This is a genomic window from Cloacibacterium normanense (assembly GCF_002943105.1).
GTDB lineage: Bacteria > Bacteroidota > Bacteroidia > Flavobacteriales > Weeksellaceae > Cloacibacterium.
The window spans coordinates 1-57671 of record NZ_PTPZ01000007.1 but is presented as its reverse complement, the minus strand read 5'-3'; the positions used below and the strand labels follow the sequence as shown (position 1 = coordinate 57671).

Below are 57671 nucleotides of genomic sequence, written 5' to 3'. Positions count from 1 at the left end.
GCCATCGTTACTGGTGGTGGAAGTGGTTTAGGAAAAGCCATGACTAAATATTTTCTTCAATTAGGAGCCAAAGTAGTAATTACTTCTAGAAATTTAGGAAAATTACAAGGAACTGCCGCAGAATTAGAAGCAGAAACAGGCGGAAAAGTACTTTGTGTTTCTTGCGATGTAAGAAATTGGGACGAAGTAGAAGCTATGAAAGAAACTGCGATTAAAGAATTTGGTAGAATAGATATTTTGCTCAATAATGCTGCGGGAAATTTTATTTCACCCACCGAAAGATTGACGCATTCTGCTTTTGATTCTATTTTGGATATTGTTTTGAAAGGAACCAAAAACTGTACACTTTCTGTAGGAAAATATTGGATAGACAATAAAATTCCGGGAACTGTGCTTAATATTGTTACCACTTATTCTTGGACAGGTTCTGCTTATGTAGTTCCTTCAGCTTGTGCAAAAGCAGGAGTTTTAGCGATGACGAGAAGTTTAGCTGTAGAGTGGGCGAAATATAATATCCGTTTTAATGCAATTGCACCGGGTCCATTCCCTACAAAAGGAGCTTGGGAAAGATTATTGCCAGGAGATTTAGCCGAAAAATTTGATATGAGAAAAAAAGTACCATTGAGAAGAGTAGGAGAACATCAAGAATTGGCAAACTTAGCGGCGTATTTGGTTTCTGATTATTCAGCGTACATTAACGGAGAAGTTGTAACCATCGATGGTGGAGAATGGTTGCAAGGTGCTGGAGAATTTAATATGCTAGAACAAATTCCACAAGAAATGTGGGATATGCTGGAAATGATGATAAAAGCAAAAAAGAAATCATAAAAATCAACTTTTTAATCCCGAAATTTATTTTCGGGATTTTTAATTTTAAATCCCTAATTTTATCCTTCCAAAAAATTGAGGTTTTGTGAAAAAAAAATACTTTAAATTCCTTTTATTTCTAATTCTTTGTTTTTCAGTAAGGGTAATTTCTCAAACATGTGGAGGTTCGTTCGGAGCTCCAATTTTCGTAGAAGATTTTGGGAGGGTAAATAATTCTTATCAGACGGTTTCTCCAGCGTTGGTTTCTCCAGCATTTACCAATTATATTTATTCATCAGTAATGCCACCCAATGATGGTTATTATACAATTTCAAATACTACGGAATATTTACCTTGGAGTTGGCAAAAATCATTAGATCATACCAATGATCCGTCTGGAACTTATGGAAATATGTTGGTGGTAAATGCAGATTACACGCCTGGTGAATTTTACAGAAGAAGAGTTTCTAATTTGTGTTCCAATCAAATTTATAGATTTTCTGCATGGATTTTAAACATCCATAGAGCGGGAAGTAATATGATAAAGCCTAATGTAACTTTTCAAATTAGAAGTACTTCTGGAGTTATTTTAGGCTCTGTTTCTACGGGAGATTTGCCTCAAGAAGTAGGCGAAGTTTGGAAGAATTACTATTTAGATTTTAAATCAGACCCTTCTTCCTCTGATGTAGATGTAGTTTTAATTAATAATGCTCCTGGAGGAAACGGAAATGACTTGGCGATAGATGATATTAGTTTTTCACCCTGTGGTCCATCTACATCTATCACTGCTACTTTAGGAAATCTTTTCACTACTGGAGTTTGTGATAATTCACAGAGTTTTATTCTAACTGCGCAAATGAGTTCTAATACTTTTCAAAATGTAAATTTCATTTGGCAAAAAAGTACAGATGGCGGAAATACCTGGTCGAATTTAACTGGCGCAACAAGTAATCCTAATATTACCATTCCGGCAGGGAGTTATCAGAATAATGACCAATTCAGATTTATTGTAGGTGAATCTACTAATATAAATTTGACTTCTTGTAGGGTAATGTCTGGTGTTTATACGGTTAAAATGAATGGATATCCAAACGCACCAAGCAATGGAAGTTTTATTTTTTGTAAAAATTCTACCGCAACCTTCACTATTCCAGAAAATAATATACTCTGGTATACTTCTGCAACAGGAGGAATAGGAAGTGTAAATACTCCAATTATTGATACTTCCGTAGTTGGAAGTAAAGATTTTTGGATTACACAAACGGTAAATGGTTGTGAAAGCGCAAGAGCGAAAATTACATTTAATATTCTTGATAATCCATCGGTTCCTATCGTTTCAAATTATGAATTTTGTCAAAATTCCACTGCCTCATCTTTGTCAGCAGTAGGTACTAATTTGAAATGGTATACTAGTTTAACAGGAGGTACTGGAGATTCAGTCGCTCCAATTCCTAATACTTCAATTGCTGGAGATTTTTCTTTTTGGGTTACACAAACGGTAAATGGTTGTGAAAGTGAAAGGGCAGAAGTAAAAGTTAAAATTCTACAAGCTCCATTTTCCACTGTTTTAAAAGATGATTCTATTTGTGATGGTGAAACGCTAGTGTTAGATGTGGGAGAGGGTTTTATTGCTGAATGGCAAACCGTTCCTCCTGTATTGAGTAGAACCTTTCCAATTTCAAGTCCAGGTCAATATTCTGTGAAACTTATAGATGGGAATGGCTGTGTAGCTATTCAGACAGTTGAAGTAACTCCTGGTATTACTCCGATAATCACTCAAGTGAAAAGTGGGGAGGATTTTCTAGAAATTTTAGCGGAAAATGGGAATCCACCATATTTATATTCTTTAGACAATGTAAATTGGCAAACTTCAAATATTTTTAAAAATTTGTCCGCTGGAATTTATCAGATTTATGTGAAATCTCAAACCAATAGTTGTACAGCGGTTGCTACTTCAGCGGTGCTTTTTATTCCAAATGCTTTTACACCGAATCAAGATGGTTATAATGATGTGTGGAGGGTTTCTAATATTGAGTTTTTCTCTAAAGTGAAACTTAAAATTTTTGATAAATTCGGTACTCAAGTTTTCACGGCTGAAGATGTTTCTAAATTCTATTGGGGCGGTTTATATAACGGTAGACTATTGCCTTCGGGAACTTATTGGTATGTAATGGAAATTGATGGACATTATACCAGAACGGGCTGGATACTTCTTAAAAATAAATAAAACAAAAAGCCGAATCATTTCGATTCGGCTTTTATATTCAATATAAAATTTTATAAATTTCTTAATCCTGCTCTAGCTCCACCTGCAGCTACTACAGCTTGCATTCTGTCTTTTTGACCAGCAGAGAACATATACATTGCAGCATCATCTACATAATCCATGTAGTTCATGAACATTACAGATCTTTGTACACCACCACAAGTGTTGTATAATGGATAAGCTGGTTTGCCATAATTAGCGCCTGTTTGAGTAGGGGTGTCTGCTACGAAATCGTTTCCACAAGTTGCATCTCCCCAAATGTGACGAAGATTTAAGTAGTGACCTACTTCGTGAGTCGCAGTTCTACCTAAGTTATAAGGAGCAGAAGCGCCAGTTACACCTACGAATGGAGCAGCTAATACTACACCATCATTCCATAAACCAGCAGATTCTGGGAATGTAGCGTATCCTAAGATTGAAGACATGTCACCAACTACCCAAATGTTGAAGTATTGAGTAGGATCTGTAGCATCAATTCCTTTAGGAGAAGATTTTTTCATAGCATCGTTAGTTCTCCAAGATCTTACAGTAGTTGATTTTCTTACAGTTTTTACTAATCTAAATCTTACTTTAGTATCACCAGCTGCTACTGTAGAGAATTCCGAAGGGATTTTAGATGCATCCGCATTAGTTCCAGCGTAGTCTGCATTTAAAACAGCAATTTGTTCGGCGATTCTTGCATCTGAAATATTTTCAGCGCTTGTTCTGTATAATACATTGAATACAACAGGGATTTCTACAGTTCCATCAGCTAATACTCTTCCTAATTTTTTAGCTTGAATGAATCTTTCAGTTCCTGCTTCAATTGCAGCAAATCTTGCTCTTGCTTTTGCGTCATTTTTAAGTAGTTCTGCTCTGATTTCTTCAGACGGACAAGATTTTCTAGATGCAGTTGCTGTTTTTGCGGCACTGTCTGTTAAGTTTGCAGTTTCCTCAGTTGTGTTACAAGCGGCTAACATTCCGAGTGCTATAACACCGAATAATAATTTCTTCATAAAAATAGATTTTAATTAACAATGTGAATATATAAAGTTGTAAATTATATTGAAATATTTTTTTTTAATTTTTTTTAAATTATACTTGTTTTATATTTAATATTTTAGATTTTTAATTGTTAATTAACTATCTAGAAGTTTATTATGTTTGTTTATTTGTTAAATATTTTTTTTTATTTATTTTTGATGATATTTTATTTTATAGTGTTTTTTTTAGTTTTTAAATTTGATTTTAATCTGATAGGTTGATAATTTGTTAAAAATAGAAAAATCCGCCTGAAAAATTCCAGACGGATCTCCTATGAAAAACTTAAATAGTTAGTTATATATGAAAAATATGAATGTTATATTTCAACTGGTCGAAAAACCAGTCCGCTCTCTTCGAAATAATCTAAAGTGATTCTGTCTCCATCATTTATCTTTCCTGCGAGAATTTCTTTAGATAATCTGTTCAGAACTTCTTGTTGAAGCACTCTTTTTAATGGTCTAGCTCCAAATGTAGGGTCGTAACCTTTGTTAGTTAGATATTTTAAAGCATCTTCGGTAGCAGTTAAGATGATGTTTCTCTTTTCTAGCATTTGATTAAATCCTCTTAATTGGAAATTTACGATTTTACCAATTTCTGATTTGCTTAACGGTTGGAAAAGCACCACTTCATCTATTCTGTTTAAAAATTCCGGACGAAGAGATTGTTTCAATAATCCGAAAACTTCTTCTTTGGTTGCTTCTAAAGTTTCAAAATCGATATTGTCATCTTTGTCACGCTGTGCAGCGTCAAAACGTTCCTGAATAATATGCGAACCGAGGTTGGAAGTCATGATAATGATGGAATTTTTAAAATTCACTACTCTTCCTTTGTTATCGGTTAATCTTCCATCGTCTAAAACTTGTAAAAGCGTGTTGAAAACATCTGGATGCGCTTTTTCTATCTCGTCCAAAAGCACTACAGAATATGGTCTTCTTCTCACTGCTTCGGTTAATTGTCCGCCTTCATCATAACCTACATAGCCTGGAGGTGCACCAACTAATCTAGAAACTGAGTGTCTTTCTTGGTATTCACTCATGTCTATTCTGGTCATGTTGTTCTCGTCATCGAATAGAAACTCAGCCAAAGCTTTTGCTAATTCAGTTTTACCAACTCCAGTGGTTCCAAGGAATAGGAAACTTCCGATTGGTTTTTTCTCGTCATTTAATCCAGCTCTATTTCTTCTAATTGCGTCTGAAACAGCAGAAATCGCGTCTTCTTGACCTACCACTCTGTGGTGGAGTTCGGTTTCTAGATTTAATAATTTTTCTCTTTCAGATTGAAGCAGTTTGGTAACTGGGATTCCAGTCCATTTTGCAATGACTTCTGAAATATTTTCAGCGGTAACTTCTTCTTTGATCAGCTCATTCTGATGATTTTGCATTTCGAGTTCTAATTTTTTCAAATCTTCCTCTTTTTCACGTAATTTTCCGTATTGAATTTCTGCAACTTTAGCATAATCACCAACTCTGGAAGCTCTTTCTGCTTCTAATTTCAGAGATTCTATTTCTTTTTTAATGGCGGTTAAATCTTCAGATTTTTGCTTTTCGCCAAGCCATTTTGCGTGGATTTCGTTTCTTTGTTCCTGAATTTTCGCAATATCTTCTTTTAGGTGATTGATTTTCAATTCATTTTTTTCTCTAGAAATTGCGGCGAGTTCTATTTCTAACTGCATTAATTTTCTGTCGAGAACATCTAATTCTTCAGGTTTAGAATTGATTTCCATTCTTAGTTTTGCTGAAGCTTCATCAATCAAGTCGATGGCTTTATCTGGTAAAAATCTGTCTGAAATATATCTTTGAGACATTTCTACGGCCGCAATGATGGCTTCGTCTTTTATTCTTACTTTATGGTGCGCTTCGTACTTATCTTTAATCCCTCTCAAGATAGAAATCGCAGATTCTGTGTCTGGTTCTTCTACCATTACTTTTTGGAAACGTCTTTCTAAAGCTTTGTCTTTTTCAAAATATTTTTGATATTCGTTTAGTGTAGTTGCACCTACTGCTCTAAGTTCTCCTCTTGCCAATGCAGGTTTCAAAATATTAGCAGCGTCCATTGCGCCTTCTCCACCACCAGCTCCTACTAAAGTGTGAATTTCATCGATGAAGAGAATGATTTGTCCATCACTTTTGATAACTTCATTCACTACAGATTTCAAACGCTCCTCGAATTCACCTTTGTATTTTGCTCCAGCAATTAATGCGCCCATATCTAGTGAATAAATGGTTTTGTCCATCAGGTTTTCTGGAACGTCACCTGAAATAATTCTGTGAGCAATTCCTTCTGCAATTGCGGTTTTACCTACGCCAGGTTCACCAATGAGAATCGGGTTGTTTTTGGTTCTTCTTGATAAAATTTGTAAAACTCTTCTTATTTCTTCATCTCTGCCAATTACAGGATCTAGTTTTCCTTCTGCAGCGAGTTCGTTGAAGTTTTTAGCATATTTATTTAAACTTTGATAAGTTTCTTCTGAACTTGCCGAAGTTGCTTTGCTTCCTTTTCTCAATTCTTTGATGGCTGCTTCTAATGAATTTTTAGTCACTCCAAAATCTTTTAAAATTTTAGAAACTTCAGAATTTACCTCTAAAAGTGAAAGCCAAAGATGCTCAATGGTTACATATTCATCGCCCATTTTTTTGGCAACATTCGGTGCGTCTAAAAGAATTTTGTTCGCTGATTGAGAAAGGTAAATGTTTCCACCTTCTACTTTTGAAAGTTTTTCTAAGGCTTCACGGTTTTTTTCTCTAATAAGATTAAGGTCTGCTTCTGATTTTTTCATCAAGAATGCAGAAATATTTTCATCTACTTGAAGAATTCCTTCTAATAAATGTTGAGGTTCAATGCTTTGATGGCCAAAATCAAGCGCGATTTGTTGTGCTTTTTGAATGGCTTCTTGTGATTTTGTGGTATATTGGTTTAAGTTCATATTAATGGTTTTGATTGGTATGCTTCAAAATGTATTCTAAAGTTATTTTTAGGTCAAAATTTCCTGATTTTTGTAATTTCTTAGGTTTTTTAAAGACAAAATTTCTGGATTTTAAAAAATAAATAGATGAGGAAATGACATGATTGCTTGTATATCTTTCGAGGTTTGATAAATAAAATTCATAATTTTTATTTGTTTTATTATATAATGTTAATTTTTTTAGAAAATTTATATTGTATATTTGTTAAAAGCACAAATACAAATGAAGAATCTCACTCCGAGACAACAAGAAATACTTAATGTAGCTCTTGAATTGTTCTATAAAAGAGGTTTTGCAGATACCTCTATGAGAGACATAGCAGAAGTGATGAATGTAAAAGCTGCATCACTTTATGCACACATTAAATCTAAAGAAGAAATTATGGAGTGGATTAGTAATGATGTGTCAAATAGATTTATGCAGAGAAATGATGATCTCAAAAATCCTAGCCTATCTGCTTTTGAAAAAGTTAGAATCTTAGTCATCAATCATCTTACCGCAATGTATAATGATGTAAAAATGTTTGATGTTTTTTTTACAAATATTTATAGATTAAAAGTTGATTTTAAAGATCAACAGAAATATTTTCAAAAGATTAATGATTATAAAGACCTTGCAGAAGAAGTCATCAAAGAATATTTGCTTTCTTTGGGTTTAAAAGATGACGAAAATTTAATGTTGACCACCAAGTTTTCCCTCAATGTACTGAATAACGTTTACCGATACATTCCCGAAGAAAATTTTGATCTAGAAAAGCATATTCGTTTTCTTCAAAATGTTTTACTCTATGGCGTGATTGGTAAAAAATAAATTTATCTTTTATTTTTCGCATAAAATATTATATTTGTTGACATCGGGTTACTTCCGAAGAAATGAATTGATATGAACCATTTTTATACATTAAAAGTAGCTAAAATTCAGAAGGTTACAGATGAGGCAGTGAGAATTACCTTCGAAATACCTTCTTCTATACAAGATAAATTTAAATTTAAACAAGGGCAATATCTTAACCTCAAGTTTAATTTCGGGGAAGAAGAGTTTCGCCGTTCTTATTCTATCATAGATGCACCTTCAGAAAATTCTCAAACGCTTTCCATTTTAGTTAAACAGATGGAAAATGGCACTATTTCTACCTATCTTAATCAAAATCTTAAAGAAAATGATGAGGTAGAAGTGCAACAACCTATGGGAAATTTCTGTACCAATTATCACGCATCTAATCATAAAAATTATGTAGGAATAGCAGCAGGAAGCGGTATTTCTCCGGTTTTGTCTAATCTCAAAGAAGCATTGTTTCAAGAGCCAAATGCTAAAGTTTTATTGTTTTTTGGCAATAAAAATTCTCAAAATATTTTACTCAAAGAAGAATTAGATGCTTTGAAAGAGAGATTTCCAGAGCGATTTCAGGTGACACATGTTTTGAGTAGAGAACCACAAGAAGATGCTCTTTTTGAAGGAAGAATCACCACTGAAAAGTTAGGTCAACTTTTAGATAAAAATTCAGAAATAAAACCAGAAGATTCTACGTTTTTTATTTGTGGACCAACCGAAATGATTAAGTCCACTTCGGATTTTCTGAAAAAAGAAAGAAAAGTTCCAGCATTGCAGGTTTTATATGAATATTTCTCCGCTCCAGATGATGAAGATAATGCAGAAATGAGCGAAGAATTCAAGAAAATACCCAACTTAGAAAGTTTCGTGACGTTAATTATAGATGATGATGAATATTCTATTCATCTCAATTCTAAAAAAGAAAGTATTTTAGATAAAGCATTGAAAGAAAACTTTCCAGTTCCGTTTGCTTGTAAAGGCGGTGTTTGTTGCACCTGCAAAGCTCAAGTGATGGAAGGTGAGGTTTTTATGGAAAAAAACTTTGCGCTTACCGAAGACGAAGTCGCAAGAGGTTTTGTGTTAACTTGTCAGTGTCATCCTACTACCAATATTGTGATGCTGAACTATGATGTATAATTCATTCTAAAAAATTAAAAAAATGGTCAATTGGAAATTCGCAAAAGCCATCGATGAAAACGAAGAGTTTAAAATAAATGGCACAAATATTTGGAACCATTATTGGCATTGTGTCAACAAAAAAGTAGAAGTAAAAGGACCTTATGAAGGACAAGTTTACTTTTTCAAAGAGTATGAAATTACTAACGGAGACCAAAAAATAAACTTCGTGGCAGGAGAATTTGTAAATTCTAAAGTAGGGATTTATATAAAAGACGATTTAAGCGACGGAAAATTATGATTTGGCTTATCGCTGTCTGCTTTCTGCAATCAGCTGAAAAGAGCTCATAATCAAAAAAATATTGTATTAAAAAATTTAAAAAATGCTGAAAGCAGATTGCCGAAAGCTGAAAGCAAAAATATGAATACAGAAAAATTTTTACAATACGTTCAAGCCGAAAATAAGGTAGAACCCAAAGATATGATGCCAGAAGATTACAGAAAACTTCTGGTAAGACAGATTTCACAGCATGCTCATTCTGAAGTAGTGGGAATGTTGCCAGAAGCCAATTGGATTACCAGAGCGCCAAGTTTGAGAAGAAAAATTGCACTTTTGGCAAAAATTCAAGACGAAGCAGGTCACGGTTTGTATTTATATGCCGCTACAGAAACGCTGAACAACGGAGAAATAGCCGCAGATAGAGATTCTACCTATAATGATATGCTTTCTGGAAAAGCCAAATATTCTAGTATTTTTAATTATCCAGCGTTAAGTTGGGCAGATATTGGAGCGATTGGCTGGTTGGTAGACGGAGCTGCGATTATGAATCAAGTAATGTTGATGGGAAATTCTTACGGCCCTTATTCCAGAGCGATGCTCAGAATTTGTAAAGAAGAATCTTTTCACCAAAGACAAGGCTACGAAATCCTGATGACGCTTTGCCGTGGAACCAAAGAACAGAAACAACTGGCTCAAGATGCTTTAAACAGATTCTGGTGGCCAGCTTTGATGATGTTTGGACCGAATGATGACGCCTCTCCTAATTCTCAAAAATCAATGAATTACCGAGTGAAAAGAGAAAGTAATGATTCTCTTCGCCAAAGATTTGTAGATGTTACCGTTCCTCAAGCAGAATTTTTAGGGCTGAAAGTTCCAGATAAAAATTTAAAATGGAACGAAGAAACAGGACATTATGATTTTGGCGATTTACCTTGGGATGAATTTAATGAAATCTTAAAAGGAAACGGACCGTGCAATAAAAAACGCCTTGAAACCAAAAGAAAAGCACAAGCAGAAAACGCTTGGGTAAAAGAAGCTGCAATTGCGTATGCATCTAAAGTTAAAGAATTAACAAAATAATTATAAAAGTCAGTTTCGTAGAATCGACAAATTTTCTAAAGTTGAAATTTATTTCAACGAAAAAATAAAATCGTTCCATAGGAACGAAATATGTGTAGAAAAAAACAACCACCCAAAAACGGCTCCATAGGAGCCGAACGTTAAAAATGAATTTTATTTTTAAAATATTTATAATTTTTCTATCTATTTCTTTAAATGCTCAACAAAGAAGAAGTGCAGATTATTATGCACAAATTCCTGAAAAAATTGAGAATGAACAAGAAATTAGAATTTATAAAGATTTTTCTTTGACTAATGGAGGTAAGGTTTTTAGAATTTATTTTAAGAATAATAAATGTAATGCTGAATTAATTAGTTGGTTTTTTCCTCAAACAAGATCAGATGAATACAATAGTGAAAGTCCAGAAGTAACCAAATTTCAATGTTCAGATAAGACATTTATGAATTTTGAAATTAGAAATATTCAATACTTACCAAAAGAAAATTACTTTAATTACAAAAGAGAGAAAAAAACTGTAGTTTTAAATGATGAAACCAAAGAATATGATATAGAAATTAGTCATACAGAAGTAATGGATGGAGTTGGATATAATGTAATGTACAGGAATGGTAATGTTTTTAATCAATTTTTTTACTCTAATCCCCAAACCTACTCAGAACATTATCCCGAAATTGATGAATTACAAAACTTCATGGAAATTTTAAAATACATTGAATCAGAGTTTAAAATAAAATTTTAAAAAATCTAAAATCTAAAATTTATAATTTAAAATAATGAATAACCTTGATATGTGGGAAGTTTTTATCCAAACCAAACCAGGACTTTCTCATAAACACGCAGGAACGGTTCAAGCGCCAACTGCAGAACTGGCACTTCAAAACGCTAGAGACGTTTATACAAGACGCGGAGAAGGAACTTCTATTTGGGTAGTTCCCAGCAAATATGTGGTAACAAGCGAAGGAATAGACAAAGAAGCTTTCTTTGATCCTGCAGATGATAAACTCTATCGTCATCCTACTTTTTACCAAATTCCTAATGATGTGAAAAACATGTAAGAATGCTTTCAGCAATCAGCAATCGGCAATCAGCAATTTTTGGCTGCCGAAAGCAGATAGCCGAAAGCCGAAAGCCAAAATTATGAAAAACTACCTCCTAAAACTCGCAGATGATTCCCTAATTATGGGCCAAAGATTGGCAGAATGGTGCGGAAAAGGTCCGTACTTGGAAGAAGATATTGCAATAATTAACATCGCTCTTGATCAATTAGGTCAAGCCAATAATTTCTACAATTTAGCGGCAAATTTATTTAATGACGGCAGAACTGCAGATGATTTTGCCATGCTTCGTGTAGAAAAAGAATATCTCAATGCACAATTGCTAGAATTACCAAACGGAGATTATGCTAATACCATTATGAAGGCTTATTTCTTTGCGGTTTACCAAAATTTATTGTACGAAAATTTAAGCAATTCTGCAGATGAAGAACTGAGAGCCATTGCTCAAAAATCTCTGAAAGAAGTAAAATATCACTATACTCATACCGAAACTTGGATGCGTATTTTTGCTCAAGGAACTGAAGAAAGTCGAAAAAGAATAGAAGCGGCTCTCGAAAATCTTTGGGAATACACAGGTGGACTTTTTGATGAAGTAGAAGAAGAGGAAAATTTAGTAGCACTGAATTTAATTCCTGCGTCTAAACAACTTCATGAAGAATGGAAAGCTAAAATCGCAGAAGATTTTGCCAAATTTGGTTTAGAAGTTCCTGCTTCAGAATTTATGCAAAAAGGCAGCAGAAAAGGAATTCACACCGAATATTTTGGATATATTTTGTGCGAATTGCAGTACATGCAAAGAACCTATCCAAATTGTGTTTGGTAGAAAGTTGGAAGTCTGAAGTCAGAAGCTGGAAGTTTTTTAACATACTGTCATTCTGAATGAAACGAAGTGAAATGGAAAATCTATTTTCGATAAAATAAAATAAATCTTTGCGCTCTTTGCGTTAAAAAACAATGCAGAATCTTTTAGAAAAACTCACTCAGATTCCAGACCCTGAAATTCCAGTGATTAACATCGTGGAACTCGGGATTGTTCGTGATGCAAAAATGATTTCTGAAACAGAAGCAGAAATCATCATTACGCCTACTTATTCTGCGTGTCCCGCTATGTTTAATATCGAAGAAGATATTATCAAACTATTTAAAGAGAAAGGAATTTCTGCAAAAGTAATTACCAAAATGTTTCCGATTTGGACTACAGATTGGATGACCGATGAAGCCAGAGAAAAACTAAAAGCTTACGGAATTGTTCCACCAGAAAAAGGAGCAGAGGAAAATCATCTTCACATTCCCAAAAAATGTCCGAGGTGTGGCAGTGAAAACACTACGCAAATCAGCAGATTTGGTTCCACACTTTGCAAAGCCAGTTATCAGTGCCAAGATTGTTTAGAACCTTTTGATTATTTTAAATGTCATTAGCGTAAAATTGTGGAACTGTAAAGTTGCAAAATCGCAGAACTAAAAAAATCACATAAAAACATTAGATTTGTAAAAACGACTTTACGATTTTACAAATTAACAATTCTAAAGAAAATGTTCACTCAGATAGAAATAGAAACCCATTTCGAGGGTAAGTTGAAAATCGCTTATCTCAATCAGCCCGAAACCTACAATTCACTCAATAAAGTTTTACTCCAAGAGTTGAAAAATTTCATTGTAGCATGCAATGAAGATGAAAATGTGCGATGTGTAGCACTTTCTGGCAGAGGAAAAGCTTTTTGTTCGGGGCAAAATTTGAAAGAAGCACTTTCACTCGGAAATATAGAGGAAGAAAGAGTGATTCAGAAAATGGTGGTAGATTATTACAATCCTTTGGTTGAAGAAATTGCACATTGCAGAAAGCCAGTCGTTTCTTTGGTGAATGGTCCTGCAGTTGGAGCTGGAGCAATGTTGGCGCTGATTTGTGATATTTGTTTGGCTACAGAAAATTCCTATTTTTCTCAAGCTTTTGTAAATATTGGTTTAATTCCAGATACTGGCGGAACGTATTGGTTGCCAAAATTATTAGGACGTCAACAAGCGAATTATCTTGCTTTTACAGGAAAAAAACTCACGGCAAATGATGCATTGAAAATAGGTTTAATTGCAGATGTTTTCGGTGATTCAGAATTTTCTGCAAAATCTATGGAAGTGCTGGAAACGCTTTCTCATTTACCAACAAAAGCGATTGCATTAACCAAAAAAGCATTCAATCATTCTTATGAAAACGATTTAAAAGAGCAGTTAGATTTAGAAGGAATTTATCAACAAGACGCAGCAGAAACCCAAGATTTCAAAGAAGGCGTTACTGCATTTTTAGAAAAAAGAAAACCCAATTATACAGGAAAATAATAATGATGTGATGATGTGTTGATTTGCAGATTATCACATCGTCACATCATCACATCATCATATTATGAAGAAAGTAGGAATCATCGGCTCAGGAACTATGGGAATTGGCATTGCGCAATTAGCAGCTACTGCACATTGCGAGGTTTTTTTATACGACGCCAACTTCTCACAAACCGAAAAATCTCTAAAAAATTTAAAAACCACATTAAATAAATTAGCGGAAAAAGGAAAAATTTCTACTGAAAAATCTTTAGAAATCTTCAACCAAATTAAGCCTTGTCAAGAAATCAAAGAATTGAAAGATTGCGATTTAGTCATAGAAGCCATCATCGAAAATAAAGAAATCAAACAAAAAGTTTTCGCCGAGTTAGAAACTTATGTTTCAGAAAAATGTGTTTTGGGTTCTAATACTTCGTCTATTTCCATTACTTCGCTTCAGGCAGAACTTAAAAATCCTGAACGTTTTATTGGAATTCATTTTTTCAATCCAGCGCCATTAATGCCCTTAGTTGAGGTAATTCCAGGGCTATTGACTGAAAATAATTTGGCTCAAGAAATCGTAGATTTAATGAAATCTTGGGGTAAATCTCCTATCATTGCTAAAGATGTTCCCGGTTTTATTGTTAACAGAATTGCAAGACCTTTTTATGGTGAAGCTTTGAGAATTGTAGAAGAAAATTTGGCAACACCCGAACAAGTAGATGACGCGATGAAATCTTTTGGGAATTTCAAAATGGGACCATTTGAATTGATGGATTTAATCGGAATTGATGTGAATTTTTCGGTAACGAAAACGGTTTATCAGGATTATTTTTTCGATCCCAAATATAAACCTTCCTTGCTTCAACAAAGAATGAATGAAGCCAAATTACTTGGCAGAAAAACAGGTAAAGGTTTTTATGATTATTCTGAACAGAGACAAGAATCAAGAGCCAAGAATCAATATTTAAAAACCGAGAACCAACAACTGATAACCGATAACCAAATCTTTATGAGAATTATTTCTATGCTCATTAATGAAGCGGTAGAAGCAAAAAGATTAGGAATTGCCAATGATGAAGATATAGAAACTGCGATGCAAAAAGGCGTAAATTATCCGAAAGGATTATTGAATTGGGGAAAGGAAATTGGATATCCAAAAATTTCTGAAGTCTTACAAAATCTCTACGAAGAATACCAAGAAGAACGCTACAGACAAAGTCCGTTGCTTAGAAAATTGAATTAATTTAAGAGCTCAATTTCATTATCAAATTGTCTCATTAACGCATTATCACATTCAAAATATGAATCCAAAACTAATTATTGCAATCATAAACGCTATTGTATCTTTCGTCATTATTGTTCCGATGAGTTTTTTTATGAATAAATTCATCAACAATTCTGAGGATACTTTTTTACAGTTTTTCCAAGATAAATGGTTGATTTTAACAATATTTGTTTTAATTTTCACCATATACAATAGCTTTTTAAAAGGCAGAAAACTTAAATAAATCAACTACACAATTTTACAAATTAACGACTTTACAATTTTATAATAAATGACACCATTAGAAACCGCACAATATATGCTCAATCAAGATTTTTTCTCTCAATGGATGGAGATAAAACTGGTTGAAGTTCGCGAACATTACTGTTTGATTGAAATGCCCATCAAAAAAGAGATGATTAATGGCTTAAAAACGGTTCATGGCGGAGTAACTTTTGCTTTTGCGGATTCTGCATTGGCATTTTCTTCTAACAATACAGGAGATGCAGCAGTTGCGCTCAATTGTATGATTAATTTTACCAAAGCAGTACGTTTAGGAGACACGCTTTTTGCCGAGAGTATTCTCATGGCAGATACCAGAAAAACAGCAGTTTATGATATTACGATTACCAATCAGCATAAAGTGGTGGTCGCAAGTTTCAGAGGAACTGTTTATAAAATTGATAAAAAAGTAGTTGATTTATAGATGTGTTAGAGTGAAAACGTGCTGATTTTTTGATTATCACATTACCACATCATCTAATTATCTCATTAAAAATATGAAACAAGTATACATCATAGATTACATTAGAACACCAATTGCTAAATTTCAAGGAGGCTTATCAGAAGTCAGAGCAGATGATTTAGCAGCCATTGTTTTGAAGGGAATTGTAAAAAGAAATCCAAAAATTCCCGCCGAAGAAATAGAAGACGTGATTTTAGGTTGTGCCAATCAAGCTGGAGAAGATAACCGAAATGTCGCAAGAATGGCTTCACTTTTGGCAGAGCTTCCTATAAAAATTGGTGGAGAAACCGTGAACAGATTATGCGCTTCTGGAATGGCAGCAATTGCCAATGCGTACAGAGCAATTGCAATTGGAGAAGGCGATTTTTACATTGCAGGAGGAGTTGAACAGATGACCAGAGCGCCTTATGTTTTGAGTAAATCTGCTCAACCTTTTGGTAGAGATGTTCAGTTGTTTGATAGCAGTTTTGGATGGAGGTTTGTTAATCCTAAAATGAAAGAACTCTACGGAGTTGACGGAATGGGAGAAACCGCGGAAAATCTAGCTGAAATCTATAAAATTTCCAGAGAAGCGCAAGATGAATTCGCTTTACATTCTCAACAAAAAGCTACTTCTGCTCAAAATTCAGGAAGATTAGCTCAAGAAATTGTAAACGTAGAAATTCCACAAAAAAAAGCCGAGCCAAAAATCTTTTCACAAGACGAATTTGTAAAACCAGATACTACTTTAGATAAATTGGCGAAGCTAAAACCTGCTTTCAAAAAAGAAGACGGAAGTGTTACTGCAGGAAATTCTTCTGGCTTAAATGACGGAGCTGCTGCTATGATTTTGGCAAGTGAAGACGCCGTTAAAAAATATAATTTGAAGCCATTGGCAAAAATTATTTCAAGCGCAGTGGTTGGTGTAGAACCTAGAATTATGGGAATAGGACCAGTAGAAGCGACCAAAAAAGCACTTTCTAGAGCCAATCTTTCGTTAGAAGATATGGATATTATTGAACTCAACGAAGCTTTTGCAGCGCAAGCATTATCTGTTTTACAAGAATTAGGAATTGATTCAAAAGACGAACGATTAAATCCAAATGGTGGCGCGATTGCATTAGGTCATCCTCTCGGAATGTCAGGAACCAGAATTGTAGGAACTGCTGCTTTAGAATTACAGAGAAAAAATAAAAAATATGCACTTTGTACGCTCTGCATCGGAGTTGGACAAGGTTACGCAATGATCATTGAAAAAATTTAAAAGCTTTTTCTTTTTTTGACATTGAATTGGAGGTGTTAAAAAATTTTGAAATTGATTCGTTAATAAATTCCTGTTGTTTGAGCGAAGCGAGTTTCAGGGATTTTAGAATTAATGAAAAATTTTAGCCGAGAATTCACAGTCTTGAACTTTTGGTTCTTTTGTTTCAAGACAAAAGAACATAAATAAAAATATATGGCAAATATTTATTCATACCACGGCATAAAACCAATCATTAGAAAATCAGCATACATTCATCCTCAAGCGGTAATTATAGGAAATGTAGAAATTGGCGAAGAAGTATACATCGGGCCTAATGCAGTTTTGCGGGGAGATTGGGGCAAAATCATTATCAAAGACGGTGCAAACGTTCAAGAAAACTGTACGCTTCACGTTTTTCCGGGAATTCCCACTATTTTAGAAGAATCGGCACATATTGGTCACGGCGCGATTATTCATTCGGCGCACATTGGCAAAAATTGTTTGGTTGGGATGAACGCCGTCGTAATGGACAATGCCAAAATTGGAGACGAATGTATTATTGGTGCGTTAAGCTTCGTTCCTACTGGTTTTATTTCGGAAAATAGAAAATTGATAGTTGGCAGTCCTGCGAAAATTATTCGCGAAGTTTCAGACGAAATGATTGCTTGGAAAACCAAAGGAACCGCTATTTATCAAGAACTAGCTAGAGAAGGAAAAACCGCCATTCAACCGTGCGAACCATACACAGAATTTGTAGAACAAACGCCCACCAAAATTGTAGATTACTCTGTTTGGACGAAATAATGGCGCCAAATTTTTTAATTTTAGAATTATCTAATTATCACATCATCACATCATCACATTAACATATGAAACTAAAAAACTACATATCAGGACAATGGATTGAAGGAAATGGCCACGAAATTCCGCTTTACAATGCTGTAAACGGAGAATTGGTTGCCATTTCAGATACTTCGGGACTAGATTTTGAAGAAGCATTGCATTTTGGAAGAACTACAGGTTATAAAAACTTGTCTTCTATGACTTTTTACGACCGCGGTGAAATGCTCAAAAAAATCGCATTGTATCTTTTAGAAAGAAAGAAAAAATATTATGAACTTTCTTATAAAACAGGTGCCACACATGTTGATTCTTGGGTAGATATAGAAGGCGGTTTTGGTACTTTTTTCACCTATTCAGGTTTGGCGAAAAGAATGCTTCCCAATACACCATTTTGGGTAGATGGAGATACTCAGAAAATTTCTGCTAACGGAACGCATCTCGGAACGCATATTCTCACACCAAGTGAAGGGGTTTCTGTACAAATCAACGCCTATAATTTTCCTGTTTGGGGAATGTTAGAAAAATTGTCAACATCACTTTTGGCGGGAGTTCCAGCCGTTGTAAAACCTTCGCCGTACAGTTCTTATCTTACGAATGAGGTTTTCAAAGATATGATAGAAAGCGGTTATCTTCCTGAAGGTGCAGTTCAATTGATTTGTGGCGAACCTGGCAATATTTTAGATTTCGTAAAAGATGGAGATTCTGTAGTTTTCACAGGTTCCGCAAATACTGGTAGAAAACTGAAAGCGCTACCTTCAATTTCGGGAAATGCAGTTCGTTTTAATATGGAAGCCGATTCTTTGAACTGTTCTATTCTTGGGTTAGATGCCAAACCGGGAACTCCAGAATTTGATTTGTTCATCAAAGAAGTTAAAAATGAAATGACCACCAAAGCAGGACAAAAATGTACGGCAATTCGTAGAATTATTGTTCCTGAAAATTTAGTTGGTGATGTTCAAAATGCGTTATCAAAAGCTCTTGACCAAACAAAAATTGGAAATCCATTAAGCAGAGAAACCAAAATGGGCTCTATTGTTGGAAAAGAACAAATGCAGATTTTAGAAGAAAAAGTAAATCTCTTAAAAGCTGAAACAGAACTCATCTACGATGGAAAGCATGATTTGGTAGAAGCAAATTATGAAAACGGAGCTTTCTTTACTCCGAAAGTTTTCTATAATGACAAACCTTTTGAAAAAAATATATCTCACGAACTAGAAGCTTTTGGCCCGGTTTCTACAATAATGCCTTACAAAGACGCAGAAGAAGCTGCTGCTTTAGCAAAAAGAGGAAAAGGAAGTTTAGTAGGTTCTATTGTTTCTCACGATAAAAAATTTGTGGTAGAAACTTCTTGGAAAATGGCGAGTTCTCATGGAAGAATCTTTGTTTTGAATAGAGATAATGCCAAAGAAAGCACAGGTCACGGTTCTCCGTTGCCAACTTTAATGCATGGTGGTCCTGGAAGAGCTGGTGGTGGCGAAGAAATGGGTGGTTTAAACGGACTTCATTTCTTTTTACAAAAAACTGCGATTCAGGGTTCGCCAGATATTTTGACAGCGATTACCAAGGTTTATACGCAAGGAGCAGAAAAGAAATTCAGTGATAAGCATCCTTTCCAGAAATATTTTGAAGAAGTGGAAGTTGGAGATTCTCTAGAAACCGCAGGAAGAACAGTTACGGAAGCAGATATTGTGAATTTTTCTAATGTTTCTTGGGATCATTTTTATGCACATACAGATGCAACCAGTTTAAACGGAACTATTTTTGACAAGACCGTTGCACACGGATATTTTATCCTTTCTGCAGCAGCAGGTTTATTCGTTTCTGGAAAAAAAGGGCCAGTTATTGCGAATTATGGACTGGAAAATGCAAGTTTCTTTAAGCCAGTTTATGCTGGAGATACCATTACCGTTTATTTGACGGCGAAAGAAAAAATCAACAGAGGTGTAAAAGGTAGAAATATTCCAAGTGGAGTAGTAAAATGGTTGGTTGAGGTAGTGAATCAAAGAGAAGAAGTGGTTTGTGTCGCTACCATTTTGACTTTGGTGGCAAAAAAATCTCCTTTCATTGAACTAAATAGAAGAAATATTCAAAAATTATTGAATGGTTTAACTGAAAATACAAAACCAAATTGGGGTAAAATGACTGCTCAGCAAATGTTGGAACATCTAGAAACAACTATACTGTATAGCATGGGTGAACCAGAAGCTGAGAAATGCTTCACACCAGAAGAGCATTTAGAAAAGTATCAAGATTCTCTATACAATCACCGAAAAATGCCAAAAGATTTTCCTGCGCCGTTCCTTCCAGAAGATGGAACTTTACCAGTGTTGAAGTATAAAAATCTGGAGCAAGCCAAAGAGAAATTTTTAGAAAATCTTCAGAAATATCAGATTTATTATAGAGAAAATCCAGAAGCGGAGCATATGCATTTTGTCTTTGGAAAGCTCAATAAAGAAATGATGGAGTTGATGCACACAAAACATTTTACGCATCATTTTGAACAATTTAATCTAATTTAAAAAAACTAGTTATGCTACCATTTGTAATATCAGAAATTAAAAATAATATTTCCGAAATCACTTTCGGGACGCCAAAAAGCAACTCATTACCCGGCGAAATTTTAGAAAAATTAGCGCAAACTATTTTAGACGAAGCGGCTAAAGAAGAAGTAAAAGCCATTTTACTAAAATCTGAGGGAGAAAAAGCGTTTTGTGCAGGAGCAAGTTTTGATGAATTGTTAGCAATCAATGATTTAGAAACATCAAAAACTTTCTTTGGCGGTTTTGCTAAAGTGCTCAATGCCATGAGAACTTGCAGAAAAATTGTAGTGGTAAGAGTTCAAGGAAAAACGACTGGAGGTGGAGTAGGAATTGCTTGCGCTGCAGATTATTGTTTTGCGACAGAGAATGCAAGTTTGGCACTTACCGAAATTAATCTGGGAATTGGTCCGTTTGTGATTGGACCTTATGTTGAAAGAAAAATCGGTAAATCACAATTCACTGCGATGGCGATAGATGCCGATTTCCGAAGCGCAAATTGGGCAGAACAGCATAATATTTACCATTCGGTTTCTCCAACGATTGCAGAAATGGATTCGGAAATTGCTCAATTTTTAGAAAAATTAGCAAGTAGAAGTTCAGATGCCTTAGCTTTAATCAAAAAAGTGTCTTGGGAAGGAACAGAGCACTTTACAGAGCTTTCTCCAGAAAGAATTCAAATGAGCGCAAGTCTTATTTTAGAAGATACAGCCAAGAAAAATATTGAAATGATAAAAGAAAATCTTAGAGCTAAATAAGAAAGAAACTGCAAATTAATTTTGCAGTTTCAAAATAAATAGTAACTTTGTGTTTCAAAGTGCTTTATTTATGGAAAATAAAAACTACCAAGAAGACTTGCAGCACATCAGAAAAATGATGGAAAAAAGCTCTCGATTTATTTCTTTGAGCGGAATTTCTGGCGTTTTTGCTGGTTTATTTGCTTTAGCTGGTGCTATTTATGTTTATTTCTTTTTCAAAAAAAATGGTGTAGATTATTTTGAGGGAACTGTAAAATACTATGAAAAAGACTTTATTGTTCACTTGGTTATCGTGGCGATGTTCATAATGGTTTTAGCGATTTCTTCTGGAGCGTATTTTACCATTAAAAAAAGCAAAGCCCATCATCTTCAAATTTGGGATGCTACCACCAAAAAATTGTTGTATAACTTTGCCATTCCATTGGGAATTGGAGGTTTATTTTGCGCAGGATTATTGTATCACGGTTTACATGGTTTACTTTCTCCAGCCACTTTAATTTTCTATGGATTAGCGCTATTTAATGCAGGAAATTACACTTTTTCTGACATTAAATATTTAGGATTGTGCGAAATGGCATTAGGAATTGTATCACTGTTCTTTTTAGGGTATGGATTATTTTTCTGGGCAGTTGGTTTTGGAGTTTTGCATATTGTTTATGGTTTGATAATGCATAAGAAGTATAAGTAAAAATAATTAAAAGTGAAGAAGTTTTCCGAAATATTGATCTTTATTCTCATGATTTTATCGGGATTATATTATTTATATTTCACTTATGTTAATGCAAATGAATTCTTTATTTTTGATGGGTTTGTGTATTTTGTATTAATTCTAGTTTTTTTTATTTTTTTTGGATTTACTTTAAAGAATAATCTAATTCGATACCATAAAGATAAAAGCATGAAGAACTTTATTCCCACTTTCATTGGCGGTTTTATAATTTTTGGAGTCTTAGTCGTAATTTTTTATTTGTGGTATAGAGACAGTTCGGAAGTTATATTGCAAGCTAATTATGATGGAGATATTAATGGTTATTCATTTGAATTTAGAAAAGATGGTTCTTATTTATTTGAGAATGGCTCAGTATTAGGACGTTCTCAATTTCGAGGTAAATATAAAATTAAAGATAGTCTGATTTTTTTAGACAAAAATGAAATTGATAATGTTGTGAAAACTAATCAATTGGCAATTAGATATATAAGTGAAAATATTAATGGTAAAAATAAAGTAATTGTTCAAATTGATAAAAAGCATAATCGAATAGAAGACAAATATTTTGATTTTGTAATTAATATTGATAAAAGGTAGTTTATAAATTGAATTAAAAATTATGATTTCTCAACTCAACAAAGAATTTGAAAGCCGTGTCAGATTGGGTATTATGTCCGTTCTGATGGTTAACGATTGGGTTGATTTTAATGAAATGAAGCAACTGTTAGAAGTAACAGACGGGAATTTAGCCAGCCACAGTTCTGCATTAGAAAAATCTAATTACATAGAAATCAAGAAGGAATTTGTAGGCAAAAAACCAAAAACATCTTACCGTGTTACACAAGCAGGAAGAAAAGCTTTCGAAGAACATCTATCAGCTTTAGAAAAATTATTAGGAAAGTAATTTTTTAAATTGAAAATTAAAAGTGGAGAATTGAAAATTTAAAACAATCAACTGACAACAATTAGTCAAAAATCAAAAAGGAGCAAACCTTTAATTTTTTAGAAATTAACTTTGTAATTCAAAGTACTTTAAATAAAAATTTAAATTAAAAATTATGATAACAAACAAACAAAGAAGCTTCGTCATTTATGGATTGGCAGCTTTACTATTAGTTATTCCGTTTATTGGGATGCAGTTTACCAAAGAAATTAATTGGTCTGGTTTTGACTTTTTAATCGCTGGAATTCTTCTTTTTGGAACCGCATTTTGCGTAGATATGGTTCTGAAAATGGAGAAAAAGAATGCGAGAAGAATGTTTTACATCGTAATAATTCTGTTAGCATTATTTCTGATTTGGGCAGAATTAGCGGTAGGAATTTTCGGAAGTCCAGTTGCGGGAAGTTAATTTTTATAAAAAAAATCATATGAAAACACATCACTTAATCTTTTTAGTTACAGCAATGTTTGTTGTACTGTTTTATGACCAAGAACCTGGATTAAATATCGGTATTTTAGGAATTTTGGTTGCGGTTCTTACTTATTTTAATACCGAAAAAAGATTCAAAACCCGAACTTTTTATTCAGTTTTGGCGACCAGCATTTTAAGCAGTATTGCTTTTGCTTGGTATGGTGATTTTGCCTCTTTTTTGGCCATTTTCACTTCGCTTTTTTTATTGGGTTTCACTTCCAAAAACAAAGAACTTAAATCCATTCTTGTCATTCCAGTTTTTGCAATTAATTTTGTGACTTTTATTTACCGTGTTTTTCAGTTGGAACAATGGTTGCCACAGAGAAAAACCGAAAGTTTTTGGCAAAAAGTTTTAGCGGTGGTTCTAATCCCAGCTTTTCTGCTTTTGATTTTCTTTGCGATTTATACACACGGAAGTTCACATTTTGCTTCGCTTTTTTCTGATTATGAATTAGATATTAATCTTTGGCAAGTGATTGCGTTAAGTATTTTAGGGTTTTTCTTGGCTTTTAATTATTTCAATTTTTCGATTTATGAATTTTTTATCAAGAACAATCATTATCTGAAAAACGATTTTTTGAATGAAGACAAAAAACTGATACCTACTTACGATTTTCTAGACCTTCCTTTTGAAAGATTAAGCGGTGTAGTTTCCTTTGTAGCATTGAATATTTTATTGTTATTCTTCATCATTACGTTTAATTATGAGCAGTTTGTAGAGTTACCAAAAGCTACAGCCAATCAACTTGCCGAAGAAACGCACGAAAGAGTAGGAGCGGTAATTGCGAGTATTGTGATGGCAATAGGTGTGATTATGTTCTATTTTAAAGGGAGTTTCAATTTTGATACACGAGCAAAATCTTTGAAAGTTTTGGCAAAAATTTGGGTATTTCTGAATGCAGTTTTAGTGATTTCAGCTTTTGTGAAAAATTCTGAATACGTATTCAATTTAGGTTTAACCTACAAAAGATTAGGTGTTTATGCGTTTTTAATTTTAGCCATTATTGGATTGGTTTTTACTTTCATTAAAATTCATAAGCAAAAAACCAATGCGTATCTTTTTAACCAAATGGTTTGGTATTTCTACGGAACGATTTTGGTGTGTAGTTTTATCAATTGGGGAAATATTGCCACAGTTTACAATATTAAGAATGAAAAAGCAGATTTTAAATTTCTGTATTCTTTGAATTACAATGATAAAATTCTTCAAGAAAAATTTCCGAAAGAAATGAGTGAAAGAGCGAATTATGAAAAAGAGTTGAATGATAAAAAGCCGTATTTATCAAAAATTCTGTACTACGAAACATTGGATTTTTAGAATTCTAACGAATTGTTATAACATTTGCATTAAGCTGAATATTCTACAATTTATTGATTAACTTTGGTATAATATTAGCTCGCTAATGATAAACCAGATGATATGAAAATTTTAATTAATGTTTTGTGGAGTTCTATTTTGGGAGTGAGTTGTTGTTCCAACAACGGAATTTCTCAAAATGCAAATACAACTACCACTAAAACAGAAATCATGGAAAATAATTCTTCTCAACCATCACAAGGAAGACGAGGTGCAATGAGAACGGTAGAAGGTAATAAAATCATCAGAACTGTAGATGCTTCTCAACTTCCATTTACCATTGGTGAAGAGTTTACAGATGAGAACCAACAATTTATTCTGGTGATTAAAAATTTTAATAAGCCCACTCTTTCTGCTAAAATCAATACCGTAGAGAAAGGTAGAAATCTCAGAATTAATCAAATTATTTTACCAGATGGTTCTGCGGATGGTCCTTTTTCGAGAGAAATGAAATATGCTAAAAAACAAAGCGGAACCTATAAGATTGTTTTTGGCAAAAATCTCATGGCAGAAGGAAAATTGAAGGGAAATATCTCCGTAACTGTAGAATAAAAAAAAATGTAAATATGAAAAATTTAATTTTATCAGCTTTTGTAATTGCAGCTACCACAGTGAGTTGTGGTACAGTGCAAAGCATCGTGCAGAATACCGTTCCTTATACCACAAATGTTTTGGTTTCTTCTGGAGTGCCAGGAAATCAAGAAATTTCTGTAACGTCTTCTGCTACGAGTTTCGCTCAATATGTAGGAGCGGGAACCAGCATGGTTCAAGATATTAGAATTTCTAGCGCCAAAGCAACTGCTACCAACTTGAGTACGAATGGCGAATTGGGAATTTTTAAATCCATCAAAGTTTATCTTTCTGGAAATAACACTGGTGAAATTTTAGTGGCTCAAAGAACGGATATTGGCTCTAATATTGGGAATACGCTCAACTTAGATCCAGATACGTCTAAAATTTTAGACCAAATTGTAAAAAGCGGTTCTGTAAAAGCTAGAGTAGCTTATGTATTGAAAAATACGGCGACTAATGATACTAATCTCACTATTAGCATGAGATTTTCAAGTATTCCTGCGCCAAATCAATAGAAAAATAATCCAAGAATTTGGATCAAAGAATCATTTAAAAATATAAAAGCATCCTAAAAAAGGATGCTTTTTTTAATTTTATACTTCGTCGTCAGATTCGATTGTGAAAGATCTAGACTTAAAGTCTTTGTCATGTTTTTCAGAAATTACGTCCTCACCTTTTTGAGCGATGATAAAATCTGTAGATTCATTAAACATTTCTCTGAAACTTGCAAAATCTTCTTTGTATAAATAGATTTTATGCTTCTCGAAAGTTGCTTCTCCATTCTCACCAAAATTCTTTTTGCTTTCTGTAATGGTAAGATAATAGTCTCCTGCTTTTGTTTCGCGCACATCAAAGAAATAAGTTCTTCTACCTGCCTTCAACACCTTTGTGAAAATTTCATTTTCGTTTCTCTCCTTGTAATCACTCATTGTTACTTATTTTAGAAATCCTATTGAACAAATATAAAAGATTTCTTTTAATCTCAAAATAAATTTTAAAGAAATTGAGATTTTAGCGTAATTTTTAAGTTTTTACGAAGTTTCCGTAGTATCTAAATCACTAAGATTTAGAATAAAGTCGGCTCTTTTTGCGCTTGATTCTCTGTGAGTTATGATGATAGAAGTGCAAGATTTAATGTCTTTTTCTATGTTTTGAAGGATGTTTTCTTCGGTCTCTGTATCGAGTGCAGAAAGTGAATCGTCAAAGATGAGAATTTCTGGTTTTTTAATGAGTGCTCTTGCGATACAAATACGCTGTTTTTGCCCTCCAGAAAGCATTACACCACGTTCTCCAACCATAGTTTTATATTGGTCTTTGAACTCTACAATATTCTTATGCACATCTGCTTTTTTTGCAAATTCTTCTACCAAATCATGCGTAGGATGGTCTATTGCAAAGCCAATGTTATTCTCAATCGTATCCGAGAATAAGTAACTTTCCTGAGGAATATAGCCAATGTGTTTTCTGTATAATTCTAGATTATGGTCTTTCAGATTTTTCCCATCAATTAAAATTTCTCCTTCATCGGGATCAATTAACCTGCATAGTAACAATGCGATAGTAGATTTTCCGCTGCCTGTTTTTCCCATAATCGCCATAGATTTCCCAGCTTCTAGTTTGAAACTTAGATTTTCTAAAGCTTTAATTCCTGTATTTGGATAAGTGTATGATACATTTCTGAATTCTATATCGCCTTTAATTTCATATTGGTCGAAATTTTTGTTGACGATTTCAGATTTTATGTCCAAAAATTCATTCACTCTGGTCATAGAAGCAGCAGCTCTTTGATTAACAGATGAAACCCAACCTACCATAGAAAATGGCCAAATCAGAATATTAATATACATGAAGAAATCTGCAATGGTTCCTACCGTAAGTTTTCCTTCGAAATAATTTTTACCACCGATGTATAAAATGGCAACATTCAATAAACCAATAACAAATAAAATAATGGTAAAGAAATACGCTTCTGTTTTGGCTAAATCTAATGCTTTGTCTTGATAATCTTTTACTTTTTCGCCGTAATTTTTTTCGATGTACTTTTCTTTGTTGAAAAATTTCACCACTCTAATTCCCGAAAAACTATCTTGTACAAATGTAGAAATCGCACTTTGGCTTTTCTGCATAATTTTAGATTTTCGGTTGATAATAGAACTTACTTTGTAAATTAAAAAAGACAAAATAGGAAGTGGAATAAGTGTCCAAAGTGTCATTTGCACATTAGTCATGAGCATGTAAATACTCGTGATGACTAATAAAATCACCAAGTTCACCACATACATTACACCAGGACCAAGGTACATTCTAATCGCCACTACATCTTCAGAAAGTCTGTTCAGTAAATCACCAATTGTGGTTTTTTTATAAGTAGTAAGCGAAAGCTCTTGGTAATGTCTGTAAATTTTATTTTTGAGTTCGTATTCTATTCTTCTAGAAGCTACAATAATGGTTTGTCTCATCATAAATCTGAAAACTCCAGACAAAACTGAAGTTCCCACGATAATGGCGCCGTTAATTAATAAAGTGTTGAATAATAATTCTTTATCTACATTTTTCTTATCTAAAACACTTTTGATAACATCTACACTCTGGCCTACAAACTGTACTTGATAAATAGCAAAAAAGTTAGATGCTATGATAAATAGCAAGCCCCAAAATAGCAGAACTCTGTGTTTCCAAAAGTAAGGATTAAGCGTTTTAAGTGAATTCATAGTTGCAAAAATACAGAAAATATAAGTTTGAAAAAGAAGCAAAAATAACTTCTGACTTCATGTTTCTTACTTCCAGCATTTTTTTCTATCTTTGCAGCATCTTATTAAAAGCTCTTTGAAAATGTTAGGAAGAAGACAAATCCGCGAAAAAGTAGTGCAGACACTATATTCTTATCATCAGAATCCTATAAAAACTGATGTTTTAGAGAAAAATATGTTTACAGAGATTGAAAAAATCTATTATCTCTATATTTATCAACTCAACTTTTTGGTTGCATTAAAAGATCTTGCCGAAAGACAAATTGAAATCGGTAAAAATAAATTTATTAAGACTGAAGAAGATCTTAATCCTAACATGAAATTCGTAAATAATCAAGTTTTTTTACAACTTGATCAAAACGAAGAAAGACTTTCCTTTAATTCAAAACACAAAAAATATCAGTGGGACTTACACGATGAATTGTTGGTGAAAACATTTCAGAGAATTGTTGCGAGTAAGCGTTACCAAGAATATATGGCCGAAGAAAGCCTAAGTTTTGAAGAAGACCAAAAGTTTGTTGGGAAATTATTTCTAAAATATGTTGCCGAAAATGAAGATTTTCATGAGCGTTTAGAAGAATTAGAATTGTCTTGGGCAGATGATTTTCATATCTCGAATTCTATGATCCAGAAGACCATTGGTTTTATGAAACAAAATCAGCCGAGTCATACTTTAATCAAAATGCTTAAAGATGAAGAGGATAGACATTTTGCTAAAAAATTATTACTGCAAAGCATTTCTCACTGGGAAAATTCTGAGAAAAAAATCGAAGAAAGACTGGAAAATTGGGATTTAGAAAGAATTTCTTTAATGGATAGATTGATTTTAATTACAGCTATTACAGAGATAGATAATTTCCCTCTCACTCCAGCAAAAGTGATTATCAACGAATATATAGAGGTTTCTAAAGTCTTTGCTACCGATAGAAGTCAGATTTTTGTGAATGGAATCTTAGATAAATACACGAAAGATATTTCTAGAGCATAAATTTTGATTAAATTTGAGGAAATTTTAAAAAATCAGAATCAATGAAAAGAATATTAGGTTTAAGCTTACTAGCTGTTTTGACTTTAGCTTCTTGTAAAAAAAATGAAGCAACAGAAACATCAACTGCTACTACAACAGAGCAAAAAGATCCTTTTGCAGATGATAGAGTAGTAAAACAAAGTGACTTGGTAAGCGAAGCAAAAAATCATGCAGAAACTACATTAGCACTTTCTGAACCAGATTTTAATTTCGGAAAAATCAAAAAAGGAGATGTGGTAGAACACGTTTACGAAGTAACCAACACAGGTAAAAATCCTTTGATTATTTCTGCGGTAAAACCAGGTTGCGGATGTACTGCTCCAGATTATACTAAAGAACCAATTATGCCTGGTCAAAAAGGTCAAATTACGCTAAAATTTGATTCTACAAATTTTGATGGTGTAGTGTATAAATCAGCAGAAGTTTATGCAAACGTAGCACAAGTTCCTATCGAAATTAGATTCTCAGCAGATATTCAACCCTAAAAAATAAAATATGTTTACAACAATATTTCTACAAGCACAAGGTGGAGGTGATTTCTTCTCAATGATTTTACCATTTGTCTTAATGATTGTAATTTTCTACTTCTTAATCTTGAGACCACAAACTACCAAGCAAAAGAAAGAAAGACAATTCCAAGATTCTCTAAAACCAGGTGCTAGAGTAGTAACCACTTCTGGTATGCATGCTAAAATTGTACAAGTAGTAGAAGACGGCGTGATTTTAGAAACCATGAGCGGTAAATTAAAATTCGAAAAAGCTGCAATTTCTAGAGAATTTACAGAAGCTAGATTCCCTGAAACAGTAGGAAAATAATTCTAAAAAATTTAGAACTTTTATAAAATAAAAATTCCATCAAATTATTGATGGAATTTTTTTTATTGGGTCAAAGATTAATTTTTAAGTCAATAGCAAGATTAATAAACTTGCGGTAAAAATTCTGGCAATGGTAACCAAAGGATAAACTTGCGCGTAACTTTGGATTGGAATGTCAGAATCTAAATAATTAGTACTGAATGATAATGCAGCTGGGTCTGTATAACTTCCGCTCATAATTCCTACCAATTGTAAATAATTGATTTTTAAGAAAAATCTTCCTACAATCACCATCAGAATTAATGGAATGAAAGTTACTGCAGAACCATATAAAATCCATAGCCAACCGTTATATTTGATGAAATTTTCATAAAATCCTTCTCCTGCATGAATACCTACTGCTGCAAAGAATAAGCAAATTCCTAAATCTTTCATGAAATAAGTCGCTCCGTTATTGATATAAGAGTGAATGAAAGAAATACCACCATATCTAGAAATAAGTAATGCTACAATAAGTGGTCCTGCTGCAAATCCTAATTTTAATGGAATTGGTAAACCAGGAATCACTAACGGAATAGAACCTACGATAATCCCGATTAATAAACCTCCGAAAAGAGATAAGAAATCTGGTTCTATTAATTTTTTCTCTTGATTACCAATAATTTTTTCTGCTTCTTTAATACCTTGGTCAGTACCAATAACTCTCAAAATATCTCCGTAGAAAAGTTCTAAACTTGGTCTAGGAATCATCTCTTTCCCGGCTCTGAAAACTCTAGTTACTTTTACATCATAAGCATTGTACAAGTCTAAATCTGAGAGTGTTTTGTGAACGGCAGAAGGTTTGGTTACGAAAATATTTTTCTTGTTAATGTCAGAATCAGATTCTATGAAAGAGTCAGTAGAAGGTCTTCCTACTTTTTTGATGAAGTCTTCTAAATCGGCTTCTTTTCCTACAATCATCAGTACGTCTCTGTCTTGAAGTTCTGTGTCTAATTTTGGCGAAAAAACAGAAACCTCGCCACTGTGTTTTAATCTAGACACTACAATATCATATCCTATGTTGCTAATTACTTCACCTAATGGAATTCCAAAATATTGAGGATTTGTAACTCTTAGTTTTTTGTGAACTAATGGTTCTTCGCGATTAATTTTATTCATTCTGAATTTTCTCATTTCTACATCAGGATGAATTTTTAGAAGAACTTTAGATAAAATAATGACGCCAATGATTCCAAAAACACCTAAAGGATAAGTGATGGCGTAACCAATTGTTGGGTCGTCAAATGTTTTATCTGGAAACTGATTTTTTAATTCTACAATGGTATTTTTAGCAGCTCCTAAACCTGGTGTATTGGTTACAGCGCCACTCATAATTCCCACTAAGTTTTCTATGCTCACTCCTGTGAATTTAAAGAGTAGAAAAGTGATGAATCCTCCGAATAAAACTGTAGAAACAGCTAGAATATTAAACTTTAAACCTTCATTTCTAAAAGAAGAAAAGAATGATGGTCCTACTTGTAATCCGATACCATAAACAAACAAAATCAAACCGAAATCTCTAATGAAATCGAATATTTTTTCATTCATTCTATAGCCCAAATGCCCCAAGATTAATCCAGTAAACATTACTGCAGAAACACCGAAGGTAATTTTGCCCATTTTCAATCTTCCAAAGAAAACTCCAGTACCTATTGCAAGCATTATGGTAACTAATGATTGAATTACACTTGGGTCTTCAGTTGGGAAAAGTAAGGTTTTAAGCCACTCGAACATAATAATAGTTTTTTAGTAGTGCAAAGTTACGCTATTGCTATTGCGTGAATAATATTTTTAAACTGAAATATATCAGAAATCAAATAATCGTTTAATTTCCAAAAAAGCGAGGAGAAAACCTCGCTCTAATTTATAAAAATCAATTTAATTTTCTTTTTCTTTCTCGCTTTTCTATGTAATCTAGAACAGCTTCTTTGGTTGTAAGCCAATTTCTACCTTCCTTGAAAGCGTCTATTTTTCCCTTTCTAGCCAATAAACTTACATATTCTTGTCCATAAGGAAGTCTTTCTTCTTCTACAATATTAGAAATCGGACGATAATTGTCATACGTATTATTAAGAGAACCTAAATAAATGTCTAAACTTCTCTCCAAAGCTTGAAGAACTAATAATAAAATTTTAGAATAATCTCCATTATTTGCTAAGTTTAAAGCATCATAATATTTTTTTCTGTCATTTTTGAGGATAATTGCAGGAGGAAATCCTTCTCTCATTAATAAAAGATTGAAAATCAAACGTACAGTTCTACCATTTCCATCGAAAAACGGATGAATCCAAACAAATCTGTGGTGAAAAATTGCCGCTTTTATAATAATATTTATATCTGAAGAATTTGCCCAGTCGATTAATTCTGTTACCAGTTCATCTACTTTAAAAGCGTTTGGTGGAGTAAAATTTGCTCCAGAAATTCTTACACCAGAAGTTCTGAACATTCCAGCAAAATCTTTTTCAATTTTTTGTAAAACCAAATAATGAACTCTCATAATATCGGTTTTGTTTAAATTTTGTTTATCCGATATTAATGACTCTACAAATTCGATGGCTTCCTGATGATTTATCGCTTCGAAATGTTCTCTCAAAGATTTTCCTTTGATGGTGAAACCTTCTTCAATTACCATTTTTGTTTCGTGAAGTGTCAAAGTATTTCCTTCGATGCTGTTAGAATTATACGTCCATTCTAGCATTAAACTTTCTTTGATGCTTTTCACAGCATAACTCGGAATTGGACGTAATTTATCCAATTCTGCTTTTTTTTGCAGAATTCTTTCGAGATGTTTCTCTAAACCTTCAAAGTGATAAGGATAATTTTGCCAATTCATTGGGCAAAGGTAAGAAATTTTTCTTAATATCGGATGTATTTAATTTTAGTTTTATCCGATGTTAATAATATTGATAAATAAAAAAAGCGAGGGAAAAACCTCGCTCTAATGTATAAATTATTTTTTTAAATCCTTAAAGGTTTTAGAAACCTTTAAGGATTGTATATTTTTACAAATTCACTTTCAATGCTAATTCATCAAGTTGCTCATTGGCAATCGGGCTTGGTGCATCAATCATTACATCTCGTCCAGAATTATTTTTCGGGAAAGCAATGTAATCTCTAATTACTTCGTTTCCGTCGAGAATGGCAACTAATCTATCAAAACCAAAAGCCAATCCAGCGTGAGGAGGCGCTCCGAATTTGAAAGCATTCATCAAGAAACCAAACTGCGCTTCTGCTTCTTCTTTAGAAAAACCTAACAAATCAAACATTTTGCTCTGCAATTCTTTATTGAAAATTCTTACAGAACCACCGCCAATTTCGTTTCCGTTCAGCACCATATCATAAGCATTGGCTCTTGCTTTTCCTGGTTCGGTTTCTAACAAGTGTACATCTTCAGGTTTTGGCGAGGTAAAAGGATGGTGCATTGCGTGATATCTTCCAGTTTCTTCGTCCCATTCTAAAAGCGGAAAATCTATTACCCAAAGTGGAGCAAATTCATTGCCTTTTCTTAAACCTAATCTGTTCCCGAGTTCCATTCTTAAAGCGGAAAGTTGAGTTCTCACCTTATTGGCGTTTCCGCTCATTAAGAAAATTAAATCTCCTTGTTTTGCGCCGAATTTTTCTACAATTTTCTTTAAATCTTCTTCAGAATAAAATTTATTGACAGATGAAGTGATAACACCGTCATTTTGGAATTTAATCCAAACCATTCCTGTTGCTCCAATTTGTGGACGTTTTACCCAATCGATTAATTCATCAATTTGTTTTCTTGTATAATCTGCACAACCTTCTACATTAATCCCAACTACCAATTCTGCTTCATCAAATATTTTGAAATCTTTTCCTTTTACCAATTCATTTACTTCCACGAATTTCATTCCGAATCTTATGTCTGGTTTGTCGTTTCCGTAGGTTCTCATCGCTTCATCGAAAGTCATTCTTGGGAATTTACCAAATTCTTTTCCAGTGATGTCTTTCAATAAATGCGCCGTCATTCCTTCGAAAATTTCTAGAACATCTTCTTGTTCTACAAACGCCATTTCGCAGTCAATTTGGGTAAATTCTGGTTGACGGTCTGCACGCAAATCTTCGTCGCGGAAACATTTCACAATTTGGAAATATCTGTCCATTCCACCAACCATTAAGAGTTGTTTGAAAGTTTGTGGAGATTGTGGAAGTGCATAAAATTGCCCTTGATTCATTCTGCTTGGTACCACAAAATCTCTCGCTCCTTCTGGAGTAGATTTTATCAAAACTGGCGTTTCTACTTCGATAAATCCTTTATCTGACAGATAATTTCTAACTTTTTGCGCCATTTTGTGACGGAAAATCAGTTTGTCTTTCACAGGATTTCTACGGATGTCTAAATATCTGTATTTCATTCTCAATTCTTCGCCGCCATCAGTTTCGTCTTCGATGGTGAAAGGCGGCAATTCTGCGCTATTGAGAATCGTAAGTTTTTCTACTAAAATTTCAATTTCTCCAGTTGGGATTTTTGGATTTTTAGAAGCACGTTCAATTACGGTTCCTTCTGCCTGAATCACAAATTCACGACCGAGTTTTTTCGCATTTTCTAGAATTTCTGCCGAAGTTCTGTCTGCATCGAAAACCAATTGAGTAATTCCGTAACGGTCTCGCAAATCTATCCAAACCATAAAACCTTTGTCTCTGATGGTTTGTACCCAGCCAGAAAGTGTAACTTTTTCATTAAGATTTTTGAGTGTAAGTTCTCCGTTAGTGTGCGTTCTGAACATTTTTTTTAGATTTTAGATTTTAGATTTTAGATTTTAGATATTTCAAATTATGAAATTCAATTTCAAAATTTGAGGAATATATAATCTCCTAATTCCCAAAAATTAGGTTGCAAAGATAAGATTTTAGGATGGAAGATGGAAGTGAGATTATAGAAGTTTTTTTGCGGATTAAAAACTATTTTTCTGGAATATATTCTAATAAATCTGCGGGTTGACAATCCAAAGCTTTGCAAATGGCTTCTAAAGTCGAAAGTTTTAATGCTTTGGCTTTACCTGTTTTTAGTATGGAAAGATTGGCTTGTGTAATGCCAATTTTTTCTGCGAGTTCTTGCGATTGCATTTTGCGTTTCGCAAGCATTACGTCTAGGTTGATGATGATTGGCATATTTCTAAATTGTTAAATCGTTTTCTGATTGAATTAAATTTCCTTTTTTTAAAAATTCAATTACAAACAGTGATACTATTATAAAAAAACTTATTGTGAAGATGTACAAAATAAGCTCTACCAATGTAATAATCTTCCAAGTGAAATACCAAAGCACAACGAATAATATTAGAAATATTAAATTATTGATTGTGAATATTTTAGTCCATTTTATTATGTTGATTGTAAATATTTTATCATTAACTAAGAATTTCATTATTCTGTAAGAAGAATAGAAAAAAATGATAAAGTAAATTAAACCAATGGTAATTCCTAAAAAGCTTCTTATGTTATAAACTGCTTCAATTAAAGGTGTTTTTGTAAATGGAAAATTTATTGTAAAAAAATCAAAAATTCCACTAGTAAATATCTTCTTTTCTACAAAAAAAGTATTGGAAAAGATTTCAAAACCTTCTTTGTAGTTTAAATAACAAATAAAAAATCCGAATAGAAAATATAGTAAATAAAATAAAAATCCTAAAAATCCTATAAAGAAAAAATGACTTAAATATTTTGAAATAGAATTTTGTCCTATTAGTTTCATAGTTTATAATTTTAAATTGTTAGATCGTTTTCTGATTGAAGTTCGTAGCCTTTTTTGAAGAAAGCGATGATGAAAAATATAATAATTCCTAAGCTTAAAAATATAAAATTAGTGTACAATAAATCAGCGCTCATTTTTAAATTTAGATTATAAAACCAATTGATAATTTGAATAGGAACGAATAGAATGCTTAACCAAGCCAATTTTTTGAACAAATTTATTGTCTTCAAGTTAAATATATAATCTTTACTTAAAGAATTGGTGATTTTATAGCATATAAAACTGAAAAGTGTAAAAAAGCCAGAGCCAATTAAACTATTAATAATGAAGTTTTTAATGTAAATTCCAGTTAATAGATTTTGTTCTGTGAATGGATAATAAATTTTAAATTTCAGAACATCTTTTATTGGATTGGTGTATTCGTTTTTTGCCCAACCAACATCATTTCCCAGAAGAAAATAGTCTGATAAAATATTGCTTCCTGTTTTATACTTATAATAAAGGACTGAAAAGCCAATGATTTCATAAATAAAATGAAAAGCAATAAATAAAAAAAGGACTAAAAAAAAGTAACTGAAATACTTAGAGACAGAGTTTTTGCCGATTAGTTTCATGATTTTTGTTTTAAAATTATATTGCAAATGTATAAATAATTATCGTAAATTAATAAAAAATATTTAAATTTTGATAAAATTTATTTTTCTGCGTTGCATTTTGCGTGAGGGCGTAACCGAAAATCCCGCAGTAGGCGCAGGCTAAAGCTTTGGAACGAGGAATTGTAGGTGAAGACCGACTTTTTGTTTTTTGGGGAAAGGAATGAAGTGGCTAAAAATAAAAAGGCACGCCCAAAAAATCTAAATTTTTAAGATGATAAAATGCATTTGTGTACTATTTTAAATTTTTTAACTTTGTAATAACCAATCATTTAAAACTAATATTTATGGGAAAAGGCGATAAAAAAACGAGAAGAGGAAAAGTAACCGCAGGAAGCTACGGAAAAACAAGACCGAGAAAATCTGGAACATCTAAAGTAGCGGCTCCAAAAGTGGAAGCAAAAGCTGAAAAACCTAAAAAAGCAGCAAAACCTAAAGAAGAAGTAGCTGAAGAAAAGCCAAAAACTACTAGAAAGAAAAAAACCGAAGAATAATCTTCGGTTTTTTTAATGTTTTTTTATTTCATCTTCTGGGATGTTTTTTGTTTTCAATAAGTTGATGTATTCCATAGCGCTGTAAGTCATCCAATTAACTTTTTCGGGAGCTTTTCTATTTTCCAGAGTAAATTCTACAATTCCTACGTTTTCATTCATCCAGGGTAGAAGGTAATAATTCAACCCTCCTTTATAGGATTTGAATTCACCAAAATTTTTTCCTTTTTCTGTATGCTGAGCGATGCTAAAACTGAAAATATAAAATAAAGGAATCAAGAAAGCGATAAAACTAAAACTTTTTAACATTATTTTATTTTGGATTTTAGAAAGTCCAACTCCTATTAAAATGGCAAATAATATATTGAAAGGAATGAAAAACACATAATTATCTGAAACGGCATAGAATGTAGAAAACCCGTAAACAGCTAATGAAGCAGTTAATATGAACCAAGCGATTCTTGGTTGAGTAGTAAACAGTAAATAAAATCCGTATATGCCAATAATTACAAATAGATTGAAATTATAAATTAAATATCCTAAGGATTTTATAAAATCATATAAATAAGTAGATAAATCTTTCTTAAAAGAATTAGATACCCAATTGCCTTGTTCTGAGGTAAAAACTGAATGAAAGGATAGGTTTTGGCTTATATTTACCACAAAAAGCAATCCGAAAAGAATGCAAAAAGCTAATAGAGGAAAAAGGTAAGCGTTTGTTTTCTTCTTAAAATAAAAAAGTAACAATAAATAAGAAGGAATAAGCAATATGTTTTGGATATGTGCCCATAAACTTATCCCTAAAAATATACTTGAAATGAATAGATGTTTAGGAGAATTTTTATTGTAAGCTTTTAATGCAAAATAATAATAGAGTGTAATCCAAACCGCATTAAAAGTATATACCTCCACAATTTCTGCATTTCTCCAAAAAGAAAAACTGAAGCCAAAAACCACAGCAGATATGAAGGATGTTAATTGTTTTTTGGTCATCTCTAATACAATTAAATATATCAATGAAACGACTGCTGCTCCTGATGTAATCACTAAGATTTTATTTGCTAAAATACCATCGATAAATAGTAATTTTTTAATTAAAATGGCTGTATTAATATATAAGATGTGTGAAGTTGCAGTAGCTTCTTTTATGAATATTCCTTTTTCTGTTGTTAAAACATAGCCCACACAATCTCCAAAAGGTATTTTGCTGAAACTTCCTAAGCTATATACAATGATAAAAAAGATAAATAAAAAGATAAATTGGTTATTAGTAGATTTCATTTTTTAATTTTTAAAAATTGGGACATTAGAACAAGCTTCGCCGAACATAAGTGATTTTACAATAGGTTTCAGTTTTTCTACCAATTCTATGTACGCGTTTTCGGGAATGTCTTCTTCGCTGCAACCTTTTACGAGGACGCGTTTAGCTTCTAAATCTGCAAAATTATAATGAGAAATCGCTTCGTGCATTAAAACCACTTCTAAATCTTTCTTGGTTCCGTAAACTATTTTTTTTGCCACTCCTGTAAGTTTGGAAGTGATGAGGAAATAAGCCCAAATCGGAACAATAGCGTCTACCGAACAATAAACGTAAACAAAGGCGTCACAATATATTTCAGGGTCTATTTCTGCAACTTTTTCGCGGAAATCTTTTTCTTTCAAAATCATTTCCATGAAAAGAAAATCCTTTAAATCTATCCCAATTCTTTTGCCTTTAGGAGAAAGTGCTGATAAATCAAAATTCACCAAACCGCTTTCTGCTACTTTATTTTTTATTTCGAAATCTTCTGACATTTTTTATTATTATCTTTGAACAAAATTAAGTCAAATTTTTAGAATAAAAATTTTTAGTCCATCTGAAAATCTAAAATCTAAAATCTAAAAAATCTAAAATCTTGAAATACTATATCATCGCAGGAGAAGCATCAGGAGACTTACACGCTTCTAATTTAATGAAAGCCATTTTACAGAAAGACCAAAATGCAGAATTCAGATTTTGGGGAGGAGATTTAATGGCGAAAGTTGCTGGTGAAAAACCCGTAAAACACTATAAAGAACTCGCTTTTATGGGCTTCTTGGAAGTGGCGATGAACCTTAGAACGATTTTGAAAAATATAAAACTTTGCAAAGAAGATGTTAAGAATTATCAACCAGATGTCTTGGTTTTGGTAGATTATCCAGGTTTTAATTTAAGGATTGCAGAGTTTGCAAAAAATCTTGGAATAAAAGTAGTTTACTATATTTCTCCACAATTATGGGCTTGGAAAGAAGGCAGAGTAGAAACCATCAAAAAATATGTAGATGAAATGCTGGTGATTCTTCCTTTCGAGAAAGATTTTTATAAAAAACATCAAGTAGATGCGCATTTTGTAGGTCATCCTTTACTCGATGCGATTTCTGATTTGCCAGAAATTTCTGTTGAAAATTTCAAAAAGGAAAATGGTTTAAATGAAAAAGAAATTATTGCCCTTTTACCCGGTTCTCGAGAGCAGGAAGTAGAAAAAATGCTCGCTTTGATGCTTTCGGTTAGAGATTCTTTTAAAAATTATCAGTTTGTAATTGCAGGAGCACCAAGTTTACCTAAAGAATTTTACCAAAAATTTGTAGATGATGATGTGCATTTTGTTTCCAATAAAACCTATGATTTATTGAGATGTTCTATAGCAGCTTTGGTGACTTCGGGAACGGCAACTCTAGAAACAGCGTTGCTGAATGTTCCAGAAATTGTGTGTTACCGAACCAGTAAAATTTCTTACGAAATTGGTAAACGTGTGGTGAAAAATATCAAATTTATATCACTCGTGAATTTGATTATGGACAAAGAAGTGGTGAAGGAATTGATTCAAAATCAACTCAATACGGAAAATTTAGTTGATGAACTTCAAAAAATTCTGGAAGGGCCAAAACGTGACAAAATGCTTCAGGATTATGAACTTCTCAGAGAAAAATTAGGTGGAAAAGGAGCAAGTAATCACGCTGCAGAAATTATTGTTAATCTATGATGAAAAAAATAATTGTACAACTCGAAGAAATAGAAAATTTAAAACAATTTTCCCATAAAAATGCTCCTGAAATTTCAGAAGCGAGTATTGGTTGGCATTTAGAACACTCGCTTTTGGTGATTTCTAGAATTTTGGAAGGTTTGCCTGCTTCTCATCCAGAAAAATATCAACCTAAATTTTCTTGGGCTAAATTTATGGTCATGACTTCGGGATATATACCTAGAAAAAAAGGAAAAGCTCCGAAATTCACTATTCCTACAAGTGAAAACTTTCTAGAAAATATAGATAATTATCTAAATTCCGTTAGAGAAAATTTGCAAATGATTAAAAATCTCCCTTCTCAATCTTATATAGAACATCCTTATTTCGGACATTTAGATGTAAAACAAACTTTAAAATTTTTAAAAATTCATACTCAGTATCATCTTAAAATTGCAAGAGACATATTGGCTAAATCTCATTAGAGAATTTTAATGAAGAATAAATTACAAATAAAAGAGTAACAAGAGGTTGCTCTTTTTTTATTTTGAAGGGATAAGTTTCAGAGTGGTTTCTTCATGTTTTAATCAATTTCATTGCGTAAATTTGTTAAAAATTAAGAATTATGGCTTTTAACGAAAAGGATTATCAGAAAATTTCTACGGACCGTACATTCATCATTGATTGCTATACAGAAATGTTGTCTAGAATTAATGAAAAGGAACTAGTAGATTTAATCAACAATACAGAAGAAGGGAAGAAGTTCGAAGAAAATGAATTGTCTAGTGAGAAAATTATACAATCATTAAGTATCTATTTTCAATTGATGACATTGGTAGAAGAAAACGGAGCTACACAATATAGAAGAAGATTAGAAGACCAAGAAAAAATCACCGCAATTCGTGGTTCATGGGGAGAAGCATTCCATTTTTGGAAAAATTCCAATGTGACAGAAGAAGATATGCTGAATGCAGTTTCTGCTACTCATGTTATTCCTGTTCTTACTGCGCATCCTACTGAAGCAAAAAGAGTTACGGTTATAGAATTGCATAGAGAATTGTACTTGCTTTTGGTGAAAAAAGAGAATACTTCTCTCAGTAAATTAGAGCAAAATGAGATTAAAGAAAAAATTATTCAACTTCTAGAAAGATGGTGGAGAACAGGCGAAATTTACCTGGAAAAGCCAGATATTACAGACGAAAGAGCAAATGTTTTATATTATCTTACCAAGATTTTCCCCAACGTTTTAGTGAAAAGTGACCAAGAAATCATCAATTCTTGGATTGAGTTAGGGCTTAATCCTCAGAAAATTAAAAATCCAGATTATTTCCCGAAAATTAATTTTGGAAGTTGGGTTGGTGGTGACAGAGATGGTCATCCTTTTGTAACACCTGCAGTGACTAAGGAAACACTTTTGCTTCATCGAAAAGCCGCATTAACATTGATTAAAGAAGATTTAATTCATTTGGCTAAGAAAATTTCTATTTCGGCGGTGTCTAATCCTGTTCCTTTTCAGCTTTCTGAAATGATTCAGGAGAAAGTTTCTGCATTAGGTGAAATGGGCAAAAAAGCAGTTGAAAGAAATCATTATGAACCGTGGAGACAATTCGTAAATCTTATGATTTGTCAATTAGAAAATACCATAACAGAAAATTTTGAAGATTCTAAAACCTATTATAAATCTAGCAAAGCGCTTCAAGAAGATTTAAAAAATCTGAGAGAAGTTTTGGTACAAAATGGTTTCCAAAGCATTGCCGAGGATTTATTATTCTCGGTAGAAAGAGCGGTTCAATGTTTCGGATTTCATTTGGCTAAATTAGATATTAGACAAAATAGCGCTTTCCATGATAAAGCTATTTCGCAGATTCTTAAAGCCAGCGGTGAAACAGATTATGATTTCGAAAATTGGGAAGAAGAAAAAAGAGTAAATTACCTGAACCAAGTCTTGAGCAGCAATGCTTTTATTACAGACGTTACCATTTCTTACGGTCCAGAAGCAGATAATGTTTTAGATTGTTATAGAGTCATTCGTCAACATATCAGTCAGTATGGAGCAGAGGGAATAGGTTCTTTCATTGTAAGTATGACCAGAAATTTAAGTGATTTATTGGTGGTTTATTTATTAATGAGAGAAACTCAACTTCTTAACACCAAGATAAGAGTGGTTCCGCTTTTAGAAACTATCGAAGATTTACAAAATGGTTCAGAAATTTTAGAAAAATTCTTGCAACATCCTATCACAATTAGCAGAGCTAAAAATTTAGATGGGAAACAAGAAGTAATGCTAGGTTATAGTGACAGTAATAAAGATGGTGGAACAATTGCAAGTAAGTGGAATCTTCATAAAGCAGAAATTGCTTTGTCAGAAATTGGTAAGAAACATAATACCGAAATCTATTTCTTCCACGGAACTGGTGGAACCATCAGTAGAGGTGGTGGTAAATATCATCGTTTCTTAGAAAGTATGCCAGAACAAGCCGTTTTTGGAACCGTGAAAATCACAGTTCAAGGAGAATCTGTAGCGCAACTTTTCGGAAATCCTATGACGGCGAAATATAATCTCAATGCACTTTCGTCTGGAACAGCAAGACATATTATTCAAAATAAATACAAAACCGAAAAACCACAATATCCATTTGAATCTATGGAATTTCTGGCTCAAAAATCCTTTGAACATTATAGAAATTTAATAGAAACTCCAGGATTTATCAATTTTTATGGAAAAGCAACGTGCATAGATGTTTTAGAGAAAAGCAAAATAGGTTCTAGACCAGCCAGAAGAACGGGAACCAGAACATTGCAGGATTTACGCGCGATTCCTTGGGTTTTCAGCTGGAATCTTTCTCGTATTGCACTCACAGGTTGGTACGGATTAGGTGAAGCGCTCAAAATTTTGAAATCAGAAAAACCACAAGAATATCAACAGTTAAAAGAAGCAGCTCAAAATTGGAATTTCTTCAAATTTTTAATGATTCAGACCGAGACCAATCTTATTTTGTCTAATCTAGAAATTATGAAAAAATATGCAGAATTAGACCAAAATGAAGAAGAAAGAAACCTATTGATGAATAAATTTCTTACCGACCATCAAAATGGAGTTCAGCTGATAGAAGAATTGTTCGGAGAAGCGGCTCTGGAAAGAAGAAGCGGACAATATGATAACTTGAAATGGAGAAACCAAAAACTAGATGTTTTACACCATTTACACCTTCATTATCTTCAACAATGGAGAAATTTAGATGACGAAAATAAACTAGAAAAAGACAAAATTCTCAATAAATTATTAAGTTTAATCAATGCTATTTCTAGTGGTTTGAAAAATACTGGATAAGAGTATAAAATTCCTTAAATGTAACGTTTAAGGAATTTTTTTGTTTAAAAATGGAGAAAAAGAACTCGTGAGTTCAATAAATTTTTATATTTGATTAAACTAATAACCAAATTGCATGAACAAGCAACCACTTTTGATTTTGTGGATTTGTTTCATTTTCGGGATTCTTATTTCCGAAAAGTTGAGTTTGTCAACTGCTTTAGTCAAAGTGTTTTTGAGTTTTAGCTTCCTGTTTTTAGTTTTTAGCTTTTTAAAAATTCATTTTTTCTTCAAAATCAAAGAATATGTATTGGCAATTTTCTTTTTGGGATTAGGCGATTTCGCACATGAACTCCATAATAAAGAACAAGTTCTTCCACATTTTCCTAGTTCGTCGGAAGTGGTTTTTACTTTGGATAAAAAGCTGAATTCCAACGAGAAAAATAAACGTTACGAAGTCAAAATTTTGAAAGTTAACGACGAAATAAACCATTTAGGTTTGGTTTTGTCGGTTCCAAAAGAAGAAAAGGAACTGGATTTCAAACATTTTTATAAAGCCGAAATTTATCTCAACAAAGTAAAAGCGAATGCGCAGGATTTTGGATTTGATTATCAAAAATATTTGGCCAGAAAGCAGATTTATTTTCAAGGATATGCTCCTAATTCTTTTCAAGTTGCGGAGAAAGAAAACCTTACTTTTTCCGAAAAAATTAAACAAAAACGCTTAGAAATTTTGCAAAATATCGACCAAGCAAAACTTTCTGAAAAATCTAAAGAATTTACCAAAGGAATCATTCTGGCAGATCGTACAGAAATGGACCGAGAAACCGTGGAAGATTTTAGCAAATCTGGTTTGGTGCATATTTTAGCGATTTCAGGTTCGCACATGGCGATTATTTTTTGGTTGATTTTGTTGCTTTTGAAACCAATTTTTCCTGCAAATTTTAGAAATTTACCGATTGTAATTTCTTTGATATTCATTTGGTTATTTGCAGTTTTTATAGATTTTGGAAGTTCTGTGATTCGTTCGTGTATTATGATTTCTGCGTATTATTTCTATGTTTTATTGCAACGGAAACCAGATTTGTTACATGCAATGGCGATTTCTGGTTTAGCGATTTTGATTTTTGACACGAACCAACTTTTTGATGTAGGATTTCAATTGAGTTTTATTGCTGTTTTTGGAATTTTTTGGCTCAATGAACCGATTTTGAAATATTTACCAAAGCCTAAAAATAATGTTCAGAATTTTTTTGTGAATGTAATTTCGATTAGTATTGCTGCGCAATTGGTGACTTTACCATTGGTTATTTATTATTTTCATCAATATTCTTTGATTTCGGTTATTGCGAATCTGGTGGTGATTCCTTTTTCTGAAGTAATTATTATTTTTGCTTTATTGATGACCATTTTGTTGGGTTTTGGCTTCGAAATTTCTTGGTTAAATGCTCTTTACGATTCTGGAGTTCAACTGGTTTTGAAAGTGATTCATTTTTTCGCAAGCCTTGATGTTTTCTTCTTTAAAAACATACCAATGCATTGGTCAGAAGTCATCGTTCTTTTTAGTATGATTTATTTTTTGAGGAGATTTTTAATACGTCATCATTTAAAATCACTCATCAAAGTAGGATTTTTGGTCATTTTATTTTTAATGCTTAGAATAGGATTTAACTACTATGAAAATTCTAAATCTGAAATCTTAGTACACGAATTTTTTAAAGAAAAAATAATTTCTGTTAAAGAAAAAGATAAAGTAGTCTTTTTTGTGAAAAATTCCAAAAATTTAGAAAAGCAGAAAAAGTACATCATAGAGCCTTATTTGGTTGCTAGAAGAGTGAATGATTTTAAAATTGTCTTTGTTCCTCAAAATGTAAAAGCTATAGTCATAAATAAGAAAAATTATAGACTAGAATAATTTATTTAGAATAGTTATAAACTAAAAAACATGACATTTGTCATGGTTTCAAACGTTAACAAATTCTTAATTTTGTGAAAATTCAAAAAAATAAATAAACAATGGCAGGATTAACTCAATCTACAATTGGTAGAAAGTTTTTAATGGCGCTTTCAGCAATGTTTTTGCTTGTCTTTTTGTTGATTCACTTGTCGGTAAATTTACTATCGATATTTAGTGAAGATGCATTTAACACAGCGTCTCATTTTATGGGATACAATCCTTTAATACAATTTGTGATGCAGCCGGTTTTAGTAGCGGGTGTAATCTTTCACTTTGTAATGGGCTTCGTTTTAGAAATGAAAAACAAAAACGCAAGACCAGTAAAATATGCTGTAGCAAATAACAGCGGAAATTCTAGTTGGTCTTCTAGAAATATGATTATTTCTGGAGCAGTAATTTTAGCTTTCTTAGGACTGCATATGTATGATTTCTGGATGCATGAGATGAATTATAAGTATGTAGAAGCTCTATCAATCAATGAAACAAGATATTGGGAAGAGTTACATGCTAAGTTTGCAGATTTATGGAGAGTGATTTTTTACGCAGTTTCTTTTGTTTTATTAGGATTGCACTTATCACACGGTTTCCAATCATCATTCCAATCGATTGGAGCTAGACATCCTAAATATTTAAAATGTGTAATCACTTTAGGAACTTGGTATTCTGTTTTAATTCCGCTAGGATTTATCGTAGTAGCTGTATTTCATTTCGTAACTCAATAATTTACATAATATTATGAGCAAATTAGATTCAAAAATTCCAGCAGGTCCTTTAGCAGACAAATGGAAAAATCATAAAGCACACATGAATTTGGTTGCACCAAATAACCGTGATAAAATAGATATTATTGTAGTAGGAACTGGTTTAGCTGGTGGTTCTGCTGCGGCAACTCTTGCAGAGCAAGGATATAATGTAAAAGCTTTTTGCTACCAAGATTCACCAAGAAGAGCGCACTCTATTGCAGCTCAAGGTGGTATTAATGCAGCTAAAAATTATCAAAATGATGGTGACTCTGTTTACAGATTATTCTATGACACCATCAAAGGTGGAGATTATAGAGCAAGAGAAGCTAACGTACACAGATTAGCAGAAGTTTCTGCAAATATCATTGACCAATGTGTAGCACAAGGTGTTCCTTTTGGTAGAGAATACGGCGGTCAGTTAGATAACCGTTCTTTCGGTGGAACTCAGGTGAAGAGAACTTTCTACGCAAAAGGTCAAACTGGTCAGCAATTACTATTAGGTGCATATTCTGCAATGAGCCGTCAAATTGGTAAAGGTAGAATTAAGATGTACAACCGTCACGAAATGATGGACTTAGTAATGGTAGATGGTAAAGCTAGAGGTATTATCGCAAGAAACTTAGTAACAGGAGAAATCGAAAGACATTCTGCTCACGCTGTAGTGATTGCTTCTGGTGGTTACGGAAACGTATATTTCCTTTCTACTAACGCGATGGGTTCTAACGTTTCTGCGGCTTGGAAAATTCACAAAAAAGGAGCGTATTTCGCAAATCCATGTTTCGTACAGATTCACCCAACTTGTATTCCAGTTCACGGAACACAACAGTCTAAACTGACTCTGATGTCTGAATCTCTTAGAAACTCTGGTAGAATTTGGGTTCCTAAAAAATTAGAAGATGCTCAAGCAATCAGAGAAGGAAAACTTAGACCAGAAAATGTTAAAGAAGAAGATAGAGATTACTATTTAGAAAGAAGATATCCTGCATTCGGTAACTTAGTACCTAGAGACGTAGCTTCTAGAGCTGCTAAAGAAAGATGTGATGCTGGTTTCGGAATCGAAAATAATGATACTAAAGAAGGTGTATTCTTAGATTTCTCTACAGAAATTATGAAAAAAGGTAGAGAAGCTGCTACTGAGAAAAATATTCACAATCCTTCTGAACAACAAATCTACGATTTGGGTAAAAAATGGGTAGAAGAAAAATACGGAAACCTATTCCAAATGTATGAAAAAATTACAGCAGACGATCCATACGTAACTCCTATGAAAATTTATCCTGCAGTTCACTATACCATGGGAGGAGTTTGGGTAGATTATAACTTAATGAGTACTATTCCTGGTTGTTTCGTAATTGGTGAGGCTAATTTCTCAGACCACGGCGCAAACAGATTAGGTGCATCTGCTTTAATGCAAGGTTTAGCAGACGGATATTTCGTATTGCCTTACACGATTGCAGATTATCTTTCTGCAGACATCAGAACAGGACAAATTCCTACTAATTCTTCAGAATTTGAAGCTGCTGAAAAAGAAATTAAAGATAAAGTAAACTTCTTCTTAACCAATAAAGGAACTCATTCTGTAGACTACTTCCACAAAAAACTAGGAAACGTAATGTGGAACAAAGTAGGTATGGGAAGAACTCCAGAAGGTTTAGCAGAAGCAATTAAAGAAATAGAAGAAATCAGAAACGATTTCTGGAAAAATGTAAAAGTTCCTGGAGAAGCAGATGGAATGAATACAGAGCTTGAAAAAGCATTCAGAGTGGCAGATTTCTTAGAACTGGGTCAATTAATGGCGAAAGATGCTCTTGAAAGAAAAGAATCTTGTGGAGGACACTTCCGTTGGGATCACGCTACTCCAGAAGGTGAAGCAGAAAGAGATGACGAGAACTACAAATATGTAGCAGCTTGGGAATACAAAGGTGATGATATCAACGCCGAAGTATTGCACAAAGAAGAATTGGTGTACGAGAATATTGAAGTGAAAACGAGAAGTTATAAATAATCTCCATAAAATAATTTAAAAAATGAGTGCAAAAAAAGGATTAAACCTGACTCTGAAAATTTGGAGACAGAAAAATAATAAATCAAAAGGTCAGTTCGAGACCTACAAAATATCAGATGTTTCTACGGATTCTTCTTTCCTTGAAATGTTAGATATGCTAAACGAACAATTGGTAAATAACGGAAGCGAACCAGTAGCATTCGACCACGATTGTAGAGAAGGAATCTGCGGTATGTGTTCATTGTACATTAATGGTAGAGCTCACGGACCAGATACAGGAATTACAACTTGCCAATTGCACATGAGAATGTTCAAAGATGGCGAAACCATCACTATTGAACCTTGGAGAAGTGCTGCGTTCCCAGTAATCAAAGACTTGGTAGTAGACAGAAGCGCATTTGACAGAATTATGGCTGCAGGTGGTTTTGTTTCTGTAAATACTTCAGGAAATACACTTGATGCAAACGCAATCCCAGTTCCTAAAGAAGATGCAGATAAAGCAATGGATGCTGCAGCTTGTATCGGTTGTGGAGCATGTGTAGCCACTTGTAAAAATGGTTCTGCTATGCTATTTGTAGGTGCTAAAGTTTCTCAGTTTGCTCTTTTACCACAAGGTAGAGTAGAAGCGAAGCGAAGAGTACTAAACATGGTAAAACAAATGGACGAAGAAGGCTTCGGTAACTGTTCTAACACAGGTGCTTGCGAAGTAGAATGTCCTAAAGGAATTTCTCTAGAAAACATCGCTAGAATGAACAGAGAATTTCTTGCAGCTCAATTTACTACAGTAGATTAACCTTATCAATGAAATAATTTGAAAATCACCTCTTTCTTTGAGGTGATTTTTCGTTAAAACTTTCCCAAAACACAAAGTTTTTTTCTGCAAATAAAACTAAAAGTATATTTTTGCGTGATTAAAAACAAAAACAACTTTTTTAAAGAAATGAAAAAATATTTTTTATTATTCTTATTCTCCATTTTATTGCTATCATGTTCTAAAGGTGGCAAAGTAACCATAAATGGTAAAGTGACTAATGGCTCACCATTAGAAAGATTAGAAATCATTGATGCTTCAGGAATTGCAACTTTACCGCTTGCTAATTTTGGTGTAGATGCCAAAGGAAATTTCTCAGAAACCATAGAAATTCCTAGAGATGGAGTTTATGTTATTACTTATGGCGGGAACACAGGTTTTCTTTATCTAAAAGGTGGTGATCAAGTAAATCTTGATTTTGAAGCGATGCTTTTCCCTCAAGGAATGAAAATTACTGGTGATGCTAAAGGAAATACAGAATACTTAATGGAATCTCAACAGTTCATTAACCAATACATGTCTAAATTAGACCAATCTGTTATTTCTAAAAAAGAAGAAGATTTCCTAAAAGAATTAGAAAAATATAAAGGTGATATTACCAAAAAAATGGACGAAATCGCTAAGGTGAAAAAACCAGACAGCGATGTAGAAAAATTCAATAAAAGAGAACTAGATGTAACTTTATTGATGATTTCTTCTCAATACGAAAGTATGCATGGTCCAGCTACCAATGACCCAAAATACAAAGCAGGAGCTAAATTGTTAGAATTCCAAAAAGGTCTAGAAAACGAAAGTTATGTAGAAGATATGCCTAATTACAGAAACTACGTTATCAGTAAATTAAGTGCAGGTTTCCAAAAATTCTTCGAAGGACAAAAGAATGCTGCTCCGACTTCTAATGTGCAAATGTTCTCTAAATTCTTAGACACCCAAAAAGATGTTTCAGACAAAACTAAAGAATATCTTCTTGCTGCGGTAGCTGCTCAATATGATTTAAGAGAACCTGCTAATCCTAAATTACAAGAAGTTTTCAAATTTTTAGATACTAAAATCAAAAATTCAGCAATCAAATCTGAGTTGAAAAATTTAGAAGAAGCTATTTACGGAATTGAGCAAGGAACAGATGTTTCTGGTTTAAGTTTAGTAAAACAAGATGGCAGTAAAATAACTTTAGCAGATCTTAAAGGAAAACCTACAGCATTAGTGTTCTACGCTTCTTGGAATCCTTACATCACAGAAAGCACAATGCCTGTTCTTAAAGAAATGGTGAAATTCTATGGTTCAAAAATGAATTTTGCTTTCATTAACTTAGATGATACTCAAGACCAATTCGTGAAAACTTCTAAAGCGATGTTCACAGGAATTCAAGGGAACAATTATTATGCAACTGGTGGTATGAAATCTGAAATTGCTAAGAAATTTGCTGTTTACGGATTTAAAATGCCAAGTTTCATCATCATTGATAAAGACGGTAAAATTTCTAGTAAAACTTACTTAAATATCGCAGACCCAGCTTTAGTAGATGGATTGAACAAAGCTTCTGGTTTACAAGCTCCAACTGCTGTTCCTCAAGCACCAGATTTAATGACAGCACCTTCAGCTACAGAACAACATTCTGCAAATGATGGTCACGGTCACTAAAAAAGATAAAATATCATATCAAAAAGCGGACTTTAGTCCGCTTTTTATTTTTTCAAAATTTATGAAAATCAATAAACAGTCTGAAAATTAGTTTTAAAACATTAATTTTGCATCGTTATGAGTAAGAAAAAGAAAAACATTATTTTAGAAAATATTAAATTAATTACTGCTGGTGCAAAAGGTGTAGCCGTAGGAAAAACTGAAGAAGGGAAAACAGTTTTAATTTCTGGTGCGGTTCCGGGTGATGTAGTAAATGCCAGAGTGAAAAAATCTAAATCTAAATACTTCGAAGCAGAAGCCATAGAGATTTTAGAAAAATCACCTTACAGAGTTGAGCCGAAATGTACTCATTTCGGAGTTTGTGGTGGTTGCAAATGGCAGAACCTTTCTTACCAAAAACAACTCGATTTCAAGCAAGAAGAAGTTTATAACAATATCAAACGAATTGGCGGAATCGAAAATTTTGAAACCTTGCCAATTCTCGGTTCAGAGCAAGAATATTTCTACAGAAATAAAATGGAGTTTTCTTTTTCTAACGCTCGTTGGCTTACTCAATACGAAATCAGTTCCGAAGAAAATTTCGGGAATAAAGATGCTTTAGGATTCCATATTCCAGGAATGTGGAGTAAGATTTTAGATTTACAAGAATGCTTCCTTCAAGAAGCGCCATCTAATGATTTAAGATTAGCTGTAAGAAATTACGCCATCGAAAATGGTCTAGATTTTTTTGATGTAAGAAATCAAGAAGGCTTTTTGAGAACTTTAATGCTTCGTCAAAACTCTCAAGGAGAATGGATGGTTTTATTCCAATTGTACAGAGAAGAAAAAGAAAACAGAGAACAATTATTCGATTATATTTTAGAAAAATTCCCACAGATTAAAACTTTGGTTTTTGCCATCAATCCGAAACAGAATGATTCTATTTATGATTTAGATGTGCAGACTTATTTCGGCGAAGGTTTCATTTATGAAGAAATGGATGGGCTGAAATTTAAAATCGGACCAAAATCTTTCTTCCAAACCAATTATAAGCAAGCACTGAATTTGTACAGAAAAACATTGGAATTTGCAGAAATTTCTGAAAATGATGTGGTTTATGATTTGTATACAGGGACAGGAACGATTGCACAATATATTGCCCAAAAAGCAAAATACGTAATCGGGATAGAATCGGTTCAAGAAGCTATTGATGCTGCAAAAGAACATGCTAAACTTAATGGTTTAGAGAATTGCGAGTTTTATTGTGGCGATATGAAAGACGTTTTCACAGAAGAGTTTTTAGCCAATCATCCAAAACCAAATGTTTTGGTTACCGACCCACCAAGAGACGGAATGCACCAAAAAGTGGTAGAACAAATTCTGAAATTAGCTCCGCCAAAAATTGTCTATGTTAGCTGTAATTCTGCTACTCAAGCCAGAGATTTAGCACTGATGAAGGAACATTATGATTTGGTGAAGATTTTGCCAGTAGATATGTTTCCGCAGACACATCATGTAGAAAATATAGCGCTATTAATAAAAAAATAACTAAATTGGGGGTTCGAAACAGAATCCTCAATTTTTTTATCTTATAGTTGAGGTATTTTTAACCAAATAAAAATTTAAAATATCGAATGAAAAATGTACTGAATTTGTTTTGCGCATTGTCATTAATGATGTCAGCGAGCGCATTTTCTCAACAGAAAGACAGTGTAAAAGTAGATGTAAAAGCTAAAAAAGACACTGTAAACACTGCAAAACCAAAAGACAAAAAACCAGAAAAAATTCAACCTTTCGAGAAAGTAATTACCAACAAAGCAGTTAGCGATGAAGGAATTATTACCGTTCACAAAGTAGAAGACAAATATTATTTCGAAATTCCGGATAAAGCACTGAAAAAAGAATTTTTGGTAGTCACCAGATTGACCAAAGCTGGCGCCGAAATGAGAATGGGAACAGTAGGTTATGCAGGAGATCAAATCAGTCAAAACGTTATCAGTTTCGAGAAAGGACCAAATGATAAAGTGTTTTTGCGCTCTATTTCTTATGTAGATTATGCTAAAGATTCTACCTCTGCAATGTATAAAACAGTGATGAGAAATAACGTAAATGCTATAGAACAAGCTTTTGACATTAAAGCTTTCGGTAAAGAAAAAAACTCTACCGTGATAGATGTTACAGATTTTATCAATGCAGATAATGATATAGTTTCTTTTGATACTCGTTTCAAGAAAGGATTTAGAGTAGGAGCTTTTCAAAAAGATAAATCTTTTGTCAATTTCGTGAAATCTTTCCCTACCAATATAGAAATTAATACGACTAAAACCTACAACAGAAGTGCAGGAGAAGCTTCGCCAATTCCAGGTGCTCCAAAACCTGAAGTGAGCGGAAATTATACTGTAGAAGTGAATTCTTCTATTATTCTTTTGCCAGAAAATAAAATGCAGGCAAGGTATTTCGATCCTAGAGTAGGTTATTTTACAGTAGGTTATACTGATTTTGATGAAAATCCTCAAGGCGTAGAAAGAGTTTCTTTGGTAAAAAGATGGAGACTTGAACCAAAAGCAAAAGATTTAGAAAAATATAAAAGAGGCGAATTGGTAGAGCCAGAGAAACCAATTGTGTTTTATATAGACCCGTTAACTCCAAAAAAATGGATTCCATATTTAATTCAAGGGGTAAATGATTGGCAAAAAGCTTTCGAAAAAGCAGGTTTCAAAAACGCTATTTATGCAAAAGTTCCGAATGCAAAAGAAGATCCAGAATGGAGTTTAGAAGATGCAAGATTTTCGGCTATCGTTTATAAACCTTCAGATGTTCCCAATGCTTCTGGTCCTTCAATTGCAGATCCTAGAACTGGAGAAATTTTGGAAAGTCACATCAATTGGTATCACAATGTGATGAAATTGTTGAACGATTGGTATTTCGTGCAAGCTTCACCAAATGATCCTAGAGCTAGAAAAGTAGATTTTGATGATGAATTAATGGGACAATTAATCAGATTTGTTTCTTCACACGAAGTAGGTCATACCCTTGGTTTGAGACATAATTTCGGGTCTAGTTCTACGGTTCCTGTAGAAAATCTTAGAAATAAAGCTTGGTTAAAAGCCAATGGACACACTCCTTCAATCATGGATTATGCGAGATTTAACTATGTAGCACAACCAGAAGATAATGTAGGCGAAGCTGGATTAATGCCAAGAATTGGTGACTATGATGACTGGGCAATAGAATGGGGTTACAGAAGATTTTACAACTATAATTCTCCAGAAAAAGAAAAAGCTCATCTGAATAAATGGGTGATGGAAAAATTACAAAATCCTAGACTTTGGTTCGGTACAGAAACCAATCCTTATGATCCGCGTTCGCAGAGCGAACAAGTAGGAGATAATCCTATGATTGCTGGAAAATATGGAGTGAAAAATCTTCAGCGAATCATGGAAAACATAGAAGCGTGGAGTACAAAACCAAATGAAGATTACAGCAGTCTTAATAATAGATTTACTCAAGTTTCTGGTCAGTTTACTAGATATTTAGGTCATGTTTCTAAATACATCGGTGGCGTAAAAGAAACACCGAAAATGGTAGAACAAAAAGGAGCTATCTACGAATTGGTTTCTAAATCAGAGCAAAAAGAAGCTTTGAAATTTTTATCAGAAAATGTATTCACCACTCCAAATTGGTTGTTGAAAACTTCTGTTTTAACCAAAATAGATAAATCGCCTGTAGAAGTGGTAGAAAATCTTCAAAAAATAGTGCTCAATAGAGTTTTAAGCGAAGGTGTTTTGAATAAATTATACGAAGGAGAATCTTTAGATGCTAATGCTTATGCAGTGTATGATTATCTTCAAGATATTAAAAATAGTGTATTTTCTGAGTTGAAATCTTCTTCTAAAATTGATATTTATAGAAGAAATTTACAGAAAAATTTTGTAGAAACTTTAATAGCGAGAACTCAGGCAAGTAAACCAAGCACAGGCAGAAATGCTGAGACGATTTCTGATAACTCTGATGTGAAATCATTAACCAGAGGAGTTTTAAGAGAAATAAAAGCAGATGCTTCTAAAAATGCACAAAATGCACAAGATGCAGTGACCAAATATCATTTAGAAGATTTGGTTTACAGGATAGATAAAGCTTTAGAAGTAAAATAATTGAAAAATAAAGTTCATCATTTCCAGAAAATGGTGAACTTTGTTTTATAAAAGAGATTTTTCTGAAAATTTAAAATAAGAAAAATCAAAATAGTAAGTTAAATATCTGAAACCGACTTTCAAGTTGAATAGGCGTTTTCAGAATATTATTTCCTCGTAAAAAAATGAAAAAATTAATCTTTCCCTTTTTGATATTGGGTTTTTTGCTCACTTCTTGCGAAAACGATGACGATGTTTGCGTAAGCGGAGAAGCTACACCTCGACTAAAAATTAAATTTAAAAGTGCAGATAATAAAGTGCTGACTCTAGAGTCACTTTATTTAGATGTAGATTACGGTAATAATAATATTTTAACGGTTGTAGAAGCTACTAAAATAGATTCCGTATTGGTTCCTATTCGGGTAGACGATGCAGGTTTTACTGAATTATATGTTAGAAAAACTAAAAATGGCAAAGTTTCTAAAATAAAACTGAATTATAATACCACTTCTGAATATGTTTCGCCAGCTTGTGGTTTCAAAAGGCTTTACCAAAACCTTTCAGGAACTCTAGAAACTGCAAATCCAGTGACTAAAGTAGAACTCAATCAAAATCAAATAATCAATGAAAACAAAGCTCACCTTTATCTTGTTTTTTAGTTTTTGTTTGGGTTTTTCTCAAGAGAAAGATTCAGTAAAAACCAAATATCAATATAAACCCAATTTTACAGTAGGATTAGATGTGCTGAATGCTGGATTATCTGCTTTTAGTGATAGAAAATTATTTCAAGGATATGTTTCTTCTGAGATTAAGAAAAATCTTCATGCAATTGTAGATGTAGGTTTTGAAAAAAATATTTATCAGAAAAACGGATATGATGCTACTGCAAACGGAATTTTCGGAAAATTAGGAGGATATTATATGCTTTCTATCGATACCGAAAATCATAATAATGGTTTTTATGCAGGTACAAAAATAGCAGCTAGTTTTTACAGTCAAGAATACAAAAAAGTTCCCATTCGTGGTTTTGGTGGCAGCGACCAATATCTTGCCTTTCCATCAGTGAATCAGTCTGCCTATTGGTTAGAAGGTTTTGCTGGAGCAAGAGTTCAGTTGTTCAAATCAAATTTATATGTAGATGTGAATGCACAACCAAGATTTTTATTTTATTCTACCAAGCAAGAAGAAATGAAGCCTATGATTGTTCCGGGCTTTGGCAAAAGCTCTACTAAATTTAATGTGGGCTTTAGCTGGAATTTGGCGTATCAGTTTTAAGGAATTTATATTGAGATTATAATAATGTTATATTTTTTTAAAAAAAAATGAAATTTATTTTAAATAATTGAATAAAAGTGTATAACTTTGATTCCCTTTAAATTAAATAATAATTAAAATATATTAGATGAAGAAAATTCTATTCTTTCTGATGGCTGGATTAATTTCAATGAACATTTCGGCTCAGACAAAAAAAACAGTAAAAAAATCACCGAACGGTTATATAAGATGTTTATCTACTGAGCATGAAAAAAAGATCCAACAAAAATTCAAAAGAGCGACTATAGGTCAGTTTGAAACTTGGATGTCTAACGAATCTTTGAATTTAAGAAATAAAGGAGCAAATAAAGTTACTGCTGTTAGAACGATACCTGTAGTTGTGCACGTAATTAATAAAGGAGAATCTGTGGGACAGGGCACCAATATTAGTGACGCACAAGTGAGATCTCAAATTACAACTTTAAACAATGACTACAGAAAAAAAATAGGTACAAAGGGATATAATACTAACCCAGTAGGTGCTGATACTAATATAGAATTTGCTTTAGCGGTTAGAGACCCTAATGGAAATCCAACTAATGGTATAGACAGAGTATCATTTGATAAAGAATTTTGGCAAGAATCCGATGTTGAAAATGTTTTAAAACCAAATACTATTTGGGAGCCTACAAAATATCTTAATCTTTGGGTAGTTAACTTTGGAGGTGATTTGGAAGGAGTTTTGGGGTATGCACAATTTCCAGTAGGTTCTACATTAAATGGATTAGATGACACAGGTTTGGCAAATACAGATGGCGTTATTATCGGATACCAATTTTTTGGAAATTTAGATTATAATGATGGTAGTTTTAATTTAGATGCTACTTATGGTTATGGTAGAACTGCCACTCATGAAATAGGTCACTGGCTTGGATTAAGACATATTTGGGGAGATGATACTTGTGGAGAAGATTATGTAGCAGATACTCCAGTCCATGAAGATGCTAATTATGGATGCTTTACTCATCCTAAATCAAATGATTGTGGGACATCAGATGAAATGTTTGAGAATTATATGGATTATACAAATGATGATTGTATGAACATATTTACTCAGAATCAATTAGATAGATTTAATACTGTTTTAACGAATTCAGTGAGAAGAAAAGAATTGCTTACTTCTGATGCTCTAACAGCGGTAACCTTATTACCTAATGATGGAGAAGTATCCGTGAGACCTTCATTTAGTGGGTTATGCGGAGGAAGACCTGTTGGTAATTTTAAAATTATAAACAGAGGTAGTAATAATATTACTTCTGCAACACTTTCAATTAATGATAATGGAAGTACTTATACACAGAACTGGTCAGGAAATTTAGGAACGAATCAAGAAGCAGTTATCCCAGTTATGTTTTCTGGAAATGGAGTTATCACAGCTACACTTACTTCTGTAAATGGGGGTGCAGATTCTAAACCATCTAATAATACAAGTTCTTATTCATATACTATAAAATCTACTCCTAACTTTACTACTACTACAGTAAAATTAGATTTAAAATTAGATATTTATGGTACTGAAACTACTTGGGAACTCATTAATGCAAATGGAGATGTCTTATACCATGGAGGCCCATATACAGATACAGCCACACCTCCAGCATTAAAGACTTTTACTTTTAATTTAGCAAATAATGACTGCTATTCATTTATAATTCGAGACTTATATGGAGATGGTATTTGCTGTGATGCTGGTTCGGGATATTATAAACTCAGCACAAGCTCAGGAACAGTAATGATTAACCAAACAAGTTTTAATGGTTATTATGATTCTTATACCTTCTCTCTAGGAACATTATTAGCGGCAGAAGATGTAAAAAAAGGGAATGTTGAAATTTTCCCTAATCCTGTAAATGATGTTTTAAATATTACAAAAGTATCTAATAATGCTACTTTTACCATCTTTAACGTTGCAGGTCAATTTATTTCAAAAGGAAAAGTGACCAATAATAAAGTCAATGTAGCTACTCTTGCAAAAGGAGTCTATTTCATCGAAGTTTCTGAAAAAGGAGCAACTTCTAAGATGAAATTTATCAAAAAATAATCTTCCATGTGACTAGTCCTAAAAAACCGATACAGATTATAGGGCAAAAATAAATAATTAAACCAAAGCAAAAACGTTTTTGCTTTGGTTTTTGTTTTTATAGGTT

At 33.0% G+C, this 57671-nt stretch carries 54 protein-coding genes (1 of these 54 running past the window's edge); 42 read left to right on the top strand and 12 right to left on the bottom strand.

What is annotated here, in order from left to right; genetic code table 11:
• Both C3729_RS10770 and C3729_RS10765 read left to right on the top strand, forming a co-directional pair.
• Positions 1–828, top strand: the 3' portion of a protein-coding gene (locus C3729_RS10770; protein ID WP_104794151.1) for an SDR family oxidoreductase. The gene continues 54 nt to the left of window position 1, outside the view; 828 of the gene's 882 nt are visible here — the last part of the coding sequence; its start codon lies beyond the left edge, outside the window; its stop codon occupies positions 826–828.
• An 85-nt stretch (positions 829–913) separates the two neighbouring features.
• A complete protein-coding gene (locus C3729_RS10765; protein WP_104794150.1) occupies positions 914–3034 on the top strand; it encodes a T9SS type B sorting domain-containing protein in 2121 nt (706 codons plus the stop codon).
• A gap of 50 nt (positions 3035–3084) precedes the next feature.
• On the opposite strand, the gene C3729_RS10760 is transcribed toward C3729_RS10765, so the two are convergent.
• Complete coding sequence (locus tag C3729_RS10760) at positions 3085–4068, bottom strand: zinc metalloprotease (RefSeq protein ID WP_104794149.1); 984 nt, start codon at positions 4066–4068, stop codon at positions 3085–3087.
• 344 nt (positions 4069–4412) lie between these two features.
• Positions 4413–7019: an ATP-dependent chaperone ClpB gene (gene clpB, locus C3729_RS10755; protein ID WP_104794148.1), complete on the bottom strand. Its 2607-nt coding sequence runs from the start codon at positions 7017–7019 to the stop codon at positions 4413–4415.
• A 262-nt stretch (positions 7020–7281) separates the two neighbouring features.
• Between clpB and C3729_RS10750 the strand changes: the two genes are divergently transcribed.
• From C3729_RS10750 to C3729_RS10645, 23 genes are all read left to right on the top strand, one after another.
• The gene (locus tag C3729_RS10750; protein ID WP_104794147.1) at positions 7282–7869 is read left to right on the top strand and encodes a TetR/AcrR family transcriptional regulator; all 588 of its coding nucleotides are present in this window, start codon (positions 7282–7284) and stop codon (positions 7867–7869) included.
• Between the two features lie 72 nt (positions 7870–7941).
• Positions 7942–9027, top strand: coding sequence for an FAD-binding oxidoreductase (locus tag C3729_RS10745; RefSeq protein ID WP_104794146.1), 1086 nt, complete (start codon positions 7942–7944; stop codon positions 9025–9027).
• A 22-nt stretch (positions 9028–9049) separates the two neighbouring features.
• Positions 9050–9307 carry a hypothetical protein gene (locus tag C3729_RS10740; RefSeq protein ID WP_069800653.1) on the top strand — a complete coding sequence of 86 codons (258 nt, stop codon included), beginning with the start codon at positions 9050–9052 and terminating at the stop codon, positions 9305–9307.
• Positions 9308–9427: 120 nt separating this feature from the next.
• Positions 9428–10366 carry a 1,2-phenylacetyl-CoA epoxidase subunit PaaA gene (gene paaA / locus C3729_RS10735; RefSeq protein ID WP_104794223.1) on the top strand — a complete coding sequence of 313 codons (939 nt, stop codon included), beginning with the start codon at positions 9428–9430 and terminating at the stop codon, positions 10364–10366.
• Positions 10367–10512: 146 nt separating this feature from the next.
• Entirely contained in the window at positions 10513–11106 is a 594-nt protein-coding gene (locus C3729_RS10730) for a hypothetical protein (protein WP_104794145.1), read from the top strand.
• Positions 11107–11140: 34 nt separating this feature from the next.
• Positions 11141–11422 (top strand): 1,2-phenylacetyl-CoA epoxidase subunit PaaB, encoded by a 282-nt coding sequence (gene paaB, locus C3729_RS10725; protein WP_104794144.1) that lies wholly within the window; start codon positions 11141–11143, stop codon positions 11420–11422.
• An 82-nt stretch (positions 11423–11504) separates the two neighbouring features.
• Complete coding sequence (gene paaC, locus C3729_RS10720; protein ID WP_411266658.1) at positions 11505–12245, top strand: 1,2-phenylacetyl-CoA epoxidase subunit PaaC; 741 nt, start codon at positions 11505–11507, stop codon at positions 12243–12245.
• Between the two features lie 131 nt (positions 12246–12376).
• Complete coding sequence (gene paaD, locus C3729_RS10715; protein WP_104794142.1) at positions 12377–12841, top strand: 1,2-phenylacetyl-CoA epoxidase subunit PaaD; 465 nt, start codon at positions 12377–12379, stop codon at positions 12839–12841.
• A 114-nt stretch (positions 12842–12955) separates the two neighbouring features.
• Positions 12956–13753, top strand: coding sequence for an enoyl-CoA hydratase/isomerase family protein (locus C3729_RS10710; protein WP_104794141.1), 798 nt, complete (start codon positions 12956–12958; stop codon positions 13751–13753).
• Between the two features lie 64 nt (positions 13754–13817).
• Positions 13818–14978 (top strand): 3-hydroxyacyl-CoA dehydrogenase NAD-binding domain-containing protein, encoded by a 1161-nt coding sequence (locus C3729_RS10705; RefSeq protein WP_104794140.1) that lies wholly within the window; start codon positions 13818–13820, stop codon positions 14976–14978.
• 58 nt (positions 14979–15036) lie between these two features.
• Positions 15037–15243: a hypothetical protein gene (locus C3729_RS13190; RefSeq protein WP_133159975.1), complete on the top strand. Its 207-nt coding sequence runs from the start codon at positions 15037–15039 to the stop codon at positions 15241–15243.
• 48 nt (positions 15244–15291) lie between these two features.
• The gene (locus C3729_RS10700) at positions 15292–15705 is read left to right on the top strand and encodes a PaaI family thioesterase (RefSeq protein WP_104794139.1); all 414 of its coding nucleotides are present in this window, start codon (positions 15292–15294) and stop codon (positions 15703–15705) included.
• Positions 15706–15778: 73 nt separating this feature from the next.
• On the top strand, positions 15779–16987 hold the full coding sequence (gene pcaF, locus C3729_RS10695; protein WP_104794138.1) for a 3-oxoadipyl-CoA thiolase: 1209 nt from the start codon (positions 15779–15781) through the stop codon (positions 16985–16987).
• 192 nt (positions 16988–17179) lie between these two features.
• Complete coding sequence (locus tag C3729_RS10690; protein ID WP_104794137.1) at positions 17180–17770, top strand: transferase hexapeptide repeat family protein; 591 nt, start codon at positions 17180–17182, stop codon at positions 17768–17770.
• Positions 17771–17835: 65 nt separating this feature from the next.
• On the top strand, positions 17836–20328 hold the full coding sequence (gene paaZ, locus C3729_RS10685; protein WP_104794136.1) for a phenylacetic acid degradation bifunctional protein PaaZ: 2493 nt from the start codon (positions 17836–17838) through the stop codon (positions 20326–20328).
• An 11-nt stretch (positions 20329–20339) separates the two neighbouring features.
• On the top strand, positions 20340–21104 hold the full coding sequence (locus tag C3729_RS10680; RefSeq protein ID WP_104794135.1) for an enoyl-CoA hydratase/isomerase family protein: 765 nt from the start codon (positions 20340–20342) through the stop codon (positions 21102–21104).
• A gap of 70 nt (positions 21105–21174) precedes the next feature.
• Complete coding sequence (locus C3729_RS10675; RefSeq protein WP_104794134.1) at positions 21175–21792, top strand: hypothetical protein; 618 nt, start codon at positions 21175–21177, stop codon at positions 21790–21792.
• A 210-nt stretch (positions 21793–22002) separates the two neighbouring features.
• Entirely contained in the window at positions 22003–22410 is a 408-nt protein-coding gene (locus C3729_RS10670; RefSeq protein ID WP_133159974.1) for a hypothetical protein, read from the top strand.
• Positions 22411–22432: 22 nt separating this feature from the next.
• The gene (locus tag C3729_RS10665) at positions 22433–22717 is read left to right on the top strand and encodes a winged helix-turn-helix domain-containing protein (RefSeq protein ID WP_104794132.1); all 285 of its coding nucleotides are present in this window, start codon (positions 22433–22435) and stop codon (positions 22715–22717) included.
• A gap of 154 nt (positions 22718–22871) precedes the next feature.
• A complete protein-coding gene (locus tag C3729_RS10660; protein WP_185117741.1) occupies positions 22872–23162 on the top strand; it encodes a hypothetical protein in 291 nt (96 codons plus the stop codon).
• 19 nt (positions 23163–23181) lie between these two features.
• Positions 23182–24543, top strand: a complete 1362-nt coding sequence (locus C3729_RS10655; protein WP_104794131.1) for a DUF4153 domain-containing protein — start codon at positions 23182–23184, stop codon at positions 24541–24543.
• Positions 24544–24645: 102 nt separating this feature from the next.
• Positions 24646–25134 carry a hypothetical protein gene (locus C3729_RS10650; protein ID WP_104794130.1) on the top strand — a complete coding sequence of 163 codons (489 nt, stop codon included), beginning with the start codon at positions 24646–24648 and terminating at the stop codon, positions 25132–25134.
• 14 nt (positions 25135–25148) lie between these two features.
• The gene (locus C3729_RS10645; protein ID WP_069800696.1) at positions 25149–25670 is read left to right on the top strand and encodes a hypothetical protein; all 522 of its coding nucleotides are present in this window, start codon (positions 25149–25151) and stop codon (positions 25668–25670) included.
• Between the two features lie 78 nt (positions 25671–25748).
• Here the strand turns inward: C3729_RS10645 and C3729_RS10640 are convergent, their stop codons facing one another.
• Positions 25749–26084 (bottom strand): DUF3276 family protein, encoded by a 336-nt coding sequence (locus tag C3729_RS10640; RefSeq protein WP_069800699.1) that lies wholly within the window; start codon positions 26082–26084, stop codon positions 25749–25751.
• A 102-nt stretch (positions 26085–26186) separates the two neighbouring features.
• The gene (locus C3729_RS10635) at positions 26187–27866 is read right to left on the bottom strand and encodes an ABC transporter ATP-binding protein (RefSeq protein ID WP_104794129.1); all 1680 of its coding nucleotides are present in this window, start codon (positions 27864–27866) and stop codon (positions 26187–26189) included.
• Positions 27867–27987: 121 nt separating this feature from the next.
• Here C3729_RS10635 and nusB point away from each other — a divergent pair, with 121 nt between their 5' ends.
• Genes nusB through yajC form a run of 3 tightly spaced genes read left to right on the top strand, consistent with a single transcriptional unit; the run spans position 27988 to position 29748 of the window.
• Entirely contained in the window at positions 27988–28893 is a 906-nt protein-coding gene (nusB, locus tag C3729_RS10630; RefSeq protein WP_069800703.1) for a transcription antitermination factor NusB, read from the top strand.
• 41 nt (positions 28894–28934) lie between these two features.
• Positions 28935–29417 carry a DUF1573 domain-containing protein gene (locus tag C3729_RS10625; protein WP_104794128.1) on the top strand — a complete coding sequence of 161 codons (483 nt, stop codon included), beginning with the start codon at positions 28935–28937 and terminating at the stop codon, positions 29415–29417.
• A 10-nt stretch (positions 29418–29427) separates the two neighbouring features.
• Positions 29428–29748 (top strand): preprotein translocase subunit YajC, encoded by a 321-nt coding sequence (yajC, locus tag C3729_RS10620; protein WP_069800706.1) that lies wholly within the window; start codon positions 29428–29430, stop codon positions 29746–29748.
• A gap of 84 nt (positions 29749–29832) precedes the next feature.
• Here the strand turns inward: yajC and C3729_RS10615 are convergent, their stop codons facing one another.
• The 6 genes from C3729_RS10615 to C3729_RS10590 all read right to left on the bottom strand — a co-directional run bounded on the left by C3729_RS10615 (position 29833) and on the right by C3729_RS10590 (position 36120).
• Positions 29833–31521: a putative transporter gene (locus C3729_RS10615; RefSeq protein WP_104794127.1), complete on the bottom strand. Its 1689-nt coding sequence runs from the start codon at positions 31519–31521 to the stop codon at positions 29833–29835.
• Between the two features lie 139 nt (positions 31522–31660).
• Positions 31661–32620, bottom strand: a complete 960-nt coding sequence (locus tag C3729_RS10610) for a Fic family protein (RefSeq protein WP_104794126.1) — start codon at positions 32618–32620, stop codon at positions 31661–31663.
• A 169-nt stretch (positions 32621–32789) separates the two neighbouring features.
• Positions 32790–34538 carry an aspartate--tRNA ligase gene (gene aspS, locus C3729_RS10605; protein ID WP_104794125.1) on the bottom strand — a complete coding sequence of 583 codons (1749 nt, stop codon included), beginning with the start codon at positions 34536–34538 and terminating at the stop codon, positions 32790–32792.
• Between the two features lie 175 nt (positions 34539–34713).
• Positions 34714–34923 carry a helix-turn-helix domain-containing protein gene (locus tag C3729_RS10600; RefSeq protein WP_104794124.1) on the bottom strand — a complete coding sequence of 70 codons (210 nt, stop codon included), beginning with the start codon at positions 34921–34923 and terminating at the stop codon, positions 34714–34716.
• 4 nt (positions 34924–34927) lie between these two features.
• Complete coding sequence (locus C3729_RS10595) at positions 34928–35506, bottom strand: hypothetical protein (protein ID WP_104794123.1); 579 nt, start codon at positions 35504–35506, stop codon at positions 34928–34930.
• Positions 35507–35517: 11 nt separating this feature from the next.
• The gene (locus C3729_RS10590) at positions 35518–36120 is read right to left on the bottom strand and encodes a DUF2975 domain-containing protein (protein ID WP_104794122.1); all 603 of its coding nucleotides are present in this window, start codon (positions 36118–36120) and stop codon (positions 35518–35520) included.
• Positions 36121–36446: 326 nt separating this feature from the next.
• Between C3729_RS10590 and C3729_RS13465 the strand changes: the two genes are divergently transcribed.
• Positions 36447–36653: a 30S ribosomal protein THX gene (locus C3729_RS13465; protein ID WP_104794121.1), complete on the top strand. Its 207-nt coding sequence runs from the start codon at positions 36447–36449 to the stop codon at positions 36651–36653.
• 12 nt (positions 36654–36665) lie between these two features.
• Here the strand turns inward: C3729_RS13465 and C3729_RS10580 are convergent, their stop codons facing one another.
• Both C3729_RS10580 and C3729_RS10575 read right to left on the bottom strand, forming a co-directional pair.
• Positions 36666–37931 carry a protein O-mannosyl-transferase family gene (locus tag C3729_RS10580; RefSeq protein ID WP_104794120.1) on the bottom strand — a complete coding sequence of 422 codons (1266 nt, stop codon included), beginning with the start codon at positions 37929–37931 and terminating at the stop codon, positions 36666–36668.
• Between the two features lie 3 nt (positions 37932–37934).
• Positions 37935–38444, bottom strand: coding sequence for a DUF2480 family protein (locus tag C3729_RS10575; protein WP_104794119.1), 510 nt, complete (start codon positions 38442–38444; stop codon positions 37935–37937).
• Positions 38445–38545: 101 nt separating this feature from the next.
• Here C3729_RS10575 and lpxB point away from each other — a divergent pair, with 101 nt between their 5' ends.
• From lpxB to C3729_RS13405, 13 genes are all read left to right on the top strand, one after another.
• Positions 38546–39652, top strand: a complete 1107-nt coding sequence (gene lpxB / locus C3729_RS10570; protein WP_104794118.1) for a lipid-A-disaccharide synthase — start codon at positions 38546–38548, stop codon at positions 39650–39652.
• Positions 39649–40116, top strand: a complete 468-nt coding sequence (locus C3729_RS10565; RefSeq protein WP_104794117.1) for a DUF1569 domain-containing protein — start codon at positions 39649–39651, stop codon at positions 40114–40116. The genes lpxB and C3729_RS10565 overlap by 4 nt, the downstream gene beginning before the upstream one ends.
• A 140-nt stretch (positions 40117–40256) precedes the next feature.
• Positions 40257–42962: a phosphoenolpyruvate carboxylase gene (locus tag C3729_RS10560; RefSeq protein WP_104794116.1), complete on the top strand. Its 2706-nt coding sequence runs from the start codon at positions 40257–40259 to the stop codon at positions 42960–42962.
• Between the two features lie 115 nt (positions 42963–43077).
• Complete coding sequence (locus tag C3729_RS10555) at positions 43078–44856, top strand: ComEC/Rec2 family competence protein (protein ID WP_104794115.1); 1779 nt, start codon at positions 43078–43080, stop codon at positions 44854–44856.
• Between the two features lie 101 nt (positions 44857–44957).
• Positions 44958–45620 (top strand): succinate dehydrogenase cytochrome b subunit, encoded by a 663-nt coding sequence (locus C3729_RS10550; RefSeq protein WP_104794114.1) that lies wholly within the window; start codon positions 44958–44960, stop codon positions 45618–45620.
• Positions 45621–45633: 13 nt separating this feature from the next.
• Positions 45634–47646, top strand: a complete 2013-nt coding sequence (locus C3729_RS10545; protein WP_104794113.1) for a fumarate reductase/succinate dehydrogenase flavoprotein subunit — start codon at positions 45634–45636, stop codon at positions 47644–47646.
• Positions 47647–47668: 22 nt separating this feature from the next.
• Positions 47669–48439, top strand: coding sequence for a succinate dehydrogenase/fumarate reductase iron-sulfur subunit (locus tag C3729_RS10540; protein ID WP_069800736.1), 771 nt, complete (start codon positions 47669–47671; stop codon positions 48437–48439).
• Between the two features lie 147 nt (positions 48440–48586).
• Entirely contained in the window at positions 48587–50098 is a 1512-nt protein-coding gene (locus C3729_RS10535; RefSeq protein WP_104794112.1) for a TlpA family protein disulfide reductase, read from the top strand.
• Positions 50099–50215: 117 nt separating this feature from the next.
• Complete coding sequence (gene rlmD, locus C3729_RS10530; RefSeq protein WP_104794111.1) at positions 50216–51625, top strand: 23S rRNA (uracil(1939)-C(5))-methyltransferase RlmD; 1410 nt, start codon at positions 50216–50218, stop codon at positions 51623–51625.
• 86 nt (positions 51626–51711) lie between these two features.
• Positions 51712–54231: a zinc-dependent metalloprotease gene (locus C3729_RS10525; protein ID WP_104794110.1), complete on the top strand. Its 2520-nt coding sequence runs from the start codon at positions 51712–51714 to the stop codon at positions 54229–54231.
• A 164-nt stretch (positions 54232–54395) separates the two neighbouring features.
• The gene (locus C3729_RS10520; protein WP_104794109.1) at positions 54396–54869 is read left to right on the top strand and encodes a DUF6452 family protein; all 474 of its coding nucleotides are present in this window, start codon (positions 54396–54398) and stop codon (positions 54867–54869) included.
• Positions 54835–55485 carry a DUF6048 family protein gene (locus tag C3729_RS10515; protein WP_104794108.1) on the top strand — a complete coding sequence of 217 codons (651 nt, stop codon included), beginning with the start codon at positions 54835–54837 and terminating at the stop codon, positions 55483–55485. Before C3729_RS10520 ends, C3729_RS10515 begins: the two co-directional genes overlap by 35 nt.
• Before the next feature lie 127 nt (positions 55486–55612).
• Positions 55613–57565 (top strand): T9SS type A sorting domain-containing protein, encoded by a 1953-nt coding sequence (locus C3729_RS13405; RefSeq protein WP_104794107.1) that lies wholly within the window; start codon positions 55613–55615, stop codon positions 57563–57565.
• Positions 57566–57671: the final 106 nt, after the last annotated feature.

Bases quoted from the DNA above. Each gene is read 5' to 3' on its own strand.
- paaC (WP_411266658.1), top strand. From the start codon at position 11,505: ATGAAAAACTACCTCCTAAAACTCGCAGATGATTCCCTAATTATGGGC.
- C3729_RS10625 (WP_104794128.1), top strand. From the start codon at position 28,935: ATGAAAAGAATATTAGGTTTAAGCTTACTAGCTGTTTTGACTTTAGCT.
- C3729_RS10705 (WP_104794140.1), top strand. From the start codon at position 13,818: ATGAAGAAAGTAGGAATCATCGGCTCAGGAACTATGGGAATTGGCATT.
- C3729_RS10670 (WP_133159974.1), top strand. From the start codon at position 22,003: ATGAAGAACTTTATTCCCACTTTCATTGGCGGTTTTATAATTTTTGGA.
- yajC (WP_069800706.1), top strand. From the start codon at position 29,428: ATGTTTACAACAATATTTCTACAAGCACAAGGTGGAGGTGATTTCTTC.
- paaB (WP_104794144.1), top strand. From the start codon at position 11,141: ATGAATAACCTTGATATGTGGGAAGTTTTTATCCAAACCAAACCAGGA.
- C3729_RS13465 (WP_104794121.1), top strand. From the start codon at position 36,447: ATGGGAAAAGGCGATAAAAAAACGAGAAGAGGAAAAGTAACCGCAGGA.
- C3729_RS10665 (WP_104794132.1), top strand. From the start codon at position 22,433: ATGATTTCTCAACTCAACAAAGAATTTGAAAGCCGTGTCAGATTGGGT.
- C3729_RS10615 (WP_104794127.1), bottom strand. From the start codon at position 31,521: ATGTTCGAGTGGCTTAAAACCTTACTTTTCCCAACTGAAGACCCAAGT.
- C3729_RS10710 (WP_104794141.1), top strand. From the start codon at position 12,956: ATGTTCACTCAGATAGAAATAGAAACCCATTTCGAGGGTAAGTTGAAA.
- clpB (WP_104794148.1), bottom strand. From the start codon at position 7,019: ATGAACTTAAACCAATATACCACAAAATCACAAGAAGCCATTCAAAAA.
- C3729_RS10555 (WP_104794115.1), top strand. From the start codon at position 43,078: ATGAACAAGCAACCACTTTTGATTTTGTGGATTTGTTTCATTTTCGGG.
- C3729_RS10575 (WP_104794119.1), bottom strand. From the start codon at position 38,444: ATGTCAGAAGATTTCGAAATAAAAAATAAAGTAGCAGAAAGCGGTTTG.
- C3729_RS10740 (WP_069800653.1), top strand. From the start codon at position 9,050: ATGGTCAATTGGAAATTCGCAAAAGCCATCGATGAAAACGAAGAGTTT.
- paaD (WP_104794142.1), top strand. From the start codon at position 12,377: ATGCAGAATCTTTTAGAAAAACTCACTCAGATTCCAGACCCTGAAATT.
- C3729_RS10640 (WP_069800699.1), bottom strand. From the start codon at position 26,084: ATGAGTGATTACAAGGAGAGAAACGAAAATGAAATTTTCACAAAGGTG.
- C3729_RS10590 (WP_104794122.1), bottom strand. From the start codon at position 36,120: ATGAAACTAATCGGCAAAAACTCTGTCTCTAAGTATTTCAGTTACTTT.
- C3729_RS10560 (WP_104794116.1), top strand. From the start codon at position 40,257: ATGGCTTTTAACGAAAAGGATTATCAGAAAATTTCTACGGACCGTACA.
- C3729_RS13405 (WP_104794107.1), top strand. From the start codon at position 55,613: ATGAAGAAAATTCTATTCTTTCTGATGGCTGGATTAATTTCAATGAAC.
- nusB (WP_069800703.1), top strand. From the start codon at position 27,988: ATGTTAGGAAGAAGACAAATCCGCGAAAAAGTAGTGCAGACACTATAT.
- C3729_RS10595 (WP_104794123.1), bottom strand. From the start codon at position 35,506: ATGAAACTAATAGGACAAAATTCTATTTCAAAATATTTAAGTCATTTT.
- C3729_RS10675 (WP_104794134.1), top strand. From the start codon at position 21,175: ATGGAAAATAAAAACTACCAAGAAGACTTGCAGCACATCAGAAAAATG.
- C3729_RS10540 (WP_069800736.1), top strand. From the start codon at position 47,669: ATGAGTGCAAAAAAAGGATTAAACCTGACTCTGAAAATTTGGAGACAG.
- C3729_RS10690 (WP_104794137.1), top strand. From the start codon at position 17,180: ATGGCAAATATTTATTCATACCACGGCATAAAACCAATCATTAGAAAA.
- C3729_RS10660 (WP_185117741.1), top strand. From the start codon at position 22,872: ATGATAACAAACAAACAAAGAAGCTTCGTCATTTATGGATTGGCAGCT.
- C3729_RS13190 (WP_133159975.1), top strand. From the start codon at position 15,037: ATGAATCCAAAACTAATTATTGCAATCATAAACGCTATTGTATCTTTC.
- C3729_RS10545 (WP_104794113.1), top strand. From the start codon at position 45,634: ATGAGCAAATTAGATTCAAAAATTCCAGCAGGTCCTTTAGCAGACAAA.
- C3729_RS10645 (WP_069800696.1), top strand. From the start codon at position 25,149: ATGAAAAATTTAATTTTATCAGCTTTTGTAATTGCAGCTACCACAGTG.
- C3729_RS10580 (WP_104794120.1), bottom strand. From the start codon at position 37,931: ATGAAATCTACTAATAACCAATTTATCTTTTTATTTATCTTTTTTATC.
- paaA (WP_104794223.1), top strand. From the start codon at position 9,428: ATGAATACAGAAAAATTTTTACAATACGTTCAAGCCGAAAATAAGGTA.
- C3729_RS10550 (WP_104794114.1), top strand. From the start codon at position 44,958: ATGGCAGGATTAACTCAATCTACAATTGGTAGAAAGTTTTTAATGGCG.
- paaZ (WP_104794136.1), top strand. From the start codon at position 17,836: ATGAAACTAAAAAACTACATATCAGGACAATGGATTGAAGGAAATGGC.
- C3729_RS10650 (WP_104794130.1), top strand. From the start codon at position 24,646: ATGAAAATTTTAATTAATGTTTTGTGGAGTTCTATTTTGGGAGTGAGT.
- C3729_RS10655 (WP_104794131.1), top strand. From the start codon at position 23,182: ATGAAAACACATCACTTAATCTTTTTAGTTACAGCAATGTTTGTTGTA.
- aspS (WP_104794125.1), bottom strand. From the start codon at position 34,538: ATGTTCAGAACGCACACTAACGGAGAACTTACACTCAAAAATCTTAAT.
- C3729_RS10745 (WP_104794146.1), top strand. From the start codon at position 7,942: ATGAACCATTTTTATACATTAAAAGTAGCTAAAATTCAGAAGGTTACA.
- C3729_RS10680 (WP_104794135.1), top strand. From the start codon at position 20,340: ATGCTACCATTTGTAATATCAGAAATTAAAAATAATATTTCCGAAATC.
- C3729_RS10520 (WP_104794109.1), top strand. From the start codon at position 54,396: ATGAAAAAATTAATCTTTCCCTTTTTGATATTGGGTTTTTTGCTCACT.
- C3729_RS10610 (WP_104794126.1), bottom strand. From the start codon at position 32,620: ATGAATTGGCAAAATTATCCTTATCACTTTGAAGGTTTAGAGAAACAT.
- C3729_RS10535 (WP_104794112.1), top strand. From the start codon at position 48,587: ATGAAAAAATATTTTTTATTATTCTTATTCTCCATTTTATTGCTATCA.
- C3729_RS10635 (WP_104794129.1), bottom strand. From the start codon at position 27,866: ATGAATTCACTTAAAACGCTTAATCCTTACTTTTGGAAACACAGAGTT.
- C3729_RS10515 (WP_104794108.1), top strand. From the start codon at position 54,835: ATGAAAACAAAGCTCACCTTTATCTTGTTTTTTAGTTTTTGTTTGGGT.
- C3729_RS10600 (WP_104794124.1), bottom strand. From the start codon at position 34,923: ATGCCAATCATCATCAACCTAGACGTAATGCTTGCGAAACGCAAAATG.
- pcaF (WP_104794138.1), top strand. From the start codon at position 15,779: ATGAAACAAGTATACATCATAGATTACATTAGAACACCAATTGCTAAA.
- C3729_RS10565 (WP_104794117.1), top strand. From the start codon at position 39,649: ATGATGAAAAAAATAATTGTACAACTCGAAGAAATAGAAAATTTAAAA.
- C3729_RS10750 (WP_104794147.1), top strand. From the start codon at position 7,282: ATGAAGAATCTCACTCCGAGACAACAAGAAATACTTAATGTAGCTCTT.
- C3729_RS10730 (WP_104794145.1), top strand. From the start codon at position 10,513: ATGAATTTTATTTTTAAAATATTTATAATTTTTCTATCTATTTCTTTA.
- C3729_RS10525 (WP_104794110.1), top strand. From the start codon at position 51,712: ATGAAAAATGTACTGAATTTGTTTTGCGCATTGTCATTAATGATGTCA.
- rlmD (WP_104794111.1), top strand. From the start codon at position 50,216: ATGAGTAAGAAAAAGAAAAACATTATTTTAGAAAATATTAAATTAATT.
- C3729_RS10700 (WP_104794139.1), top strand. From the start codon at position 15,292: ATGACACCATTAGAAACCGCACAATATATGCTCAATCAAGATTTTTTC.
- C3729_RS10760 (WP_104794149.1), bottom strand. From the start codon at position 4,068: ATGAAGAAATTATTATTCGGTGTTATAGCACTCGGAATGTTAGCCGCT.